Origin of the sequence: Bacillus sp. ABP14 (assembly GCF_001831375.1) — a bacterium.
Taxonomy (GTDB): Bacteria; Bacillota; Bacilli; order Bacillales; family Bacillaceae_G; genus Bacillus_A; species Bacillus_A paranthracis.
Genome location: NZ_CP017016.1, coordinates 32,501 through 82,500 on the forward strand (window position 1 = coordinate 32,501; position 50,000 = coordinate 82,500).

50 protein-coding genes, 2 tRNA genes and 2 rRNA genes (2 of these 54 running past the window's edge) are annotated in these 50,000 nt (G+C 37.1%); 53 read left to right on the top strand and 1 reads right to left on the bottom strand.

Features of this window, described 5'->3' with window-relative positions:
* The 11 genes from BGI23_RS00175 to rsmI all read left to right on the top strand — a co-directional run.
* Positions 1–2,601 (top strand): 23S ribosomal RNA (locus tag BGI23_RS00175); it begins 322 nt to the left of the window's first position.
* A gap of 50 nt (positions 2,602–2,651) precedes the next feature.
* A 5S ribosomal RNA gene (gene rrf, locus BGI23_RS00180) occupies positions 2,652–2,767 on the top strand.
* Between the two features lie 195 nt (positions 2,768–2,962).
* Complete coding sequence (locus tag BGI23_RS00185) at positions 2,963–3,142, top strand: sigma factor G inhibitor Gin (RefSeq protein ID WP_000842028.1); 180 nt, start codon at positions 2,963–2,965, stop codon at positions 3,140–3,142.
* Positions 3,143–3,214: 72 nt separating this feature from the next.
* Positions 3,215–4,636, top strand: coding sequence for an aminotransferase class I/II-fold pyridoxal phosphate-dependent enzyme (locus tag BGI23_RS00190; RefSeq protein ID WP_001075285.1), 1,422 nt, complete (start codon positions 3,215–3,217; stop codon positions 4,634–4,636).
* Position 4,637: 1 nt separating this feature from the next.
* Positions 4,638–5,264, top strand: a complete 627-nt coding sequence (gene tmk / locus BGI23_RS00195; protein WP_000677231.1) for a dTMP kinase — start codon at positions 4,638–4,640, stop codon at positions 5,262–5,264.
* A 35-nt stretch (positions 5,265–5,299) separates the two neighbouring features.
* On the top strand, positions 5,300–6,283 hold the full coding sequence (holB, locus tag BGI23_RS00200) for a DNA polymerase III subunit delta' (protein ID WP_000169574.1): 984 nt from the start codon (positions 5,300–5,302) through the stop codon (positions 6,281–6,283).
* Positions 6,284–6,288: 5 nt separating this feature from the next.
* Positions 6,289–7,116 carry a PSP1 domain-containing protein gene (locus BGI23_RS00205; protein WP_000272429.1) on the top strand — a complete coding sequence of 276 codons (828 nt, stop codon included), beginning with the start codon at positions 6,289–6,291 and terminating at the stop codon, positions 7,114–7,116.
* A 14-nt stretch (positions 7,117–7,130) separates the two neighbouring features.
* Positions 7,131–7,481 (top strand): DNA replication initiation control protein YabA, encoded by a 351-nt coding sequence (yabA, locus tag BGI23_RS00210; RefSeq protein WP_000412056.1) that lies wholly within the window; start codon positions 7,131–7,133, stop codon positions 7,479–7,481.
* A 120-nt stretch (positions 7,482–7,601) separates the two neighbouring features.
* Positions 7,602–8,342: a tRNA1(Val) (adenine(37)-N6)-methyltransferase gene (locus BGI23_RS00215; protein ID WP_001055351.1), complete on the top strand. Its 741-nt coding sequence runs from the start codon at positions 7,602–7,604 to the stop codon at positions 8,340–8,342.
* Positions 8,329–8,619: a GIY-YIG nuclease family protein gene (locus BGI23_RS00220; protein ID WP_000414340.1), complete on the top strand. Its 291-nt coding sequence runs from the start codon at positions 8,329–8,331 to the stop codon at positions 8,617–8,619. The genes BGI23_RS00215 and BGI23_RS00220 overlap by 14 nt, the downstream gene beginning before the upstream one ends.
* Entirely contained in the window at positions 8,588–9,463 is an 876-nt protein-coding gene (rsmI, locus tag BGI23_RS00225) for a 16S rRNA (cytidine(1402)-2'-O)-methyltransferase (RefSeq protein ID WP_000267829.1), read from the top strand. Before BGI23_RS00220 ends, rsmI begins: the two co-directional genes overlap by 32 nt.
* A gap of 20 nt (positions 9,464–9,483) precedes the next feature.
* On the opposite strand, the gene BGI23_RS00230 is transcribed toward rsmI, so the two are convergent.
* Entirely contained in the window at positions 9,484–9,768 is a 285-nt protein-coding gene (locus tag BGI23_RS00230; RefSeq protein WP_000843036.1) for a transition state genes transcriptional regulator AbrB, read from the bottom strand.
* 517 nt (positions 9,769–10,285) lie between these two features.
* Between BGI23_RS00230 and metG the strand changes: the two genes are divergently transcribed.
* From metG to lysS, 42 genes are all read left to right on the top strand, one after another.
* The gene (metG, locus tag BGI23_RS00235; protein WP_000159677.1) at positions 10,286–12,268 is read left to right on the top strand and encodes a methionine--tRNA ligase; all 1,983 of its coding nucleotides are present in this window, start codon (positions 10,286–10,288) and stop codon (positions 12,266–12,268) included.
* A 166-nt stretch (positions 12,269–12,434) separates the two neighbouring features.
* Positions 12,435–13,202 (top strand): TatD family hydrolase, encoded by a 768-nt coding sequence (locus BGI23_RS00240; protein ID WP_070805065.1) that lies wholly within the window; start codon positions 12,435–12,437, stop codon positions 13,200–13,202.
* Between the two features lie 216 nt (positions 13,203–13,418).
* Entirely contained in the window at positions 13,419–13,976 is a 558-nt protein-coding gene (rnmV, locus tag BGI23_RS00245; RefSeq protein ID WP_000692830.1) for a ribonuclease M5, read from the top strand.
* Entirely contained in the window at positions 13,973–14,851 is an 879-nt protein-coding gene (rsmA, locus tag BGI23_RS00250) for a 16S rRNA (adenine(1518)-N(6)/adenine(1519)-N(6))-dimethyltransferase RsmA (protein WP_000651552.1), read from the top strand. The genes rnmV and rsmA overlap by 4 nt, the downstream gene beginning before the upstream one ends.
* A 110-nt stretch (positions 14,852–14,961) precedes the next feature.
* Positions 14,962–15,825, top strand: coding sequence for a sporulation peptidase YabG (yabG, locus tag BGI23_RS00255; protein ID WP_001173738.1), 864 nt, complete (start codon positions 14,962–14,964; stop codon positions 15,823–15,825).
* Between the two features lie 238 nt (positions 15,826–16,063).
* Entirely contained in the window at positions 16,064–16,324 is a 261-nt protein-coding gene (gene veg / locus BGI23_RS00260) for a biofilm formation stimulator Veg (protein WP_000044350.1), read from the top strand.
* Positions 16,325–16,415: 91 nt separating this feature from the next.
* Entirely contained in the window at positions 16,416–16,595 is a 180-nt protein-coding gene (sspF, locus tag BGI23_RS00265) for an acid-soluble spore protein SspF (protein ID WP_001985066.1), read from the top strand.
* Positions 16,596–16,791: 196 nt separating this feature from the next.
* Positions 16,792–17,661 carry a 4-(cytidine 5'-diphospho)-2-C-methyl-D-erythritol kinase gene (gene ispE, locus BGI23_RS00270; RefSeq protein WP_000772094.1) on the top strand — a complete coding sequence of 290 codons (870 nt, stop codon included), beginning with the start codon at positions 16,792–16,794 and terminating at the stop codon, positions 17,659–17,661.
* A gap of 54 nt (positions 17,662–17,715) precedes the next feature.
* Positions 17,716–18,564 (top strand): pur operon repressor, encoded by an 849-nt coding sequence (purR, locus tag BGI23_RS00275; RefSeq protein WP_000702473.1) that lies wholly within the window; start codon positions 17,716–17,718, stop codon positions 18,562–18,564.
* Positions 18,565–18,686: 122 nt separating this feature from the next.
* Positions 18,687–19,061, top strand: coding sequence for a RidA family protein (locus BGI23_RS00280; RefSeq protein WP_070805066.1), 375 nt, complete (start codon positions 18,687–18,689; stop codon positions 19,059–19,061).
* A 152-nt stretch (positions 19,062–19,213) separates the two neighbouring features.
* Positions 19,214–19,507, top strand: a complete 294-nt coding sequence (spoVG, locus tag BGI23_RS00285) for a septation regulator SpoVG (protein ID WP_000454041.1) — start codon at positions 19,214–19,216, stop codon at positions 19,505–19,507.
* Positions 19,508–19,830: 323 nt separating this feature from the next.
* Positions 19,831–21,210, top strand: a complete 1,380-nt coding sequence (gene glmU, locus BGI23_RS00290) for a bifunctional UDP-N-acetylglucosamine diphosphorylase/glucosamine-1-phosphate N-acetyltransferase GlmU (protein WP_070805067.1) — start codon at positions 19,831–19,833, stop codon at positions 21,208–21,210.
* 18 nt (positions 21,211–21,228) lie between these two features.
* Positions 21,229–22,182: a ribose-phosphate diphosphokinase gene (locus BGI23_RS00295; RefSeq protein ID WP_000107420.1), complete on the top strand. Its 954-nt coding sequence runs from the start codon at positions 21,229–21,231 to the stop codon at positions 22,180–22,182.
* A gap of 72 nt (positions 22,183–22,254) precedes the next feature.
* Positions 22,255–22,815 (top strand): aminoacyl-tRNA hydrolase, encoded by a 561-nt coding sequence (gene pth, locus BGI23_RS00300; RefSeq protein ID WP_001979768.1) that lies wholly within the window; start codon positions 22,255–22,257, stop codon positions 22,813–22,815.
* A gap of 70 nt (positions 22,816–22,885) precedes the next feature.
* Complete coding sequence (locus BGI23_RS00305) at positions 22,886–23,110, top strand: anti-sigma-F factor Fin (RefSeq protein ID WP_000399440.1); 225 nt, start codon at positions 22,886–22,888, stop codon at positions 23,108–23,110.
* A 106-nt stretch (positions 23,111–23,216) separates the two neighbouring features.
* Positions 23,217–26,747 (top strand): transcription-repair coupling factor, encoded by a 3,531-nt coding sequence (mfd, locus tag BGI23_RS00310; protein ID WP_000579710.1) that lies wholly within the window; start codon positions 23,217–23,219, stop codon positions 26,745–26,747.
* 136 nt (positions 26,748–26,883) lie between these two features.
* A complete protein-coding gene (gene spoVT, locus BGI23_RS00315) occupies positions 26,884–27,420 on the top strand; it encodes a stage V sporulation protein T (RefSeq protein WP_000648302.1) in 537 nt (178 codons plus the stop codon).
* Between the two features lie 230 nt (positions 27,421–27,650).
* On the top strand, positions 27,651–29,252 hold the full coding sequence (locus tag BGI23_RS00320; protein ID WP_000444155.1) for a putative polysaccharide biosynthesis protein: 1,602 nt from the start codon (positions 27,651–27,653) through the stop codon (positions 29,250–29,252).
* 12 nt (positions 29,253–29,264) lie between these two features.
* Positions 29,265–30,725 (top strand): bifunctional methyltransferase/pyrophosphohydrolase YabN, encoded by a 1,461-nt coding sequence (gene yabN / locus BGI23_RS00325; protein ID WP_000014267.1) that lies wholly within the window; start codon positions 29,265–29,267, stop codon positions 30,723–30,725.
* A gap of 14 nt (positions 30,726–30,739) precedes the next feature.
* The gene (locus tag BGI23_RS00330; RefSeq protein ID WP_001234876.1) at positions 30,740–31,015 is read left to right on the top strand and encodes an RNA-binding S4 domain-containing protein; all 276 of its coding nucleotides are present in this window, start codon (positions 30,740–30,742) and stop codon (positions 31,013–31,015) included.
* Between the two features lie 58 nt (positions 31,016–31,073).
* Positions 31,074–31,382 (top strand): sporulation protein YabP, encoded by a 309-nt coding sequence (yabP, locus tag BGI23_RS00335; RefSeq protein WP_001059102.1) that lies wholly within the window; start codon positions 31,074–31,076, stop codon positions 31,380–31,382.
* The gene (gene yabQ, locus BGI23_RS00340) at positions 31,379–32,032 is read left to right on the top strand and encodes a spore cortex biosynthesis protein YabQ (RefSeq protein WP_000059762.1); all 654 of its coding nucleotides are present in this window, start codon (positions 31,379–31,381) and stop codon (positions 32,030–32,032) included. The genes yabP and yabQ overlap by 4 nt, the downstream gene beginning before the upstream one ends.
* Positions 32,029–32,388 carry a cell division protein DivIC gene (gene divIC, locus BGI23_RS00345; protein ID WP_001208736.1) on the top strand — a complete coding sequence of 120 codons (360 nt, stop codon included), beginning with the start codon at positions 32,029–32,031 and terminating at the stop codon, positions 32,386–32,388. Before yabQ ends, divIC begins: the two co-directional genes overlap by 4 nt.
* Positions 32,389–32,475: 87 nt before the next feature.
* Positions 32,476–32,958 carry a S1 domain-containing RNA-binding protein gene (locus BGI23_RS00350; protein ID WP_000021452.1) on the top strand — a complete coding sequence of 161 codons (483 nt, stop codon included), beginning with the start codon at positions 32,476–32,478 and terminating at the stop codon, positions 32,956–32,958.
* 160 nt (positions 32,959–33,118) lie between these two features.
* Positions 33,119–33,192: transfer RNA gene (locus tag BGI23_RS00355), tRNA-Met, on the top strand.
* Between the two features lie 13 nt (positions 33,193–33,205).
* Positions 33,206–33,277 (top strand) — tRNA-Glu (locus BGI23_RS00360).
* Between the two features lie 260 nt (positions 33,278–33,537).
* Positions 33,538–36,009, top strand: coding sequence for a stage II sporulation protein E (gene spoIIE / locus BGI23_RS00365; protein ID WP_001123530.1), 2,472 nt, complete (start codon positions 33,538–33,540; stop codon positions 36,007–36,009).
* Positions 36,010–36,242: 233 nt separating this feature from the next.
* Positions 36,243–37,673, top strand: coding sequence for a tRNA lysidine(34) synthetase TilS (gene tilS / locus BGI23_RS00370; protein WP_000655446.1), 1,431 nt, complete (start codon positions 36,243–36,245; stop codon positions 37,671–37,673).
* Positions 37,670–38,212, top strand: a complete 543-nt coding sequence (gene hpt / locus BGI23_RS00375; protein ID WP_000981838.1) for a hypoxanthine phosphoribosyltransferase — start codon at positions 37,670–37,672, stop codon at positions 38,210–38,212. The genes tilS and hpt overlap by 4 nt, the downstream gene beginning before the upstream one ends.
* An 85-nt stretch (positions 38,213–38,297) precedes the next feature.
* Positions 38,298–40,199 carry an ATP-dependent zinc metalloprotease FtsH gene (gene ftsH, locus BGI23_RS00380; RefSeq protein WP_001079659.1) on the top strand — a complete coding sequence of 634 codons (1,902 nt, stop codon included), beginning with the start codon at positions 38,298–38,300 and terminating at the stop codon, positions 40,197–40,199.
* 224 nt (positions 40,200–40,423) lie between these two features.
* Positions 40,424–41,212, top strand: coding sequence for a type III pantothenate kinase (locus tag BGI23_RS00385; RefSeq protein ID WP_000578367.1), 789 nt, complete (start codon positions 40,424–40,426; stop codon positions 41,210–41,212).
* A gap of 6 nt (positions 41,213–41,218) precedes the next feature.
* Entirely contained in the window at positions 41,219–42,094 is an 876-nt protein-coding gene (hslO, locus tag BGI23_RS00390; protein WP_000656366.1) for a redox-regulated molecular chaperone HslO, read from the top strand.
* 104 nt (positions 42,095–42,198) lie between these two features.
* Positions 42,199–43,122, top strand: a complete 924-nt coding sequence (gene cysK / locus BGI23_RS00395; RefSeq protein ID WP_001261701.1) for a cysteine synthase A — start codon at positions 42,199–42,201, stop codon at positions 43,120–43,122.
* A gap of 220 nt (positions 43,123–43,342) precedes the next feature.
* The gene (gene pabB / locus BGI23_RS00400) at positions 43,343–44,740 is read left to right on the top strand and encodes an aminodeoxychorismate synthase component I (RefSeq protein ID WP_070805068.1); all 1,398 of its coding nucleotides are present in this window, start codon (positions 43,343–43,345) and stop codon (positions 44,738–44,740) included.
* 5 nt (positions 44,741–44,745) lie between these two features.
* On the top strand, positions 44,746–45,333 hold the full coding sequence (pabA, locus tag BGI23_RS00405) for an aminodeoxychorismate/anthranilate synthase component II (protein ID WP_070805069.1): 588 nt from the start codon (positions 44,746–44,748) through the stop codon (positions 45,331–45,333).
* A complete protein-coding gene (gene pabC, locus BGI23_RS00410) occupies positions 45,327–46,199 on the top strand; it encodes an aminodeoxychorismate lyase (RefSeq protein ID WP_000909886.1) in 873 nt (290 codons plus the stop codon). The genes pabA and pabC overlap by 7 nt, the downstream gene beginning before the upstream one ends.
* On the top strand, positions 46,174–47,034 hold the full coding sequence (gene folP / locus BGI23_RS00415) for a dihydropteroate synthase (RefSeq protein WP_002081846.1): 861 nt from the start codon (positions 46,174–46,176) through the stop codon (positions 47,032–47,034). Before pabC ends, folP begins: the two co-directional genes overlap by 26 nt.
* Positions 47,035–47,397 carry a dihydroneopterin aldolase gene (folB, locus tag BGI23_RS00420; RefSeq protein WP_000358059.1) on the top strand — a complete coding sequence of 121 codons (363 nt, stop codon included), beginning with the start codon at positions 47,035–47,037 and terminating at the stop codon, positions 47,395–47,397. It begins immediately after the preceding gene.
* On the top strand, positions 47,394–47,909 hold the full coding sequence (folK, locus tag BGI23_RS00425; RefSeq protein ID WP_001059445.1) for a 2-amino-4-hydroxy-6-hydroxymethyldihydropteridine diphosphokinase: 516 nt from the start codon (positions 47,394–47,396) through the stop codon (positions 47,907–47,909). The genes folB and folK overlap by 4 nt, the downstream gene beginning before the upstream one ends.
* A complete protein-coding gene (locus tag BGI23_RS00430; protein WP_000387027.1) occupies positions 47,861–48,064 on the top strand; it encodes a helix-turn-helix domain-containing protein in 204 nt (67 codons plus the stop codon). The genes folK and BGI23_RS00430 overlap by 49 nt, the downstream gene beginning before the upstream one ends.
* A gap of 23 nt (positions 48,065–48,087) precedes the next feature.
* Entirely contained in the window at positions 48,088–49,086 is a 999-nt protein-coding gene (dusB, locus tag BGI23_RS00435; RefSeq protein WP_000912260.1) for a tRNA dihydrouridine synthase DusB, read from the top strand.
* Positions 49,087–49,245: 159 nt separating this feature from the next.
* Positions 49,246–50,000 carry the 5' portion of a lysine--tRNA ligase gene (gene lysS, locus BGI23_RS00440; protein ID WP_000369678.1) on the top strand. Its footprint extends 745 nt past the window's final position, so the window shows 755 of its 1,500 coding nt (coding positions 1–755); its start codon is at positions 49,246–49,248; its stop codon lies off the right edge, out of view.

Here is a 50,000-nt window from a genome sequence, read left to right on the forward strand (position 1 = left end):
CAAAGGAACGAGGTAGACGAAGCGACCTGGAAAGGTCCGTCGTAGAGGGTAACAACCCCGTAGTCGAAACTTCGTTCTCTCTTGAATGTATCCTGAGTACGGCGGAACACGTGAAATTCCGTCGGAATCTGGGAGGACCATCTCCCAAGGCTAAATACTCCCTAGTGATCGATAGTGAACCAGTACCGTGAGGGAAAGGTGAAAAGCACCCCGGAAGGGGAGTGAAAGAGATCCTGAAACCGTGTGCCTACAAATAGTCAGAGCCCGTTAACGGGTGATGGCGTGCCTTTTGTAGAATGAACCGGCGAGTTACGATCCCGTGCGAGGTTAAGCTGAAGAGGCGGAGCCGCAGCGAAAGCGAGTCTGAATAGGGCGTTTAGTACGTGGTCGTAGACCCGAAACCAGGTGATCTACCCATGTCCAGGGTGAAGTTCAGGTAACACTGAATGGAGGCCCGAACCCACGCACGTTGAAAAGTGCGGGGATGAGGTGTGGGTAGCGGAGAAATTCCAATCGAACCTGGAGATAGCTGGTTCTCCCCGAAATAGCTTTAGGGCTAGCCTTAAGTGTAAGAGTCTTGGAGGTAGAGCACTGATTGGACTAGGGGTCCTCATCGGATTACCGAATTCAGTCAAACTCCGAATGCCAATGACTTATCCTTAGGAGTCAGACTGCGAGTGATAAGATCCGTAGTCAAAAGGGAAACAGCCCAGACCGCCAGCTAAGGTCCCAAAGTGTGTATTAAGTGGAAAAGGATGTGGAGTTGCTTAGACAACTAGGATGTTGGCTTAGAAGCAGCCACCATTTAAAGAGTGCGTAATAGCTCACTAGTCGAGTGACTCTGCGCCGAAAATGTACCGGGGCTAAATACACCACCGAAGCTGCGGATTGATACCGAATGGTATCAGTGGTAGGGGAGCGTTCTAAGGACAGTGAAGTCAGACCGGAAGGACTGGTGGAGTGCTTAGAAGTGAGAATGCCGGTATGAGTAGCGAAAGACGGGTGAGAATCCCGTCCACCGAATGCCTAAGGTTTCCTGAGGAAGGCTCGTCCGCTCAGGGTTAGTCAGGACCTAAGCCGAGGCCGACAGGCGTAGGCGATGGACAACAGGTTGATATTCCTGTACCACCTCTTTATCGTTTGAGCAATGGAGGGACGCAGAAGGATAGAAGAAGCGTGCGATTGGTTGTGCACGTCCAAGCAGTTAGGCTGATAAGTAGGCAAATCCGCTTATCGTAAAGGCTGAGCTGTGATGGGGAAGCTCCTTATGGAGCGAAGTCTTTGATTCCCCGCTGCCAAGAAAAGCTTCTAGCGAGATAAAAGGTGCCTGTACCGCAAACCGACACAGGTAGGCGAGGAGAGAATCCTAAGGTGTGCGAGAGAACTCTGGTTAAGGAACTCGGCAAAATGACCCCGTAACTTCGGGAGAAGGGGTGCTTTCTTAACGGAAAGCCGCAGTGAATAGGCCCAAGCGACTGTTTAGCAAAAACACAGCTCTCTGCGAAGCCGTAAGGCGAAGTATAGGGGGTGACACCTGCCCGGTGCTGGAAGGTTAAGGAGAGGGGTTAGCGTAAGCGAAGCTCTGAACTGAAGCCCCAGTAAACGGCGGCCGTAACTATAACGGTCCTAAGGTAGCGAAATTCCTTGTCGGGTAAGTTCCGACCCGCACGAAAGGTGTAACGATTTGGGCACTGTCTCAACCAGAGACTCGGTGAAATTATAGTACCTGTGAAGATGCAGGTTACCCGCGACAGGACGGAAAGACCCCGTGGAGCTTTACTGTAGCCTGATATTGAATTTTGGTACAGTTTGTACAGGATAGGCGGGAGCCTTTGAAACCGGAGCGCTAGCTTCGGTGGAGGCGCTGGTGGGATACCGCCCTGACTGTATTGAAATTCTAACCTACGGGTCTTATCGACCCGGGAGACAGTGTCAGGTGGGCAGTTTGACTGGGGCGGTCGCCTCCTAAAGTGTAACGGAGGCGCCCAAAGGTTCCCTCAGAATGGTTGGAAATCATTCGTAGAGTGCAAAGGCATAAGGGAGCTTGACTGCGAGACCTACAAGTCGAGCAGGGACGAAAGTCGGGCTTAGTGATCCGGTGGTTCCGCATGGAAGGGCCATCGCTCAACGGATAAAAGCTACCCCGGGGATAACAGGCTTATCTCCCCCAAGAGTCCACATCGACGGGGAGGTTTGGCACCTCGATGTCGGCTCATCGCATCCTGGGGCTGTAGTCGGTCCCAAGGGTTGGGCTGTTCGCCCATTAAAGCGGTACGCGAGCTGGGTTCAGAACGTCGTGAGACAGTTCGGTCCCTATCCGTCGTGGGCGTAGGAAATTTGAGAGGAGCTGTCCTTAGTACGAGAGGACCGGGATGGACGCACCGCTGGTGTACCAGTTGTTCTGCCAAGGGCATAGCTGGGTAGCTATGTGCGGAAGGGATAAGTGCTGAAAGCATCTAAGCATGAAGCCCCCCTCAAGATGAGATTTCCCATAGCGTAAGCTAGTAAGATCCCTGAAAGATGATCAGGTTGATAGGTTCGAGGTGGAAGCATGGTGACATGTGGAGCTGACGAATACTAATAGATCGAGGACTTAACCATATAATATGTAGCAAATGTTATCTAGTTTTGAAGGAATATGCCTTCAATAGTTTGGTGATGATGGCAGAGAGGTCACACCCGTTCCCATACCGAACACGGAAGTTAAGCTCTCTAGCGCCGATGGTAGTTGGGACCTTGTCCCTGTGAGAGTAGGACGTCGCCAAGCAACTAAAAACACAAGTCTTTTGACTTGTGTTTTTTTGTGTTTTCAAACAGTATGCAAAAAGAAGTAATGGTAATACAAACACGTTGCCCAAGGATGAATCATATTATATAAGAAATCGATGTATATTTTTCTGTAAATTGTTAAGGAATAGAAGTATAAAATATGTCCATTTAAATTAAATAGGGAGGGAAAGATATGAAATCACAAAACGAAGTTTGTATTGTTTGTGAGACAGAAAGAAAAGAAGGGATATATGTTTATAATAATTTAATATGTTATGAATGTGAAAAGGACATGGTGAATACAGAAACAAATGATCCGAAGTATATATATTATTTAAAACAGCTTCGGAAATTAGAAGTATCATATTTTTAAATAGGCATATGCCTATTATTTTTTTTGTTCTGTATAATAGAGAAAGAATGAAATAATAAGGAAGAGATATAGATGAATCAAAATCGCATACCTTTATATGAAGCATTAATAGAGTTTAAAGAAAGAAGGCCGTTATCCTTTCATGTTCCAGGTCATAAAAATGGTTTAAACTTCCCTCAAGGGGCAGTAGAGGAGTTTAAAGATATACTATCTATCGATGTAACTGAGTTGTCAGGGTTAGATGATTTACATAGTCCGTTTGAATGTATAGATGAGGCACAACAATTATTAGCTGATGTATATGGAGTGAACAAAAGTTATTTTTTAATTAATGGTTCAACAGTCGGGAACTTAGCAATGATTTTGTCTTGCTGTAGGGAACATGATATTGTTCTTGTACAAAGAAATTGTCATAAATCAATTATTAATGGTTTAAAATTAGCAGGAGCAAATCCAATTTTTTTAGATCCATGGATTGATGAAGCTTATAACGTACCCGTGGGAATTCATGATGAGATTATTAAGGAAGCAATTGAAAAATATCCAAATGCGAAAGCACTTATTTTAACACATCCTAATTATTATGGTATGGGGATGGATTTAGAGGCAAGTATTGCTTATGCACATGCACATAAAATTCCTGTGTTAGTAGATGAAGCGCATGGAGCTCATTTTTGTTTAGGTGGGGCATTTCCAAAGTCAGCTTTAGCATATGGTGCAGATATTGTAGTTCATTCCGCACATAAAACATTACCTGCGATGACGATGGGATCCTATTTACATATAAATAGCCGCTTAGTGAAAGAAGAAAAAGTTTCTACTTATTTAAGTATGCTACAATCTAGTAGTCCATCGTATCCAATTATGGCTTCCCTTGATATTGCACGCTTTACGATAGCGCGTATAAAAGAAAAGGGACATGATGAAATTGTCGAGTTTTTACAGAAATTTAAAGAAGAATTGTCTTCTATCCCACAATTAGCTATTTTACAATATCCATTACAAGACGAGCTAAAAGTTACCATACAGACGCGTTGTCAGTTATCAGGATACGAATTACAGTCCGTATTAGAAAAGGTTGGTATATATACCGAAATGGCAGATCCATATAATGTCTTATTTATTTTGCCTTTGCAAGTAAATAAGAAGTATATGAAGGCTATAGAGATGATCCGGGCGGCATTGCAACCTTATGAGGTGAAAGACAAGACGGAATCTATTCGTTATACTTATAAAGGAGAAATTTCTCCCCTGCCGTATACATATAAACAACTGGAAGGATATGAAACAAAAGTAGTATCTGTAGAAGAAGCAGTTGGGATGATAGCGGCGGAAATGGTAATTCCATATCCACCTGGTATTCCATTGATTATGTATGGAGAAAGAATTACTTCAGAACATAAAGAGCAAATTATGCATTTAGAGAGAGCAGGCGCTCGTTTTCAAGGTAGCACGAAATATATGAAAGTGTATGATATAGAAAGTAGGTTTTAGGATGAAGGGATTATTTGTAACAATTGAGGGGCCAGAAGGTTCGGGTAAAACAACGTTAATTCAAGGTTTATTACCATACTTTGAACAAAAGGAACAAAAGGTAATGGCGACAAGAGAACCAGGTGGTATTGCGATTTCTGAGGAGATTAGAACGATTTTACATAAGCAAGAATATACGATGATGGAAGCACGTACAGAGGCACTTTTATATGCCGCTGCACGTAGACAACATTTAGTGGAAAAAGTTATGCCGGCACTTGATGAGGATTACCTTGTATTATGTGATCGTTTTATAGATAGCTCTTTAGCGTATCAAGGCTATGCAAGAGGGTTAGGTATGGATAAAGTATTTGAAATCAATCGTTTCGCAACAGAAGACTGCATGCCTAGTTTAACAATTTACCTAGACATTGAACCCGAGGTTGGTTTAGCTCGAATTGCAAAAGATGCAGGACGTGAAGTGAATCGGTTAGATATGGAAGATATCACTTTCCATAAACGTGTGCGTGAAGGGTATTTACAAGTTGTAGAACGTTTCTCGGATCGTATTGTATTAGTAAATGCTGATCAACCAATGGAAAAACTTATAGAAGAAGTTATTCAAGTTATAGAAGATAAATTGTTATAATAGAAGGAAAGAATGAAATAAGTGAGGTATGCATTATGACGAAGACGTGGGAGCAGCTTTCTGCTATACAACCCATCGGTGTAAAAATGTTGATGAATAGCATCGCAAAAGAGCGTATATCCCACGCTTACTTATTAGAGGGAGGGAAAGGGACAGGAAAGTTTGCGACAGCAATTCAAATGGCAAAGAGTTTCCTCTGTTCTCAGCGGAATGGGGTAGAGCCTTGTCATGTATGTACAAATTGTAAGCGAATTGATTCAGGTAACCACCCAAACTTACATATTGTAAAACCAGACGGATTGTCTATTAAGAAGCAGCAAATTCATGATTTACAAGAAGAGTTTTCAAAAACAGGATTAGAAGCAAATAAAAAAGTATATGTTATTGAGCACGCAGACCGTATGACAGCAAATGCGGCGAATACACTGTTGAAATTTTTAGAAGAACCAAGTAGTGATACAACAGCTATTTTACTTACTGAACAAAGTCATCAAATTTTAAATACGATTTTATCTCGTTGTCAAGTTGTTACATTTAGACCGTTACCTACGGAATCTTTAATTAGAAGATTACAGGATGAAGGTGTTACGACATCTTTATCGACACTTGCTGCACAACTCACAAATAGTTTTGATGAAGCTTTGGCTTTATGTAGTGATGAATGGTTTGCACAAGCACGAGCTTTAGTGATAAAATTATGTGAAGCGCTCGAAAAAGATAAAGCCTCTATTTTTTTTGTACAAGAAAAATGGGGAAAACACTTTGGAGAGAAAGAACAATTACAGCAAGGTTTAGATATGTTACTCCTTATTTATAAGGATTTATTATATGTTCAACTTGGAGAAGAAGATCGTCTTGTTTTTCATGAGCAGAAAGAGATGTTTGAATCTTTCTCCTACGCTCAGAAGCGCATTGTATCAGCTCTCTTTAATATATTAGAGGCAAAAAATAGAATCAACGCTAATGTAAATGCGCAGCTTGTGTTCGAACAGTTAGTGTTGCGGTTGCAGGAGGGATGACCGTTTTGTATGATGTAGTAGGTGTTCGCTTTAAGAAGGCCGGAAAGGTGTATTACTTTGATCCGAATCAGTTCGATATCTCTGAAAATGAGTTTGTAATTGTAGAAACGGTAAGAGGTATTGAATACGGAAAAGTAGTTATTACCAAAAAGCAAGTTGATGAAAACGACGTTGTATTACCACTAAAAAAGGTTATTCGCATTGCAAATGAAAACGATCGTACCATTGTTGAAGAGAACAAACATGCTGCAAAAGAGGCATATCAAGTTTGTCAGCAAAAGGTAGTAGAACATAATCTTGATATGAAACTTGTAGATGTAGAGTATACGTTCGATCGCAATAAAATTATTTTCTACTTTACTGCGGATGGTCGGATTGATTTTCGCGAACTAGTGAAGGACTTAGCAGCAATTTTTAGGACAAGAATTGAACTAAGACAAATCGGTGTTCGTGATGAAGCGAAAATGCTTGGTGGTATTGGTCCATGTGGTCGTATGCTTTGTTGTTCTACTTTTTTAGGGGATTTTGAACCTGTATCCATTAAGATGGCAAAGGATCAAAATTTATCATTAAATCCTGCAAAAATCTCTGGTTTATGTGGTCGCTTAATGTGTTGCTTAAAATATGAGAACGATGAATATGAGGCAGCAAAGGAACAACTTCCTGATTTAGATCAACGTATACAAACCCCGCATGGTACTGGCCGTGTTATCGGATTAAATATTTTAGAAAGATTAATTCAAGTGGAACTAGTAGACAAGGAACGGATAGTAGAATATACGTTAGATGAGTTAGTGAATAAAGGGGTCGTTTCGAGTCAAACCACAGATTAATGAGGTGGGTGCTTGTGGAGAAAAAAGATATTTTTGCATCGGTTTCTAGTATGGAAGAGCAAATTGGACATTTATACAAACAGTTGGGAGAATTAAAACAACATCTTGCAGAGTTACTGGAAGAAAACCAACATATAAAAATGGAAAATGAAAATTTGCGACACCGCTTTGAAGAAGTACAGATTAAAGAAAAACAAAAAACTCAAAAACGTAAAGAAGTGAAGCCGAAGACAGATATTGGTGAAGGCTACGATAATTTAGCAAGACTATATCAAGAAGGTTTTCATATTTGTAATCTGCATTATGGAAGTGTACGTAAAGAGGGAGATTGTTTATTCTGCCTGTCATTTTTAAATAAAAAGTGAAATTACCTTTCCAATAATAATTGGAAAGGTAATTTTTTATACATGAGAGTAGAATCGAATATGTTTTTTATTAGTAGAAGATGAAATAGGGTAGGTTAAGTGTAAGAAAAGGAGCAACATATGAATTTATACGAAGATGAACGTTTAGATTACTTATTAGCACAAGATTTGAAGATTATACAAAGCCCATCAGTATTTAATTTCTCGTTAGATGCTGTTTTACTTGCAGACTTTGCTTGGGTGCCAATTCAAAAAGGTAATTTACTTGATTTGTGTACAGGTAATGCAGTTGTACCCCTTCTATTAAGTACAAGGACGAAAGGGAATATTACTGGTGTAGAAATTCAAGAACGCTTATATGATATGGGAATAAGAAGTGTCCAATACAATAAGTTGGAAGAAAGAATTCACTTAATACACGGGGATTTGAAAGATATGCCGGAGAAACTTGGGCGTCATCAATATGATGTTGTCACATGTAATCCGCCTTATTTCCAAACACCTGCAACCTCTGAAAAAAATATGAATGAACATTTAGCGATAGCTCGTCATGAAATTATGTGTACACTAGAGGATGTTGTATCTGCAAGTAGTCAGCTAGTAAAGCAAGGCGGGAAAGTAGCATTTGTACATCGTCCAGGTCGTTTATTAGATATTGTTACATTAATGCGTAAATACAAAATTGAACCGAAGCGTGTACGATTTGTTTATCCTAAGGCAGGGAAAGAAGCGAATACATTGTTAATTGAAGGAATTAAGGACGGAAACGCAGATTTAAAAATATTGCCACCTCTTTTTGTATATGAAGAAAATAATGAATATACAAAGGAGATTCGTTCTATTTTATATGGAGAAGAATAAGCATTGTTTTTACGTAGTGGAGTGCTCTGATGGAAGTTACTATGCTGGATATACAAATCATATAGAGAAGCGGATTGAGACCCATAATAGCGGAAAAGGGGCTAAGTATACGCGTGCTAGACTTCCTGTTGCTTTAAAATACGTAGAATTTCATGAAGATAAGCGTACAGCTATGCAAGCAGAGTATTATTTTAAGCAATTAAATAGAAAACAAAAAGAAGAATATATGCAAAAAGGAGAACGCTATGTGGCAACAAAAAAGCTTTCAACAAAGTGAAAAGGGAGTTTTATATTTAGTACCAACTCCTATTGGAAATTTAGAAGATATGACATTTCGTGCAATCCGAATTTTAAAAGAAGCGGATTTAATTGCTGCTGAAGATACGAGACAAACGAAAAAACTTTGTAATTATTTTGAAATTGAAACGCCTGTTATGAGTTACCACGAGCATAATAAAGAAGTAAGTGGAAAGAAAATATTAGAGAAGTTAGATGAAGGAAAGACTGTAGCGCTTGTTAGTGACGCTGGTATGCCGTGTATTTCCGATCCAGGCTATGATATTGTTGTCGAGGCGGTAGCTGAGCAATATCATGTAATCCCGCTTCCTGGGGCAAATGCAGCCCTTACAGCATTAATTGCATCAGGACTTGAAACAAAACAGTTTTATTTCTATGGGTTTTTACAAAGAAATAAAAAAGAAAGAAAAATGGAGTTAGAGAAGCTTCGTTACATACAAACTACAATGATGTTTTATGAAGCGCCTCACCGCCTGGATGATACTTTAATCTCGATGCAAGAAGTATTGGGAAATAGAGAAATCGTATTATGCCGAGAGTTAACGAAAAAATTCGAGGAATTTATTCGAGGAACAGTTGAAGAAGCAATTGAGTGGACGAAACAAAATGAAGTTCGTGGTGAGTTTTGTATTTTAGTAGCTGGTTCAACGGAAGAACCTGCTCCAGAAGAAAAATGGTGGGGATCTATTTCAGTATATAATCATATTGAACATTATATAAACGAAAAAGGTATGAATTCAAAAGAGGCGATAAAAACAGTCGCTAAAGATCGAGATTTGTCGAAACGCGATGTATATCAAATCTATCATGTCGATAAAAAATAAGCTTCTCATAATTGAGAAGCTTATTTTGCTGTTTCGATATAATCTTGAAGCTCGTTTAAGATTTGCTCAGCGCCTTCTTTGCTTAAGATAATTTTACCTTCAGCTAAAGATAGGTTACCATCAGATACTTCACCAGTTACTTGGCAAGTCATGTTTGGCTTATATTTTTTTAAGATGATTTTCTCGTCATCAACATAGATTTCAAGAGCATCCTTTTCTGCAATACCTAAAGTACGGCGTAATTCGATCGGAATTACTACACGACCTAATTCATCAACTTTACGAACGATACCAGTAGATTTCATAATTCTTTTCCTCCTAAAGAAATAGTTTATAAGTTTCGAGTCTATTTTTAGATTCGTCATTTTTCGACAAAATACCCTATGGACATATGATACCAATCATTTACATTTCCGTCAATTCTTTAATTCTATATTTTTTAAAAAGATTTATAGATTTCTTACTTCTTATATATAATAGAATTTGAGTAATTTCTACTATTATTTCACTTTATTTTCGGAAAAATCAAGAAATTATAGGTGATGACTGTATATTTTCTTGAAATATGAGTAATAGATGATAAATATAAAAATATGAACTTGTTTTTATCCTGCATTAACGAGTAGTAAGATTCTAAATTTTAAATTCGGCTGGGCCAAGGAAGTTAAGTGGAAGTCGGATTGCTCGTAAAAGTCCGATTGGTGTGGGTTGATAATCCGTGGGAATGAACAAGCCCCTCACAGATTAAAGTTTCACTTTATATATAAGTTTTTGATATACTATTTATAAATACATATGAGGTTATCCGGGAGGTCCAAAACAATGACAAAGGAAAACAAATCCTTTTATATTACTACCCCAATTTATTATCCAAGTGGAAAATTACACATTGGACATGCTTATACAACAGTAGCAGGAGATGCGATGGCACGATATAAGCGTATGCAAGGATATAATGTTCATTATTTAACAGGAACTGATGAGCATGGACAGAAGATCCAAAAGAAAGCAGAAGAATTAAATGTTACACCACAAGCATATGTGGATAACATCGTTGCAGGAATTAAAGAACTTTGGGAGAAGATGGATATCTCCTATGATGACTTTATCCGTACAACGGAAGATCGTCATAAAGACGTTGTCGAAAAAATCTTCAAGCAACTAGTAGATCAAGGTGATATTTATCTTGATGAATATGAAGGTTGGTATTCTGTACAAGATGAGACATTCTATACAGAGCATCAATTAGTAGATCCAATTATGGAAGGTGACAAAGTAGTTGGGGGAAAAAGTCCAGACAGTGGTCATGATGTAGAACTTGTTCGTGAAGAATCATATTTCTTTAGAATGGGTAAATATGTTGACAGACTATTAAAGTTCTATGAAGAGAATCCACATTTCATTCAGCCAGAGTCTCGTAAGAATGAAATGATTAATAACTTTATTAAACCAGGATTGGAAGATTTAGCAGTTTCCCGTACTTCATTTGACTGGGGAGTTCGTGTTCCAGGTAATCCGAAACACGTTATTTATGTATGGGTTGACGCATTATCTAACTACATTACAGCATTAGGTTATGGAACAGAAAATGAAGAGATGTATAAGAAGTTCTGGCCAGCAGATGTGCATTTAGTTGGAAAAGAAATCGTTCGTTTCCATACGATTTATTGGCCAATCATTTTAATGGCATTAGATTTACCTCTTCCGAAAAAAGTCTTTGCTCACGGTTGGATTTTAATGAAGGATGGAAAGATGAGTAAGTCAAAAGGAAACGTAGTAGATCCAGTTACATTAATCGATCGTTACGGATTAGATGCATTACGTTATTACTTACTTCGTGAAGTTCCATTTGGATCTGATGGCGTATTCACACCAGAAGGATTTGTGGAGCGTATTAATTTCGATTTAGCAAATGACTTAGGTAACCTATTAAATCGTACAGTAGCTATGATTGATAAGTACTTTAACGGAGAAATTCCTGCATTTAAAGCAAATGTAACGGAATTTGATGAAACGTTAGTAACGTTTGCACAGGATACATTGAAAAAAGTGGAAGAAGCAATGGAGAACATGGAATTCTCTGTAGCTCTAAGTTCAATTTGGCAATTGATTAGCCGTACGAATAAATATATTGACGAAACACAACCGTGGGTATTAGCGAAAGATGAGAATGATCGCGAAAAGTTAGCCTCTGTAATGGCTCACTTAGCAGAAGTACTTCGTCAAACAGGTATTATGCTTATGCCATTCTTAACAGTAGCACCAAGCAAGATGTTCGCTCAGCTTGGCCTTACTGAAGAAGCACATACATCTTGGGAAAGCCTGTCTACAATTGGATGCATTCCAGCTGGAACAAAAGTAGAAAAAGGAAACCCGATTTTCCCTCGTTTAGAAATGGAAGTAGAGGTAGCGTACATTAAAGAACAAATGAAAGCCTCTGCTCCTAAAGTAGAAGAGAAAAAAGAAGAAGAACCGAAGGCAGAAGAAATTACAATTGATGATTTCTTTAAAGTAGAATTACGCGTAGCTGAAGTTCTATCGGCGGAACCTGTGAAAAAAGCAGACAAGTTGTTAAAAATTCAACTAGACTTAGGCACAGAAAAACGTCAAGTGGTTTCTGGAATTGCAAAATTTTATTCGCCGGAAGATTTAAAAGGTAAAAAAGTTATTTGTGTAACAAACTTAAAACCTGTAAAATTACGCGGTGAATTATCACAAGGTATGATCTTAGCGGGTGAAGAGAATGGCGTATTGTCATTAGCATCGATTGACCAAAATCTACCAAATGGTACAAAAATTAAGTAATTAAGACAAGAAAAGAGATGTTTCACGTGTAACATGTGTGAAGCGTCTTTTTTCTTTTTACACTCTCAATTTTTGCATTAAGATTGTAGTATTGTTATCGTTAAGTTATAAAAGAGCTTATTTGCGTAGAATAAATTTGATTTCAATATAAAAGGAGTTATGTATGATGTTGTTTGATACACATTCACATTTGAATGCAGAGCAATTTGAAGAAGACTTACAAGAAGTTATTGCCCGAATGAAAGAAGCGGGGGTTACTTATACAGTTGTTGTTGGTTTTGATGAAGTAACGATAAAAAAGGCGATTGAATTAGCTGAAGCCTATGATTTTATTTATGCCGCGGTTGGATGGCATCCAGTTGATGCAATCGACATGACAGAAGAGCATTTAGCTTGGTTAGAAGAACTTGCTTCTCATCCTAAAGTCGTTGCACTTGGAGAAATGGGCTTAGACTATCACTGGGATAAGTCTCCAAAAGAAATACAGAAAGAAGTATTCCGTAAACAAATTGCATTAGCGAAAAAAGTAAAATTACCGATTATTATACATAACCGCGATGCAACTCAAGATATTGTTGATATTCTAGAAGAAGAGAATGCAGATGAAGTAGGAGGTATTATGCATTGCTTTAGCGGTAGCGTAGAGGTAGCAGAGCGATGTGTTGATATGAACTTTTTAATTTCGTTAGGTGGACCGGTTACGTTTAAAAACGCTAAGAAACCGAAAGAAGTTGCTACGGAGATTCCATTAGAGAAATTATTAATAGAGACGGATTGTCCGTATTTAACACCGCATCCATTTCGCGGGAAACGAAATGAACCAAGTTATGTAAAACTCGTAGCAGAAGAAATTGCGAACTTAAAAGGAATTTCTTATGAAGAGGTAGCGGAAGTAACAACTAAGAATGCAAAAGCTTTATTTGGTGTCGAATAAAAAGAATGGGGGAGCCCATTCTTTTTATTTTTTGAGAAACAGAATAGTAGAAGTGGTAGAGAAAACGAGGGTGAATGAGTAAGTGTTACAATAAGGAGAGAGAACAAAGTTTTGGACATTCTATTTTTTAAAATGTAACAATGGGGAAAATAATAATGGAAAAGTCGTCATTTTTTTGTTTTACTAAGTAGAGACGAAACGAGTGTGGAGGCAAGCATGAAAATTAAAGAGATTATCGTTGTAGAAGGTAAAGATGATACAGTCGCGATTAAGCGTGCTGTTGATGCGGATACAATTGAAACGAACGGTTCAGCAATCGGTGATCATGTTATTGAACAAGTTAAATTAGCGCTGCAAAAACGAGGCGTTATTATTTTCACAGATCCGGATTATCCTGGAGAGCGTATTCGAAAAATTATTTCTGATAAGGTGCCTGGATGTAAACATGCTTTTTTACCGAAGGAAGAAGCACTTGCTAAGAGGAAAAAAGGTGTCGGGATTGAACATGCTTCTAATGAATCAATTCGCCGTGCTTTAGAGAATATACATGAAGAAATGGAAGCTTACACAAGTGAAATCAGTTGGAGCGATTTAGTCGATGCAGGTTTAGTGGGCGGAGAAATGGCAAAGAGTCGCAGAGAAAGAATGGGTAAGCTATTAAAGATTGGTTATACAAACGCAAAACAGTTACATAAACGTTTACAAATGTTTCAAGTTTCAAAAGAATCATTTGCAGAAGCTTATAAGCAAGTCATACAGGAGGAAAGAAAATGAAGGATATCGCAACGCCAAATCGTACGAAAGATATTGTTGAAAAGTATGGATTTTCATTCAAAAAAAGTTTAGGACAAAATTTTTTAATTGATACGAATGTATTAAATCGTATCGTTGATCACGCTGAAATTGGTTCAGAAAGTGGTGCAATTGAAATTGGACCAGGTATCGGTGCATTAACAGAACAATTAGCGAAGCGTGCTAAAAAAGTAGTGGCTTTTGAAATTGATCAAAGGTTATTACCGATTTTAGATGAGACGTTAGCTCCATATGGCAACGTTACTGTTATCAATAAAGATGTACTAAAGGCAGATGTACATGAGGTGTTTAGTGAGCAATTTGAAGAAGGGCAAGATGTAATGGTAGTAGCTAACTTACCATACTATATTACGACGCCAATTTTATTTAAATTGCTGGAAGAGAAATTACCGGTTCGTGGATTCGTTGTTATGATGCAAAAAGAAGTTGGGGATCGTTTAGCGGCTAAGCCTGGAACGAAAGAGTATGGTTCTTTATCCATTGCTATTCAGTATTATACAGAGGTAGAAACAGTTATGACTGTACCGCGTACAGTGTTTGTGCCACAACCGAATGTTGATTCTGCAATTATTCGCCTCCTAAAGCGTCCTAAACCAGTGGTAGAGGTAACAGATGAGACATTCTTCTTTGAAGTAGTACGAGCAAGTTTTGCACAGCGTCGTAAAACTCTAATGAATAATTTATCAAATAATTTAAATGGTTTCCCGAAAGATAAAGAGCTGTTGGATCGGATTTTAACAGAAGTAGGAATTGATCCAAAACGAAGAGGCGAAACGCTATCTATCGAAGAGTTTGCGACATTAAGTAATGCATTAGTTCTTCATAAGTTATCATAAGGGTACAAAAGGGACAGTTCAATTTGAACTGTCCCTTTTGTCACCTTTCTCCTCCTAAATTCATACTTTAAAAACAGGTAAGATGGCCTAACGAGTTTGGAGGTAGGAGAATGGCTTTACATGTTGGAGAATTAGTGGAACGATATTCTCATAATAGGGATATCCTTTTTCGTATTATAGAAATAAAAGGCGAGATAGCTATATTGTTTGGAGAGGAAATTAGATTAGTGGCAGATGCGCCACTTGAAGATTTAATTAGTATAGATCAACGAGAACATAAAAAGAGAGCAAAGCGTGAGAAAGAAACAATGGAGCGGACGTATCGTTTGTTTCAACAAGATTACGTATTAATGAAACAAAGGCATGAACACACTTCAACTGGTGGATATACAAGTGAAGTGAATTATTTTCAAATGCCAGGACGTGTATTGCACATAGATGGAGACCCCTTATATTTGCGCAAGTGCCTAGATTTATATAATAAAATTGGTGTTCCTGTACAAGGTATTCATTGTAAAGAGACGGAGATGCATGAAAAGGTAGTAGATTTAATAGACCATTTTCGCCCGGACATTTTAGTTATTACAGGGCACGATGCGTATACAAAATCAAAAGGTGTAAAGGGAGATTTAGCAGCATATAGGCATTCAAGGCATTTTGTACAGGCTGTTCGAGAAGTGAGAAAAAAATATCCATCATTGGATCAACTCGTTATTTTTGCTGGGGCATGTCAATCACACTTTGAAGCATTAATTCGAGCGGGCGCTAATTTTGCTAGTTCCCCATCTAGAATTAATATTCACGCACTAGATCCTGTATATGTGGTTGGTAAAATTAGTTTTACGTCATTTATGGAAAGGGTTAATGTATGGGATGTTGTACGTAATACGATTACTGGTGAAAAGGGACTTGGCGGGATTGAGACAAGGGGGATTTTACGAACTGGCTTACCTTTTCAACATTATGAAGAATAAGCAAGGTACATATGTATCTTGCTTTTTTGTATGGAGAGGATTTAAATCTGTTTGGATAAAAAGAGACAAGAACGCACAGACTACATAATGATACTTTTACAATATAGTATTTCTTCTATCTATTCGAACGCATGATGCTTTTATAATGATATTGTCTGTGAGTTGCGGTTAATAATTGGGATAGATATATCGTGTTTTAAGTGTTCAATCTAAATTACAGCGAGGTGTAACGAAGTATATGTCAAAACGTTTAGATGAAATTAAAAGCGAATTAGATCACCATCTTGGACAGAGACTGATGTTAAAGGCAAACAGTGGGAGAAGAAAAACTGTAGAACAATCAGGTGTACTTGCAGAAACGTACCGTTCTGTTTTTGTTGTACAACTGGATCAACAAGAAGATACGTTGCAACGTGTGTCGTATAGTTATGCGGATGTTTTAACAGAGACAGTAGAGTTAACATTTTATGGTGAACCTCATAATGAAGTGATTTTATAATTCATGTATCGTTACATATATTCCCACAAATGAAAAGCTATATTATTTTGCATACTAATGATACCGTAGCAAAATAAGGAGGGACTCTGCATTGAGTAGACGAAGAGGTGTCATGTCGAATCAATTTAAAGAAGAGCTTGCAAAAGAGTTGGGCTTTTATGATGTTGTTCAGAAAGAAGGATGGGGCGGAATTCGTGCGAAAGATGCTGGTAACATGGTGAAACGTGCTATAGAAATTGCAGAACAGCAATTAATGAAACAAAACCAGTAGTTGTAAGATACTTTCTATGCTACGGTAGCCGAGGAGTGATTCCTCGGCTTTTTGTACTATAAAAAGTGCCATCATTTTACATAAGTAGTTTCATTCTGAATGCTTTTCGTTATAATTAGGGAAGTGTCATCGTCTTACTATAAATTTATGGTAAAATAAACGATAAAAGATTGAGTACATAGAGTGGGTGAATAGATTGAAGCTACTAGTGAAAGCACCAGCAAAGATTAATCTGTCGTTAGATGTACTGGGAAAAAGACAAGACGGATATCATGAAGTGAAAATGATTATGACAACAATTGATTTAGCGGATCGTTTAGAACTAATGGAATTAGCAGAAGACCGTATTGAAATTTTATCCCATAATCGGTATGTCCCAGACGACCAAAGAAATCTGGCTTATCAAGCAGCGAAATTATTAAAAGAGAAGTTTAATGTGAAAAAAGGCGTATCTATTACTATTGAAAAAACGATTCCAGTAGCAGCTGGATTAGCGGGTGGAAGTAGTGATGCAGCAGCGACATTACGTGGTCTTAATAAATTATGGAATTTAGGGCTTACAATTGATCAGTTAGCAGAGCTTGGCGCAGAAATTGGATCAGACGTATCGTTTTGTGTATATGGTGGGACAGCAATTGCCACTGGAAGAGGAGAGCAGATTGAGCACATAAAAACTCCACCTTCTTGTTGGGTTATTTTAGCAAAACCCCATATTGGTGTATCTACTGCTGATGTGTATGGAAATTTAAAGTTAAATCGGGTTACACATCCAAATGTAGATAAAATGGTGGATGTCATAAATGCTGGAGACTACAAAGGGATTTGTGATACTGTTGGTAACGTTTTAGAAGATGTAACGTTTGCGATGCATCCTGAAGTTGCACGTATTAAGGCACAGATGAAGCGATTTGGAGCAGATGCTGTATTAATGAGTGGTAGTGGTCCAACCGTATTCGGTCTGGTGCACCATGATTCACGAATGCATCGTATATATAACGGATTAAAAGGATTTTGTGAACAAGTATACGCAGTACGTTTATTAGGAGAGCGAGAAACGCTTGAATAAAGACGTATAATACGTTATGATTTGTTTAGAATATTCGTGATTTGAGGTGAGAGTATGAAAATTAGACGAAGTACAAGATTAGTCGATATGACTTATTACTTGTTACAAAACCCTCGTCAGCTAGTTTCTCTCACTTTTTTTGCTGAAAGGTATCAATCAGCTAAGTCTTCTATTAGTGAAGATTTAGTTATTATTAAGCAAACGTTTGAACAACAAGGGGTCGGCACATTGCAAACGATACCAGGAGCAGCAGGAGGAGTGAAATATATACCATATATAAGTGAAGAAGAGGCAGATCTAATTATCGGTGAGCTGTGTAGCTTATTTGAAAATCCAGATCGTATTTTGCCTGGTGGTTACTTATATATGACAGATCTTTTAAGTAATCCTCGTCATATTAATGGCGCAGGTCGTTTGTTTGCTTCTGTTTTTGCTAGGCAACCAATTGATGCAGTTATGACGGTCGCAACGAAGGGTATTCCACTTGCATATGCAGTGGCGAACTATTTAGATGTACCGGTAGTGATTGCAAGAAAAGATAATAAGGTAACAGAAGGCCCCACTGTTAGTATTAACTATGTATCAGGTTCTTCTAAGCGAATTCAAACAATGACGTTAGCAAAGCGTAGCCTTCCAGAAGGATCAAATGTTTTAATTATTGATGACTTCATGAAAGCTGGCGGGACAATTCAAGGTATGATGAGTATGTTAGAAGAGTTTAAGGCTAATGTTGTTGGTATTGGTGTATTAGTAGAGTCCACGGATATTGAAGAAAGACTAATTAATAACTTTGTATCATTGATTCGTCTATCAGAAGTTGATGTGAAAGAAAAAGCGATTCAAGTGGAAAAGGGAAATTATTCACTGGCACCATTTGATGAAGGGCTTGTAGAGGCTGAGTAAAAAGATAAAGCAAATAGCTTTATCTTTTTTTATTCTATTTATAAATTATAAAATAGATGGACAAACTGCTTTTCGTGCACTATTTTTAAAGAGTAAAAATAAATAATAAAAGGGTGAAAAGTATGAAAGTTGTTCAAACAAACAATGCACCACAAGCAATTGGACCATATTCACAAGGGATTATTGTAAATAATATTTTTTACAGTTCAGGACAAATTCCGTTAACTGCAAGTGGAGAGCTTGTAGCAGGAGACGTAACAGTACAAACAGAGCAAGTATTTCAAAATTTACAAGCAGTATTAGAAGAAGCAGGTGCTTCATTTGATACGGTAGTAAAAACAACAGTATTCTTAAAAGATATGGATGATTTTAATGCTGTTAATGAAGTATATGGATCTTATTTCTCTGCTCATAAGCCAGCTCGTTCTTGTGTACAAGTAGCAAAATTACCGAAAGATGTTTCAGTTGAAATCGAAGTAATTGCCCTAGTTAAGTAATTCTTTGTAAGCGATAACCTCTACTAATCTCTATATTCAATTACATTAAAAATTTTTATCTTAAAAATTTTTAAAAAATTAAAGGGAAAATAGAAATTTTGTGGAATTTATACAAATATATCGCTTATTTAGAAAAGGGTGGTGAACACAAGATGGAAGTGACTGACGTAAGATTACGCCGCGTAAACACAGAAGGCCGCATGAGAGCAATTGCCTCTATTACTCTAGACCATGAATTTGTTGTTCATGATATTCGTGTAATTGATGGTAATAATGGATTATTTGTAGCAATGCCAAGTAAACGTACTCCAGATGGAGAATTCCGTGACATTGCACATCCAATTAATTCTGGTACACGCTCTAAAATTCAAGATGCGGTTTTAACAGAGTATCATCGTTTAGGCGAGTTAGAAGAGGTTGAGTTTGAAGAAGCAGGTGCTTCGTAAAATTCGAATGAAAAGGGCTTTTTAGAGAAAGCCCTATAATTTTGTAACAAACTCCTGTAAGCATTTACAGGGGTTTGTTTTTTTGTGGTTATATACATTCCTATGTCCGGAAAATTCTAAATTCAACAAAGTGAAGAGATAAACTTCTAATTTTTTCAAAATCATTTTAAATAGTATAGCTTATTTCTTAAAAAAGATACTAAAGAGTAAAACATCTTATAAGAATTATGGTAAAATTTAATAGTTAAAATGTGTTTCTTGAAATATATGATGATTTAGGATAATATCGTTAATGGATAAATAGGTTGCGATGGAGGGTCTATATGTCAAACAGATTTGCAGTGATTCTAGCGGCAGGTAAAGGCACACGTATGAAGTCTAAGCTATACAAGGTGCTTCATCCTGTATGTGGAAAACCTATGGTACAACATGTTGTCGATCAAGTATCTCAATTAGGATTGCAGAAACTTGTAACAGTCGTAGGACATGGTGCTGAAATGGTACAAGAACAGCTAGGAAACGTAAGTGAGTTTGCATTACAAGCAGAACAACTTGGTACAGCACATGCTGTAGATCAAGCTGCAAGTGCACTTGCAAACGAAGAAGGAACAACTTTAGTTATTTGTGGTGATACACCGCTAATAACTGCTGAAACGATGGAAGCATTACTTCAGCAACATAAAGAAGCAGGGGCAATGGCAACGGTATTAACAGCTTACATAGAAGAACCTGCTGGATATGGTCGTATCGTTCGTAATGAGAATGGTCATGTTGAAAAGATTGTTGAGCATAAGGATGCAAATGAGAAAGAATTAGCTATTAAAGAAATCAATACAGGTACGTATTGTTTTGATAATAAAGCTTTATTTGCTTCACTTTCTAAAGTTTCAAATGATAACGTACAAGGTGAATATTACCTGCCAGATGTTATTGAAATTTTAAAAAATGAAGGTCATATTGTATCAGCTTATCAAACAGAGCACTTCGATGAAACGTTAGGTGTTAACGACAGAGTCGCTCTATCGCAAGCGGAAATTATTATGAAAAACCGTATCAACCGAAAGAACATGGTAAATGGTGTTACTATTATTGATCCAAGTAACACGTATATTTCTGCTGATGCAATTATCGGTAGTGATACAGTTCTTCATCCAGGAACAATTATTGAGGGGAACACTGTAATCGGTTCTGATTGTGAGATTGGACCGCATACAGTAATTCGCGATAGTGAAATTGGAGATCGTACGACAATTCGTCAATCTACTGTACATGATAGTAAGCTTGGTACAGAAGTATCGGTTGGCCCATTTGCACATATTCGCCCAGATTCAGTTATTGGAGATGAAGTACGCGTTGGAAACTTCGTGGAAATCAAAAAAACTGTTTTTGGTAATAGAAGTAAAGCTTCACACTTAAGTTATATCGGGGATGCACAAGTTGGAGAAGACGTGAATCTTGGTTGTGGTTCAATTACGGTGAACTATGACGGTAAGAATAAATTCAAAACTGTGATTGGTAACGGGGTATTTATTGGATGTAATTCAAACCTTGTTGCTCCTGTAACAGTTGAAGACGGTGCTTATGTGGCAGCAGGCTCTACAATTACAGAGAATGTTCCATCAAAAGCATTGTCTGTAGCACGTGCACGTCAAGTTAACAAAGAAGACTATGTTGATCAATTGCTGAATAAGAAAAAATCATAATGTGGAGGGTTAATCTAGATGTCGACTCAATATCTAAATTCTAATTTGAAAGTATTCTCTTTAAACTCTAATAAGGAACTTGCTGAGCAAATTGCAAAGCATATTGGAGTAGGACTAGGAAAATGTTCTGTTGATCGTTTTAGTGATGGAGAAGTTCAAATTAACATTGAAGAAAGTATCCGTGGTTGCGATGTATTCATTATTCAATCTACAAGCTTCCCAGTAAACGAACATATCATGGAATTACTTATTATGATCGATGCATTAAAGCGTGCATCTGCAAAAACAATTAATATTGTTATTCCTTACTATGGTTATGCGCGTCAAGACCGTAAAGCGCGTTCTCGTGAACCAATTACATCGAAACTTGTAGCAAACTTGCTTGAAACAGCAGGTGCAACTCGTGTAATCACTCTAGATTTACATGCTCCACAAATTCAAGGGTTCTTTGATATCCCAATCGACCACCTAATGGGTGTACCGATTCTTTCAGATTACTTTGAAACAAAAGGTCTTAAAGATATCGTAATCGTGTCACCTGACCACGGTGGGGTAACTCGTGCTAGAAAAATGGCAGATCGCCTAAAAGCACCGATCGCTATTATTGATAAGCGTCGTCCTCGTCCGAACGTATCTGAGGTAATGAACATTATCGGTAATATTGAAGGTAAAACAGCAATTTTAATTGATGACATCATTGATACAGCTGGTACAATTACATTAGCAGCAAACGCTCTTGTTGAGAACGGTGCTTCTGAAGTATATGCTTGCTGTACACACCCAGTATTATCTGGTCCAGCAATTGAGCGCATCCAAAACTCAAATATTAAAGAGTTAGTTGTAACGAACTCTATCGTATTACCAGAAGAGAAGAAAATCGACAAAGTACATGAACTTTCAGTTGCTCCACTAATCGGAGAAGCAATCATTCGTGTATACGAAGAAGAATCTGTAAGTGTATTATTCAATTAATTGGATAGAATGAGACGTAACCAAGATTGGTTACGTCTTTTCGTATCGAAAAAAGAAAGTAGTGGTACAAGAATGAAATTGATAGTAGGACTTGGGAACCCGGGTAGAGAATATGAATTAACAAGGCATAATATTGGATTTATGGCGATTGATGAACTTGCAAAGCGTTGGAATATTTCTTTGAACGAACAAAAGTTTAAAGGAGTATTTGGTGCAGGATTTGTTAATGGAGAAAAAGTAATCTTATTAAAGCCACTTACATATATGAATTTATCTGGGGAAAGTATTCGTCCACTAATGGATTACTATAAAATTGATGTAGAGGACTTCGTTGTTCTGTACGACGATTTAGACATTCCTGTAGGTAAATTACGCCTTCGTATGAAAGGCAGTGCGGGTGGACATAATGGTGTGAAATCAACAATTTCACATTTAGGAACACAAGAGTTTCAACGTATCCGCATGGGAATCGATCGTCCGAAAAATGGAATGAAGGTAGTAGATTACGTATTAGGACGTTTTACATCAGAAGAGATTCCTGATGTAAATCATTCTATTGAAAAAGCAGCAGATGCATGTGAAGAATGGTTAAATAAACCTTTTCTTCAAATTATGAATACTTTCAATAGTTAAGGGTACGATTGGGAATATTTTATTTTGTTTTTACCCATACTAGCAGTAATTGGATTTTTAGGAGGCTAGTATGGAAGGGTATTATTATTGCAGACATTGCGGGAGTAATGTAGGCTCCGTTACCGCAGAAAAAGTATATAGCGACGTTTTATTTCAACTAACAGAGCAAGAAGTAGTAGAAATGATTCATTTTCATGAGAATGGAAATATATATATAAAAACGATTTGTGAATTGTGTCAAGAAACGCTCGCATCTTATCCTGAGTATTATGAATATGAAAAATTTCTGCAATAAAATGTTGTCGCTTTGGCATGTCCAAAGCATTTTTCTGTTTTCTTTTTCCGAAATATTTGCATAAAATATAGTGGCTTGCTCTTTTATGTTGAGAGGGGTTTTGAAAATGATAGGTTTATTAGAGCAATTTTATAAAAATGAAGAGATCCAATCGGTCATTAATGGATTAGAAGATGGGTTAAAAGAGCAACTTGTATCAGGTATGGCAACCTCTTCTCGTTCGTTATTAATGGCGGCCTTATATAAAAAAACAAAAAAATCACAACTTATTGTGACGCATAATTTATATCAAGCACAAAAAGTACATGAAGATTTAGTGGCGTTACTTGGTGAAAAAGATGTATGGCTATATCCAGTAAATGAATTGATAGCATCAGAACTTGGTGTTGCAAGCCCAGAATTGAAGGCGCAACGTATTGAAGTGTTAAATCGCTTAGCTGCAGGAGAACATGGGATTATTGTAGCACCAGTTGCAGGACTACGCAGATTTTTACCAATGAAAGAGTTGTGGAAGCAAAGGCAAATCGAAATCAATCTAGGGCAAGAGATTGATTTAGATACATTCTTGCATACTTTACATCATATCGGCTATGAGCGTAAGTCTATGGTAGAAGCTCCTGGAGAATTTAGTTTACGCGGGGGAATATTAGATATTTATCCACTAACTGAAGAGCTACCATTTCGTATTGAATTTTTCGATACAGAAGTTGATTCTATTCGATTATTTGATGTGGATGAACAGCGCTCTCAAGATAAAAAAGAAAGTGTTAGATTTGGTCCAGCAACAGAGTTTTTATTTTCGCAGGAAGAATTGAAATCAGGAATTAAGCATCTTGAAGAAGGTCTGACTAAGACGATGCAAAAACTTTCTGATGATAAGTTGAAGACTACAGTGCTTGAGACGGTAAGTCATGAAATTGAGATGTTAAAAAACGGGCAAAGTATAGAACAGATGTTTAAATATTTATCTATTTTCTATAACGAACCTGCTAGTCTGATAGATTATTTACCAGAAGATGGTGTTGTGATTTTAGATGAGATTTCACGTATTCAAGAAACAGCATCACATCTTGAAACGGAAGAGGCGGAATGGTATATATCCCTTCTCGGTGAGGGAACAATCATTCAAGATTTATCTTTCTCTCATTCGTTTGAAGAATTTCTTCATCATAAAAAAAGAAGTTTTGTATATTTAACGTTATTCTTACGTCATATAGCACATACACATCCGCAAAACATTGTGAATGTGACATGTAAAACAATGCAAGATTTCCATGGGCAGATGCAGTTGTTGAAAACTGAAATTGATAGATGGAACGAAGGGCATTTTACGACTGTTGTGTTAGGTACAGATGATGAACGTGTGAAAAAACTACAACATATTTTAAGTGATTATGATATTGAGGCAGATATTGTAGAAGGCACAGATATATTATTGCCTGGAAGGCTACAAATTGCTGTAGGTGATTTACATGCAGGATTTGAAATGCCGATGCAAAAGCTTGTTGTCATTACTGAAAAAGAGCTTTTCCATAAGAAAGTTAAAAAATCACAACGTAAGCAAAAGTTATCGAATGCTGAGCGTATTAAAAGTTATTCGGAATTAAAAGTTGGGGATTATGTAGTTCATGTAAATCATGGTATAGGTAAATTCTTAGGTATTGAAACATTAGAGATTAACGGTGTTCATAAAGATTATTTGAATATTAAATATCAAGGTAATGATAAGTTATACGTTCCAATTGAACAAATTGACCAAGTGCAAAAATATGTAGGATCTGAGGGTAAGGATCCGAAAGTTTATAAATTGGGTGGAAATGATTGGAAGAAGGTCAAAACGAAAGTTGAAAAATCTGTACAAGACATTGCGGATGACCTAATTAAACTATATGCTGAGCGCGAAGCTTCAAAGGGTTATGCATATACACCGGATACGGCAGAACAACAAGAATTCGAGTCCTCTTTCCCGTATCAAGAGACAGAGGATCAATTACGTTCTATTGAAGAGATTAAAAAGGATATGGAACGTGGACGTCCGATGGATAGGCTTCTTTGTGGTGATGTAGGATATGGAAAGACGGAAGTAGCTATTCGTGCGGCGTTTAAAGCAATTATGGATGAAAAACAAGTTGCAATTTTAGTGCCGACAACGATCCTTGCACAACAACACTATGAAACAATTCGAGAGCGTTTTCAAGATTATCCAATCAATATAGGATTATTAAGTAGATTCCGTACGAGAAAGCAGCAAAATGAAACAATTAAAGGTTTAAAAGATGGCACAGTAGATATTGTAATCGGAACGCACCGTATTTTATCTAAAGATGTTACTTATAAAGATTTAGGTCTTCTTATTATTGATGAAGAACAAAGATTTGGTGTAACGCATAAAGAAAAAATTAAACAATTAAAAGCAAATGTTGACGTATTAACATTAACGGCAACTCCGATTCCGCGTACGCTCCATATGTCTATGCTTGGTGTGCGTGATTTATCTGTTATTGAGACGCCGCCGGAAAATCGTTTCCCGGTTCAAACATATGTAGTAGAGTATAATCCAGCATTAATGCGAGAAGCGATAGAACGGGAGCTTGCAAGAGGTGGTCAAGTTTACTTCCTATATAATCGTGTAGAGGATATCGAACGAAAAGCAGATGAAATTTCGATGTTAGTTCCAGATGCGCGTGTAACTTATGCACATGGGAAAATGAACGAGAGTGAATTAGAGTCTGTTATGCTATCGTTTTTAGAAGGACAGCATGATGTTCTTGTAAGCACAACGATTATTGAGACGGGTGTAGATATTCCAAATGTAAATACATTAATTGTATTTGATGCAGATCGTATGGGATTATCGCAGTTGTATCAGCTTCGTGGGCGTGTTGGACGTTCTAATCGTGTTGCATATGCTTACTTTGCATACAAACGGGATAAAGTGTTATCGGAAGTTGCGGAGAAGCGCCTGCAAGCCATTAAGGAGTTCACAGAGCTTGGATCTGGTTTCAAAATTGCGATGCGAGATTTATCAATTCGTGGTGCTGGTAACTTGTTAGGAGCCGAACAACATGGATTTATTGATTCTGTCGGATTTGATTTATATTCTCAAATGTTAAAAGATGCAATTGAACAGCGTAGGGGAACAGACGGAGTTGAAAATACAGTTAATGTTGAAATTGATTTAGAAGTAGATGCATATTTACCGGATGCTTATATTTCTGATAGTAAACAAAAAATTATGATGTATAAACAGTTTAGAGGTGTTTCTGCAATTGAGGATATTGAAGAGTTGCAGGAAGAGATGATAGATAGATTTGGTGATTACCCGCAAGAAGTTGGTTACTTATTGCAAATCGCAAATATTAAAGTATTAGCAATGAAAGAACAAATTGAATTAATTAAGCAAAATAAATTTGAAGTAACAATTCTGTTCTCAGAACAAGCGAGTCAAAACATTGATGGCGGAAAATTATTTATGCTTGGAAATAGTTTTGGACGAATGATCGGTCTAGGAATGGAAGGATCACAATTGAAAATCGTCATGAAAACAAATGGCTTAGAGACATCGAAGTGGTTAACAATTGCTGAAAATTTATTAAAAGGCTTGCCAGATGTAAAAAAAGAAGTCATAAATGCCTAATATTAGATAAAAAAATGCAATTCGACGTGCATAGAAGAACTAATGTGTAAAATACTATGTCTAACAGTTGGTGATTTTTACATGAACAGGTAAATTCACCACTTTGATCATCAGTAGAAAGTGAGGCAGCATTAGAATGAAAGCAACTGGAATCGTACGTCGAATTGATGATTTAGGTAGGGTAGTAATCCCGAAGGAAATTCGTAGAACTTTACGTATTCGAGAAGGGGACCCACTAGAAATATTTGTAGATCGCGATGGAGAAGTAATTTTAAAGAAATATTCTCCAATTAGCGAGCTAGGTGATTTTGCAAAAGAATATGCAGATGCTTTATATGATAGCTTAGGACATAATGTGCTTGTATGTGATCGAGATTCTATTATCGCAGTATCAGGTGTATCAAAAAAAGAATACTTAAATAAAAGTGTTGGCGATTTAATTGAAAAAACGATGGAAGAAAGAAAGTCTGTTATTATGACGGACGAAAGTGATATTTCCATTATTGATGGTGTAACAGAAAAGGTTCATTCTTATACAGTTGGGCCGATTGTTGCAAATGGAGACCCAATTGGGGCTGTCATTATTTTTTCAAAAGAAGCGATTATAAGCGAAATAGAACACAAGGCGGTCAATACTGCTGCCAGTTTCTTAGCAAAACAAATGGAACAGTAAAGGTGTATGATTTTAGAAGTAGCAATCTTTCCTAATTATGATATTTCTTCTTGAGAAATCAATTATTTGGAGATATATGTATATTGAATGAAGGTAGCGCTTTGCTACCTTTTTTCATTGAATATTTCTAACGTTGCACGAACGTATTCTTACTTGTGTAGGTAAGGAAGCTTGTCCTTTTCTTTATGATATAATACGAGGGGTGAGAATAGAAAAAGGAGTTTTCTTGCATGGAATCGAAGAAGTATCAAGCCTTTTGGCGTGGGGCTATTATATTAACAATCGCAAGTTTTGTTACAAAGGTATTAAGCGCCTTTTACCGTATTCCATATCAAAATATAGCGGGTGACGTTGGTTTTTATATTTACCAACAAATTTATCCATTTTATGGATTTTGTTTAATTTTAGCTACTTATGGGTTCCCTATTATAATTTCAAAAATGGTTGCGGAACGATTAGAGCGAGGGAAAAAACAAGAAGCAGAGGAAATTATTTGTGTATCTTTTTGGTTTTTATTAGGGATTGGTTTCATAGGATTTTTTACATTGTTCTTTGGTGCCGAAGCAATTGCGATAGCTATGGGCGATATACACTTAGATAAGCTATTACGCGTTATTTCCTTTTCATTCATATTGATGCCGTTTTTATCTGTAGCAAGAGGATATTTCCAGGGATTCAATAATATGATGCCAACAGCTGTTTCGCAAGTGATAGAACAAACGATTCGTGTTTCTATTATTGTATTTTTATCTCTATTCCTAATTGCTCACGAATTTGATTTATATACAGTTGGTGCAGGTGCTATGCTCGGTTCAATCGCAGGTGGATTGATTGGGATTATCGTACTTATACTTTATATGCGTCATGACTTTCGTTCTATATTCTTCAAAAGTGTAAAGAGGATTAAAGGGAAAAAGAAGATTATAAAAATCCTGTTTTGGCAGGGGTTAGCGATTTGTGTTAGTAACTTAGTGCTTATTTTTATACAAATGGCTGATTCTATTTCTTTCTATTCTCTACTTATTGGAGCGGGAGAGCCAGTTGAAAGTGCAAAGGTGTTAAAAGGTGTTTATGACAGAAGTATCCCGCTTATGCAATTGGGTACTGTCGTGACAACTTCCTTCTCGTTGTCGCTTATTCCAATTATTACAGCAGCGAAGGAAAGAGGGGATCTTACCTTTATTCGAGAAAAGGTAAGGTTAGCGATGAAAATAACATTTGTTATCGGATTTGCAGCAGCCATTGGATTAACTTGTATTATCCAACCTACGAATATTATGTTGTTTGAAAATAGTGATGGGTCAGATGTTTTATCTATTTTATCTTTATCTATTTTATTTAGTTCATTGTCGATTACAACTGCTTCTATTTTGCAAGGGTTAGGACAAACATTAAAACCAGCAATATTTGTTATATGTGGCGGTTGTTTAAAGTTAGCTTTAAATTATATATTAATGCCATATTTTAGTGTGAAGGGAGCTGCAATTGCGACGCTAGTTGCGTTAATTGTAATTTCTATACTAAATAGTGTATTACTTATGCGAGCTGTATCCGAATCGCTTATCGACAAACGGAATATGTTAGGTATAGTTATTAGTGGTATCGGTATGGGATTTGTACTAATAATGTTTATGCGTGTATTGCAAATGTCTGGATTAGTAATGGATACAAGTCATAGAGGTGTTGCAACACTTGAGGCGTTGTTAGGTGTAGCCATCGGCGGATTGGCATATATGTTTTTCATTTTAAAATTACGTGTATTTACAAAAGCAGAAATAGGAACCGTTATGAAAAAAGAGAAAAAAGAAGGTTCATTGAAGAAGAGTGGATAGAGGTGACAGGTTGTGAGTGGAATCATTACTATTTTAGGATTAGGTGCTGGTGAATTAGATCAGTTAACGATGGGTGTATATAGAAAAATAAAAGAAGCAGATCACATGTTTGTTAGAACGAAGGAACATCCCGTTATAGAAGAGTTGGAGAAAGAAGGTATACGATATACTGCTTTTGACAATGTATATGAAGCACATGATACATTTGAAATTGTATATGAAACAATTGCGAATACATTGCTAAAACAAGCTGAAGGTGCAGAAATCATCTATGCTGTTCCAGGGCATCCACTTGTAGCGGAAAGAACGGTTCAGCTACTATTGGAAAAAAGTGAAGTAGCGAATATTGAAGTGCGAATTGAAGGTGGGCAAAGTTTCCTTGATCCTATGTTTGCAAGTCTTAAGATTGATCCGATTGAAGGATTCCAATTAATTGACGCTACATCATTTGAAAGAGGACAATTAGAATTACGTCAACACTTAATCTTTTGCCAAGTATATGACGCATTCGTTGCATCAGATGTGAAATTAACATTAATGGAGATGCTGCCAGATGATTATGAAGTGTATATCGTAACAGCTGCAGGGACTTCATTTGAGCAAGTGAAAAAGGTGCCGTTGTACATGTTAGATCATGAAACGGAGTTGAATAATTTAACGAGTGTGTACATACCACCAGTTCAGGAACGTGCATCCTTGTATCAACAGTTTGATGTGCTTAGAGAAATTATTGCAGATCTTCGTGGCCCGAATGGCTGTCCATGGGATAAAAAGCAAACACATCAATCTTTAAAGAAATATTTAATTGAGGAAGCTTATGAAGTATTAGAAGCAATTGATGAAGAGGATGATGATCACTTAGTAGAAGAACTGGGTGATGTATTATTACAAGTTATGCTTCATGCCCAAATCGGAGAGGACGAAGGTTGGTTCTCTATAGATGATATTATTCGAACTTTATCTGAGAAAATGGTTCGTCGTCATCCGCATGTATTTGGGAATACGGATGTAAATAATGCCGATGAAGTAATTGCCAATTGGGAAGAAATTAAAAAACAAGAAAAAGGGTTTGTAAAAGAATCTGTTTTAAATGGAGTTCCAAAAAGTTTGCCGCAGTTACTACGCGCTTATGAAATCCAGAAAAAAGCTGGTAAGGTTGGTTTCGATTGGGTTGATGTACAGCCGATGATAGAGAAAGCCTTAGAAGAATGGCAAGAGTTCCAACAAGAAGTTACAAACATGGATGAGGCGAAGATGTTAAGTGAATTTGGCGATTTACTATTTGCGTTTGTTAATATAGCTCGTCATTATAAAATAGATCCAGAAGAAGCGTTACGTTCAACAAATGAGAAATTCGTCAGTCGTTTTTTATACATGGAAGCAAAGGTAGCTGAAATGAAGAAAGAGATGCAAGATTTATCATTAGAGCAGTTAGATGTTTTCTGGGAAGAGGCAAAACAAACAGAGCGTTAATAGGGGGATTTAATATGCGTCTAGATAAGTTTTTAAAAGTATCACGTTTAATTAAAAGAAGAACATTGGCGAAAGAAGTAGCTGATCAAGGAAGAATATCCATTAATGGTCAAGTGGCAAAAGCAAGTTCAGATGTAAAAGTAGCTGATGAATTAACAATTCGTTTTGGTCAAAAAATAGTAACTGTAAAAATAAATGAATTGAAAGAAACGACTAAAAAAGAAGATGCAGCAAATATGTATAGCTTAGTTCGTGAAGAAAAAGTAAAGGCCGAAGAAGGCTTGTTCTAAAATCGATTATCCCTTCATACATTACTATTAGCTAGTATAAATGTATGGGGGGATTTACGTGAATAATGGTTACTCACCTATGTCTTCTAATCAACAAAATGTTTCTGTAGAGCATGATATTGTTATGCGTGGCAGACGTGTAATTGATATTACCGGTGTAAAGCAGGTAGAGAGTTTTGATAGCGAAGAGTTTTTACTTGAGACTGTAATGGGCTTTTTAACAATTCGCGGTCAAAATTTGCAAATGAAAAATTTAGATGTAGAAAAAGGTGTTGTATCGATTAAAGGGAAAGTTCATGAGATGCTGTATATTGATGAGAATCAAGGGGAGAAAACTAAAGGCTTCTTTAGTAAGTTGTTTAAATGAGTCTAACAATTCAGTTGTATACGATGCTCTCAATGATCGGAATGGGTGCTTGGATTGGAGCGTCTTTAGATACATACCAACGATTTTTAAAACGTCAAGAACGTAAGCGTTGGATTGTATTTATACATGATATACTATTTTGGATTGTCCAAGCATTATTCGTTTTTTACGTATTACTTCTTGTAAATGAAGCTGAACTACGTATATATGTATTTTTAGCATTATTATGTGGTTTTGCGGCATATCAAAGCATGTTGAAAGCAATATACATGAGACTGTTAAATTTTCTCATCTATATTTTTGTGCAAACAACACACTTTTTTGTTCAAATTATACAGCTACTCATGATAAAACCTGTTATTATTATAGCGCAGCTATTTATTGCATTTATATTATTCTTATTTCGTATACTGCTTTCAATTGGACATGTGTTATGGAAAATGGTGATTTGGATATTACTTTTCATATGGAAAGTTTTTTTCTGGCCTGTTCGATTTATTGCTTCGCTCATATGGAAACTTCTCCCTAATCGTGTTAAACTTTTTATAATGAAGCATGTAGGGTTCCTGCAATATATAGCAAAATTGAAGGGACATATCTTCCAATTGTGGGAGCGTATAAAAAAGAAGTTAGGGGGACCTCGGAAATGAGGGAACTGAGACAAAGAACAATCGAAAAACAGAGTCCAAATCCTGTTAAAGAGCATATAATACAAACGGATGAGAACAGGAAGCGACTTTATCGCCGTTTAGCGGTTTTTCTTGTCTTTGCTTTTACAATTATTGCGAGTATTAGTGTAACGTTTTATCAACAAAACAGTTCCATTAAAGCAAAAGAAGCAAAAGTTAAGGACATGAAAAAAGAACTGGATTCATTAACGAACAAAGAAAAGAGTCTAAAAGACGAAGTTCAAAAGTTAAATGATGAAGAGTACGTATTAAAGATTGCTAGAAGGGATTATTTCTTCTCTGGAAAAGGGGAGATAATTTTTCCTGTTTCTAAGTAGAGTATGTCTTATTGACACTATATTTTAGGATTATATATAATAAAGTAAAATTTGACTTTTTAACCACTAAGGAGGAGCATTTTTTTTATGTCAATCGAGGTAGGCAGCAAGTTACAGGGTAAAGTAACAGGTATTACAAATTTTGGGGCTTTTGTGGAGCTGCCAGAAGGCTTAACGGGTCTTGTTCATATTAGTGAAGTTGCTGATAATTATGTGAAAGATATTAACGATCACTTAAAAGTGGGCGACCAAGTAGAAGTAAAAGTTATTAACGTTGAAAAAGATGGTAAGATTGGTCTATCTATTAAAAAAGCGAAAGAGCGTGAAAAAACAGAAGGAGATCGTCCACGTGGTGAATACCAACGCGGTGGTGATCAACAACGTTCTGGACGTCCACAACGTAATCGTTCTTTCAACAGAGATAACCGTGGTGGCGGTAACGACCGTGCTCCAAAAGAAACATTCGAGCAAAAGATGGCACGTTTCTTAAAGGATAGTGAAGATCGTTTAACTTCTTTAAAGCGTAACACTGAATCTAAACGTGGTGGCCGTGGCGCACGTCGCGGATAATAAGAACGTTTAATTCTTAGAATATAGAGAGGTGCCCAGGGCGATTGCTCAGGGTGCTTTTTTATATGTGAAAATATATTTTTAAAAAAGTTTTCAAGATGTGTTGACTTTAAATTATATCTGAGGTAAGATACTAATTGTCCGTTAAATAAGACGACATGGCGGTGTAGCTCAGCTGGCTAGAGCGTACGGTTCATACCCGTGAGGTCGGGGGTTCGATCCCCTCCGCCGCTATATTTAATTTAACGGCCCGTTGGTCAAGTGGTTAAGACACCGCCCTTTCACGGCGGTAACACGGGTTCGAATCCCGTACGGGTCATCTAAAAAGATTATGCAAATGCGCATGATCTTTTTTTTGTTAAATAAATTAAGACATACAACACTTCTACAAAATCACCCTATATTTTCTGAATGTTCGATTAAAATATTAAAAATAAAATACATACTGTGTATATATGTAGAGTTATTTCGAATAAAAAGTCGAACGATTATAAAAGTGAAAACTGTTGTTTTGACAAAAATCCCAATAATCATCTTTTATAATGACAGTAATTAAACTATGCAGGTGGTGTTAAAAATATGCCTAAAGCAGGAAGGAATACTATGAATACAAGTGCATTGGCAATGAATGAAGGTCAGCTTGGAGGAGTAAAGTGGACGAGTAAGTTGCGAATGAAGTTTGAGCAAGTTTTCTTTAGATGGGGATTCATTATTGTTGTTATTGGTTTTCTTTTGGGACGAGCATATATATTAACAAACATTTTACCGTTTGCACTACCGTTTTTTGCTGCTGTTTATGTTATGAAGCGGGATAAAATGCCGCTCGCATTCTTGGCCCTAATGGGGGGCGCACTTTCAGTTTCGATAGATAATTTATTCTTTACCTTTGCATCTATTTTTACTTTCTTCATTTATAATATCTTCTTTAGTCGGTTTACACGTAAAACTGTTGGACTTGTACCATTCCAAGTATTTATCTCCGCATTAACTGCACATTTAGTTGTCGTATATTTTGCACAACAAACTGTTACCATGTACGATTTACTCGTTAGTACGATTGAGGCAGGGCTTAGCTTTGTATTAACTATGATATTTTTACAAAGTGTCCCGCTTTTAGTAGAAAGAAAAGGGAAACAACAAGCGTTAGAGACAGAAGAAATTGTTTGTTTAATTATATTACTAGCATCTGTTTTAACTGGTACAACAGATTGGTTCATATATGACGCTTCTATTCAACATATTTTTACTAGGTATTTAGTGCTTGTGTTTGCGTTTATCGCAGGAGCGGCTACAGGATCTACAGTAGGGGTCGTCACTGGGTTAATATTAAGCTTAGCAAATGTCTCTAGTTTGTCCCAACTTAGTCTGCTTGCTTTTTCTGGATTGCTTGGTGGTTTGTTAAAAGAAGGAAAACGCTTAGGTGTTAGTTTAGGTTTATTAATTGGGACAAGCTTGATTACGCTATATGTAGACAAGCAAACAAACATTGTGACAACTTTAATTGAATCTGGTGTGGCGATTGCTTTCTTTTTATTAACACCGAAACTTGTTATGGATCGTATTGCTAAATTTATGCCAGGCACACAGGAGCATTCGCAAGATCAACAACAATATTTAAGAAGAATGCGTGATGTTACAGCGAATAAAATCAATCAATTTGCCAATGTATTTGCTGCTTTATCTAATAGCTTTTCTGTATATGGATATGTGGAGGAGGAAGATAAAGAGACGGAGGCAGATTTGTTCTTAAGTACAATTACTGCAAAAACATGTCAAACATGCTTTAAAAAGGACCAATGCTGGGTAGTTAATTTCGATAAAACATATGATTATATGAAACAAATAATGAGTGAAACGGAAGAAGGAACTCTGCAGCATAATCGGAAGTTAGTTCGTGAATGGGACAAGCATTGCGTAAGAGGCAAGAAAGTGACGGATTTAGTAGCGGGTGAATTAGATCACTTCTATGAGGGACAAAAATTACGAAAACAAATGAAAGAAAATCGTAGAATAGTAGCGGAGCAACTATTAGGTGTATCAAAAGTTATGGAGGATTTTGCTAAGGAGATACAAAGAGAACGAGAAAATCATCAAGTACAGGAAGAGCAGATTCTGCAAGCGTTTCGTGATTTTGGTGTAGAAGTAGAGCATGTTGATATTTATTGTTTAGATAGAGGGAGTATTGATATTGAAATGTTGATTCCAGTTGCATCTAATGAACACGGAGAGTGTGAAAAATTAGTTGCACCGATGCTTTCTGATATTCTAAAGGAAAATATTGTTGTGAAACATGAAGAAAAATCTTCTTATCCGAACGGCCACAGTTTAATATCATTTGGTTCAGCAAAAACGTATTCCCTTGATACCGGCTTGGCCACAGCCGCGAAAGGCGGTGGGTTTGTTTCGGGTGATTCTTATGCGATGATGGATTTAAGTGTTGGGAAATATGCCCTTGCAATTAGTGATGGCATGGGAAATGGACAAAGAGCTCATATGGAGAGTAAAGAAACAGTGAAATTATTACAAAAAATACTTCAGTCAGGCATTGATGAGGAGATAGCAATTAAATCTATTAACTCTATTCTCTCTTTAAGAACAACAGAAGAGATGTTTACGACATTAGACTTAGCTATGGTAGATTTGCGGGATGCGAGTGCGAAGTTTTTAAAGATTGGATCAACGCCGAGTTTTGTTAAACGTGCAAATAATATTTTGAAAATTGAAGCAAGTAATTTACCAATGGGGATTATCGAGGATGTTGAAGTTGATGTAGTGGGTGAGCAATTAAAAACAGGTGATATTCTTATTATGATGAGTGATGGGATTTTTGAGGGCGCGCAGCATGTAGAGAATCACGAGTTATGGATGAAGCGGAAAATTAAAGAGTTACAAACTGAAGATCCGCAAGAGATTGCTGATATCATCATGGAAGAGGTGATTCGCTCTGGCGATGGTTATATAAATGATGATATGACTATTGTGGTGGCGAAAGTGAAGAAAAATATGCCGAAGTGGGCTACCATTCCAATTGTGGGAATGCAGGCACAATAAAGTTGAAGTGTGATGTTCCTTTATCGCTTTTTCCTTCTAAAAACCTAGGTGAATACCTAGGTTTTTTTGCTTTAAAAGATAATGTTATTATTTTTGTGAATATGTACGGATGATGTAAGATAAAAATGTAATTTTTGTATATCTTTTTTTTGCACAATGTTTGTAAAAGTTGTACCATTATAAACAAGGTAACTAACGTTGCTGTTCTTGTTTAATGAAAGGTGATTACGAAGTTGAAAGATACATTTGTTGAAAAGGTAGATGACTTTGTAAAGCAGCATGATGTATTAAAGGAACGCTCAACAATTGTTGTAGGGGTTTCTGGTGGTCCTGACTCTTTGGCTCTTCTATATTATTTGTTAGAGAAAAGAGCAGCAAAACAGTTTGAAATTGTAGTGGCTCATGTGGATCACATGTTTAGAGGTGATGAATCTCATGAGGACCTACAGTTTGTGCAGGACCTTTGTAAAGGACTGGGAGTTATTTGCGAAACAATAAGAATTAATGTGTCGCAATATCAACAGCAATACGGGATGAATGCACAGGTTGCTGCTAGAGAATGCAGATATGCATTTTTGGAAAGAATAATGAAGAAATATGATGCGAGATATGTAGCCCTTGGACATCATGGTGATGACCAAGTAGAGACGATTTTAATGCGTCTTGTACGAGGGAGTACTCCGAAAGGATATGCAGGAATTGCAGTGAAGCGTCCTTTTCATAATGGATATTTAATTAGGCCGTTACTTGGAGTAACAAAGGAAGAAATTGTTGATTACTGTAATAAGCTGAAAATAATTCCTCGTATAGATCCAAGTAATAAAAAGGAAGTATATACAAGGAATCGATTACGTAAATATGTTCTTCCTCATTTGAAAGAAGAAAACCCACAAGTGCATGAGAAATTCCAAAAATTTAGCATGCAGATGCAAGAGGATGAGGCGTATTTGCAGGAATTAGCTTTTGAGAAAATGAATAAAGTAATTACAAAAAAAAGTGATAAACAAATTAGCATATCAATTCCTGCCTTTGAATCCATGTCTATGCCTTTACAAAGAAGAGGGATTCAACTAATATTAAACTATCTTTATGAATATAAGATTCCATCTTCTCTTTCCTCTATACATATTGACAAAGTGATTGAGTTTTTTAAGCGGACACAACCTTCGGGTTCACTTGATTTCCCAGGTGATTTGAAAATTGTTCGCGCATACGAGGAGTGTAGCTTTGGATTTAAACAAGAAATTGTTTCTCCTTTCTTACAAGATTTATCAGTTCCCGGGACAATTACGCTATCGAACGGGGATAAACTTGTAACAGAGGTGAGCGAAGATATACCAAGTGACATGAATGAAACAGTATTTGTTGCTAAGTATAATGATATATCATATCCGCTTCGTATTCGGTCTAGAGAAAATGGAGATCGCATGTCAATACAAGGTATGAATGGCACCAAAAAGATAAAAGCTATTTTTATCGAAGCGAAAGTGCCAAGAGAAAAAAGAGAAGAATGGCCGGTCGTTTGTGATGCAAGAGGGAATGTTATTTGGTTACCCTTGTTGAAGCGATCTGCATTTGCTATCTCGAAAGAGAGAGCAAAGAAGGATAAATATATGATTATTCACTACAAAAGCAAGGAGTCTTCCGGGAGGATAATGAAATGATGAATCAAGATATCGAAAAAGTATTAATTTCTGAAGAGCAAATACAAGAAAAGGTGCTCGAATTAGGCGCGATTATTGCAGAGGATTATAAAAACACAGTACCTCTTGCGATTGGTGTACTAAAGGGTGCAATGCCATTCATGGCAGATTTATTAAAGAGAACAGATACATATCTTGAAATGGACTTTATGGCTGTATCTAGTTACGGTCACTCAACTGTTTCAACAGGCGAAGTAAAAATTTTAAAAGACCTTGATACTTCTGTAGAAGGTCGCGATATTTTAATCGTTGAAGATATTATTGATAGCGGTCTTACGCTAAGTTACTTAGTAGACCTATTTAAATATCGTAAAGCGAAGTCTGTAAAAATTGTTACGTTATTAGATAAACCAACAGGCCGTAAGGTAGATTTGAAAGCGGATTATGTTGGATTTACTGTACCGCATGAATTTGTTGTAGGATATGGATTAGATTATAAAGAGCAGTACCGTAATCTTCCTTATGTAGGAGTATTAAAACCAAGCGTTTACTCAAATTAATTAAATACAGGCGTCACAATTGTATAGGAAAGTTTTTCTATGTTACGATTTACTATAGTGTTTATGCCGTGAGAGGAGGTTAGGAATGAATCGTATCTTCCGTAATACCATCTTTTATTTACTGATATTCCTAGTAGTAATTGGAATCGTGAGCTATTTTAATGGTTCGACACAAAAAACGACATCAGTTAGCTACGATAAATTCATTACTAAACTAGAAAAAGGTGAAGTTCGTAATGTGCAACTTCAACCGAAAAATGGTGTGTTTGAAGTAAAAGGACAATTTAATAACTCTAGCCAGGGAGAACAATTTGTTACTTATGCACCAAATACTGAGGAATTACAAAAGAAAATTAATGATAAAGCGCAAGGTGCTGAAGTTAAGTATCAACCAGCAGAAGAAACAAGTGCTTGGGTAACCTTCTTTACTTCTATCATTCCGTTTGTCATTATCTTCATTTTATTCTTCTTCTTATTAAACCAAGCTCAAGGCGGCGGTAGCCGTGTTATGAACTTCGGGAAAAGTAAGGCGAAGTTATATAATGACGAAAAGAAAAAAGTTCGTTTCAGAGATGTTGCTGGAGCGGATGAAGAGAAACAAGAGCTTGTTGAGGTAGTTGAATTCTTGAAAGATCCTCGTAAGTTTGCTGAAGTTGGTGCCCGTATTCCGAAGGGTGTTCTATTAGTGGGACCTCCAGGTACAGGTAAAACTTTACTAGCACGTGCCGTTGCAGGTGAGGCAGGCGTTCCGTTCTTCTCTATCAGTGGTTCTGATTTCGTAGAGATGTTCGTCGGTGTCGGTGCATCACGTGTACGTGATTTATTCGAAAACGCAAAGAAAAATGCTCCTTGTATCATTTTCATTGATGAAATTGATGCTGTAGGACGCCAACGTGGCGCAGGTCTTGGTGGTGGCCATGATGAGCGTGAGCAAACGTTAAACCAATTGCTTGTTGAAATGGATGGATTCGGTGCAAACGAAGGTATTATTATCATCGCTGCGACAAACCGTCCTGATATTCTTGACCCAGCATTATTACGTCCAGGTCGTTTTGACCGTCAAATTACAGTAGATCGTCCAGATGTAAATGGTCGTGAAGCTGTACTGAAAGTACATGCTCGTAATAAACCGCTTGATGAGAATATCAACTTAAGAGCAATTGCAACTCGTACACCGGGATTCTCTGGTGCCGATCTTGAAAACTTATTAAACGAAGCTGCTTTAGTAGCTGCGCGTCAAGATAAGAAGAAAATTGATATGAGTGACATTGATGAAGCAACGGATCGTGTTATTGCAGGTCCGGCTAAGAAAAGTCGTGTTATCTCTGAAAAAGAACGTAATATCGTTGCTTTCCATGAAGCGGGCCACACTGTAATTGGTGTTGTTCTTGATGAAGCAGATGTCGTTCATAAAGTAACAATTGTCCCTCGTGGTCAAGCTGGTGGATATGCAGTAATGCTTCCGAAAGAAGATCGTTACTTCATGACAAAACCAGAGTTACTTGATAAAATCACTGGTTTACTTGGTGGTCGAGTAGCTGAAGAAATTGTATTTGGTGAAGTGAGTACAGGTGCTCATAATGACTTCCAACGTGCGACTGGTATTGCAAGACGTATGGTTACGGAATTTGGTATGAGTGATAAGCTTGGACCAATGCAATTTGGTAGCTCACAAGGTGGTCAAGTGTTCTTAGGAAGAGACTTCCATTCAGAACAAAACTATAGTGATGCGATTGCACACGAAATCGATATGGAAATGCAAACGATTATGAAAGAATGTTATGCTCGTGCAAAACAAATTCTTACTGACAATCGTGATAAACTAGATCTTATTGCGAAAACGTTACTTGAAGTAGAAACGTTAGATGCAGAGCAAATTAATCATTTATGTGATTATGGCAGATTGCCAGAACGTCCAACATCTTCAGCTGATGTGAAAGTAAACATCAACATGAAGAAGGACGATGAAGAATCAGAAGATAAGTAAGAGATGAAGGAGTGACGATAGTCACTCCTTTTTTATTTGTAGAAGGGAACTAAGTAGAAAAAGAATTTAAATAAATCTGGTATTAAAAATTGAAATGGAGAGTAATCTTTTTGTAAAATGATGAGGATAGAAAAGCTGATTATATAAGTATGTGTGATATGATGTTTTTATAAGTTTTATGCATACTACATAAATATAGATTAAATAAGATAAGTGGTGAGAATATGATTTTTGTATTGGATGTAGGGAACACAAATGCTGTACTGGGCGTGTTTGAAGAGGGGGAACTTCGTCAACATTGGCGCATGGAAACAGATCGTCATAAGACAGAAGATGAATATGGAATGCTTGTAAAACAGTTGCTTGAGCATGAGGGTCTTTCGTTTGAAGATGTGAAAGGTATTATCGTGTCTTCAGTCGTACCACCAATTATGTTTGCTTTAGAGCGCATGTGTGAAAAGTATTTTAAAATTAAGCCGCTTGTAGTAGGTCCTGGAATAAAAACGGGGCTAAATATTAAATATGAAAATCCACGTGAAGTAGGTGCGGATCGAATCGTAAATGCAGTAGCAGGAATCCACTTATATGGAAGTCCGCTTATTATTGTCGATTTTGGTACGGCTACTACATATTGTTATATTAACGAAGAAAAGCATTATATGGGTGGAGTTATTACACCGGGAATTATGATTTCAGCAGAGGCTTTATATAGTAGAGCAGCAAAACTTCCTCGTATTGAAATTACAAAACCCAGCAGTGTAGTTGGGAAGAATACGGTAAGTGCGATGCAATCTGGTATTCTTTATGGTTATGTAGGACAAGTGGAAGGTATTGTTAAGCGCATGAAAGAGGAAGCTAAACAAGAACCGAAAGTTATTGCAACAGGTGGATTGGCGAAATTAATTTCAGAAGAATCGAATGTAATTGATGTTGTAGATCCATTCTTAACATTAAAAGGTTTGTATATGTTATACGAGCGTAATGCAAATTTACAGCATGAGAAAGGTGAATAAATAAGTATGAAAGATTATTTAGTAAAAGCGTTAGCATTTGATGGGGAAGTGCGTGCGTATAGTGTACGTACTACAAACACGGTAAGTGAGGCGCAAAGACGTCATGATACATGGAGAACAGCTTCAGCGGCACTTGGTCGTTCTTTAACTGCAGGTACAATGATGGGTGCAATGTTAAAAGGTGACCAAAAGCTAACGATTAAAGTAGAAGGTAATGGCCCGATTGGTCCTATCTTAGTAGATGCTCATGCAAATGGGGATGTACGTGGTTATGTAACGAATCCGCATGTTGACTTTGAAGGAACAGAACAAGGGAAATTACGTGTATATCAAGCGGTAGGTACTGAAGGGTTTGTAACGGTAATTAAAGATATTGGTATGCGTGAGCCGTTTATTGGTCAATCTCCAATTGTTTCAGGAGAATTAGGAGAAGACTTCACGTATTATTTTGCAGTTTCTGAGCAGACGCCTTCTTCAGTAGGTGTTGGTGTCCTTGTAAATGGAGATGATAGCATATTAGCAGCAGGTGGATTTATCCTTCAAATTATGCCGGGTGCACAGGAAGAAACAATTTCATTCATTGAAGAGCGTTTACAGAAGATTCCTCCTGTATCAACATTGATTGAACAAGGGCTTTCTCCAGAAGAGTTACTGTATGCAGTCCTTGGAGAAGATAAGGTAAAAGTATTAGAAACGATGGATGTTCAATTTAATTGCACATGCTCACGCGAACGTATCGAGAGTGTGTTAATTAGTTTAGGTAAAACGGAGTTAGAGCAAGTTCGTGAAGAAGAAGAAGAAACAGAAGTTCATTGTCATTTCTGTAATGAGCGATACAAGTTCTCTAAAGAAGATATTACAAATTTAATTGAGAATTTGTAATAAGGGAATTCGTCCTCTAAATACATTGACAAACAGGGAATTTTCTGACAAAATCTAAATATAGATAAAACCAATAAAAATACTCGGTGTTAGGAGTGACAGGAATGCGAGTGGCACAATCAGTTTCAGAATTAATCGGGAAAACGCCGATCGTTAAGTTGAACCGCATCGTAGAATCAGACAGCGCAGATATATACTTAAAATTAGAATTTATGAATCCAGGGAGCAGCGTTAAAGATCGTATCGCATTAGCTATGATTGAAGATGCTGAGAAAAAAGGATTATTAAAAGAAGGCGATACAATCATTGAACCGACAAGTGGTAACACTGGAATTGGTTTAGCGATGGTAGCGGCTGCTAAAGGATATAAGGCAATTTTAGTAATGCCAGAAACAATGAGTATTGAACGTCGTAATTTATTACGTGCTTACGGTGCGGAATTAGTATTGACTCCAGGGCCTGAAGGAATGGGTGGAGCAATTCGTAAAGCGACTGAATTAGCAAAAGAGAATGGTTACTTTATACCACAACAGTTCAAAAACCAATCGAATCCAGAAATTCACCGTTTAACAACAGGTCCAGAAATTGTTGAACAAATGGGCGACCAATTAGATGCGTTTATTGCAGGTATTGGTACGGGTGGAACGATTACTGGTGCTGGTGAAGTGCTGAAGGAAGCATATAAAGATATTAAAATTTATGCAGTAGAACCTGCGGATTCACCAGTATTATCTGGTGGGAAACCAGGCCCGCATAAAATCCAAGGAATTGGGGCTGGATTTATCCCAGAGACATTGGATGTAGAAGTATATGATGAAATTGTTCAAGTGAAAACGGAGCAAGCGTTTGAATATGCAAGAAGAGTGGCTAAAGAGGAAGGTATTCTAGTTGGTATCTCTTCTGGAGCAGTTATTTATGCAGCAACAGAAATTGCGAAAAAGTTAGGTAAAGGGAAAAAGGTACTTGTTATTATCCCAAGTAACGGTGAACGTTATTTAAGTACACCACTTTATCAATTTGAGTCTTAATTACATGTGATTGAAAAAGCATCCTTGAAAAAGGATGCTTTTTCTTTTTGGATTGGAAATAGGAAAAGAGTGAATGACTAGAAAACTTCATGTAAAATAAGAGGTAGTATAATTAATTTATTTTCACTAGCCTTCGAGTATAACTCTTCTATATACATAACGAATGTAGTTTGAAGTGGTTAAAATAAGAGGGTGGGATAAAAGAAGACGGGGTGTTGATATGCAACGAAGAAAATCTTTAGCGCTTTCTATTCCATATCAGTTAGATTTCTTTAAGCAATATAAATTTCTTTCTAAGGATAAACCGCAACATATTTTGTTAGAGAGTGGGCGTGGCGGTCGTTATAACATTGTGGGGTTAAACCCGGTAGCGGTAATCCGAGGGAAGGGTGAAACGTTACATATAAGTGAAAGTGGTAAGGAAACAATAAAGCAAGGAAACCCATTAGATTTAATGCAGGAATATATGGAGCGATGGAAAACGGATTATAATCCGGAATACCCGCCTTTTCAAGGTGGTGCAATTGGTTACTTTAGTTATGATTGCATCCGTTATATTGAAAAACTTCCTTCCCTTGCAGAGGATGATATTAATATACCTGACATATTCTTTTTATTATTTGATGATGTGTTTGTGTATGATCAAAAAGAAAAAGTGTTATGGATTATTACACATTATGTAGATAAGCATGAAGAGGCAAAAGAGCGATTACATGAGTGGAAGGTTCTTTGGGCGACAGAAGCGCCGGAAGTGACTATACCGTTTGCATGCCCTGAAAAGAAAAGTGAAGCAGTTGCTTTTACTGAAGAAGGTTTTATGAAGGCAGTTGAATGTATTCAAGAATATATTGGGGCTGGTGATGTGTTCCAAGTAAACTTGTCGACGAGACAAGAAAGAACGTTACAAACACACCCGCTAGAAATTTATACAAGTCTTCGTGAAATTAATCCATCTCCATATATGGGTTACTTGGAGCTTGGGGATTTTCAAATTGTTAGTGGATCGCCGGAGTTGTTAATTAAGAAACAAGGAACTGAAGTAAGTACAAGACCAATTGCTGGAACGAGATCTAGAGGGGCGAATGAGCAAGAGGATGAAGAATTGGCAAGAGAATTAATTGAGAATGAAAAAGAAAGAGCAGAGCACGTCATGCTTGTGGATTTAGAACGAAATGATTTAGGGCGTGTTTGTAAATATGGCACTGTAGAAGTAGATGAATTTATGGTAATTGAGAAATACTCACACGTTATGCATATTGTTTCTAATGTGCGTGGTGAGGTGGAAAAAGATAAAGATGCTTTTGATTTAGTGAAGGCTGTGTTCCCTGGGGGGACAATTACTGGCGCCCCGAAAATACGTACGATGGAAATTATTGAAGAATTAGAACCTGTTCGCCGAGGGATTTATACAGGTTCAATCGGTTGGATTGGTTATTCTGGAGATACAGAATTGAATATTGTAATTAGGACACTTCTTGCTAAAGATGGAAAAGCGCATGTACAAGCAGGAGCGGGAATTGTAATTGATTCAAACCCGGAAAATGAATATAAAGAGTCGTTAAAAAAGGCGATTGCTTTATGGCGTGCAAAAGAACGTAGCGAAGAAACGGTTAGGTGAGAGAAATGATATTAATGATTGATAATTATGATTCTTTTACATTTAATTTAGTGCAGTTTCTTGGAGAACTTGGACAAGATCTTGTTGTTAAACGTAACGATGAAGTGACTATTTTAGATATTGAGAATATGAAACCAGACTTTTTAATGATTTCGCCAGGTCCATGTAGTCCGAATGAGGCAGGGATTAGTATGGAGGTTATTCGATACTTTGCTGGAAAGATTCCGATTTTTGGGGTTTGTCTTGGGCATCAATCTATTGCGCAAGTGTTTGGTGGAGAGGTTGTCCGTGCAGAGCGATTAATGCATGGGAAAACATCGCTTATGCATCATGATGAGAAGACGATTTTTTCGGATATCCCTAATCCGTTTACCGCGACGCGCTATCATTCCCTTATTGTTAAGAAAGAGACGTTACCTGATTGTTTAGAGGTAACGTCTTGGACAGAAGAAGGGGAAATTATGGCGCTCCGCCATACAACATTACCGATTGAAAGTGTGCAGTTCCACCCGGAATCTATTATGACTTCTCACGGGAAAGAGTTGTTGCAGAATTTCATTCGTAAATATAGTCCAAGTGTGACATCATGTTAATTTACGTAAATGGTCAGTATGTAGAATCGAGTGAAGCGAGAATTTCTCCTTATGATCATGGTTATTTATATGGTCTTGGAGTTTTTGAGACTTTTCGTATTTATAATGGTCATCCTTTCTTATTGGATGATCATTATGACCGTTTAATAGATGCGTTGGATACGTTGCAAATTAAATGGTCGATGACGAAAGATGAAGTAATGCTTATTTTGAAGAATTTACTCGTTAAGAATAAATTAGAGCATGCGTATGTCCGTTTTAATGTATCGGCGGGTATAGATGAAATTGGATTGCAAACAGAAATGTATGAAGAGCCGTCTATTATTGTTTTTATAAAACCTTTAGCGGCCCCGGGAGATGTAGTGGAAAAAGAAGGGGTTGTCTTAAATCAAGTGAGAAATACACCAGAGGGTGCATCTCGCTTGAAGTCTCACCATTATTTAAATAACATTTTGGGGAAACGTGAAATTGGAAATGGTGTGAATAAGGAAGGAATTTTCCTGACTGAAGTAGGTTATGTTGCAGAGGGTATTGTTTCGAATCTCTTTTTTGTGAAAGGTGATATTTTATATACACCTTCGCTTGAAACAGGGATTTTAAATGGTATCACTCGTGCGTTTATTATAAAGGTTGCTGAAGAGATTGGTATAGAAGTAAAAGAAGGTTTCTTTACAAAAGATGAATTACTTTCAGCCGATGAAGTCTTCGTAACAAACTCGATTCAAGAAATTGTTCCGCTTAATCGTATAGAGGGACGAGATTTCCCGGGTAAAGTAGGTATGGTTACAAAAAGATTTATGAACCTTTATGAAATGCAGAGAGAGAAATTGTGGAGCAGAAATGAATTACGAAGAGGAGATGTGTAGTTTGAAGTGGGATTATGATTTGCGCTGCGGCGAATATACATTGAACTTAAATGAAAAAACGTTAATTATGGGGATTTTAAATGTAACACCAGATTCGTTTTCTGATGGTGGGAGTTACAACGAGGTAGATGCTGCAGTGCGCCATGCGAAAGAAATGCGAGATGAAGGTGCTCATATTATTGATATTGGTGGCGAATCTACTCGTCCGGGCTTTGCTAAAGTGTCAGTGGAAGAAGAAATAAAACGAGTTGTTCCAATGATTCAGGCTGTCTCAAAAGAGGTGAAATTACCTATTTCTATCGACACATATAAAGCGGAAGTTGCAAAACAAGCGATCGAAGCTGGTGCTCATATTATTAATGATGTTTGGGGAGCGAAGGCGGAACCGAAAATCGCTGAAGTTGCGGCTCATTACGATGTACCTATTATCTTAATGCATAATCGCGATAACATGAATTATCGTAATTTAATGGCTGATATGGTTGCTGATTTATATGACAGTATTAAAATTGCTAAAGATGCTGGTGTACGAGATGAGAATATCATTTTAGACCCAGGCATCGGTTTTGCTAAAACACCTGAACAAAATTTAGAAGCGATGCGTAATTTAGAACAGTTAAACGTACTAGGTTATCCAGTTCTCTTAGGGACTTCAAGAAAGTCCTTTATTGGGCATGTGCTAGATTTACCGGTAGAAGAACGTCTTGAGGGGACGGGAGCTACCGTTTGTCTTGGTATTGAAAAGGGTTGTGAGTTTGTTCGTGTTCATGATGTGAAGGAAATGGCACGTATGGCTAAGATGATGGATGCGATGATTGGTAAGGGGGTAAAGTAATTGGATAAAATTTATATTCATGATATGGAGTTTTACGGTTATCATGGTGTATTCCCAGAGGAAAATAAATTGGGCCAGAGATTTAAAGTGGACTTAACGGTGGAATTGGATTTGAAACAAGCAGGAGAAAGTGATGACTTAGAGCATTCTGTTAATTATGGAGAGCTTTTCGAATTATGTAGGAAAGTTGTAGAAGATAGAACATATAAGCTTGTAGAGAGTATTGCTGAAAATATTGCTACAGATATATTGAAACAATATGAGAGTATTTCAAGATGTACGATAAAGGTAATTAAACCAGATCCGCCGATACCAGGACATTATCGTGCTGTAGCGGTAGAAATTACGAGAGAACGTCCATGAATAATATAGCTTACATTGCATTAGGTTCAAATATTGGAGAGCGTTATACGTATTTAACTGAAGCGATTCAGTTTCTGAATAAAAATCCTTATATCAAAGTTGAGGATGTTTCGTCTGTATATGAGACGGAACCGGTTGGCTATACTGACCAAAGTTGCTTTTTAAATTTAGTTATAAAAATTTCTACCAATTTATCACCGCAAGAATTATTGAAAGTAACGCAAAAAGTAGAAAATGATCTAGGAAGAAAAAGGGAAATTAGGTGGGGACCTAGGACTATCGACCTTGACATTTTACTATATAATCAAGAAAATATTGAAGCAGAGAATCTTATTGTTCCGCATCCGCGGATGTTCGAAAGAGCTTTTGTTATCGTTCCGTTGTTAGAGATTAATCAAGATATAAAACAAAACATTTCACGTTCACAAGTAGAAGAAATGAAAAGGCGAGAGGGAGTAACGGTATGGAAGCAGAAAAATGGGGAAGACGCATTCGTGCTTTTCGAAAACTAAAAGGTTATACGCAAGAAGGTTTTGCAAAAGAATTAGGGGTATCTGTATCTGTTTTAGGTGAAGTTGAGCGAGGGAATCGATCGCCTTCCCAAGACTTTGTAGTGGAAGTTGCTAAAGCATTAAAGGTCTCGATAGATGAGCTAATGCCAAAGTGACCATGAAGGAAGGAGTAAATCGAGTGTTAAAAATCGCAAATATTGAGATGAAAAATCCGGTTGTATTAGCACCGATGGCGGGAGTGTGTAACTCTGCATTCCGTTTGACAGTAAAAGAATTCGGTGCAGGCCTAGTTTGTGCTGAAATGGTAAGTGATAAGGCGATACTACTGAACAATAAAAGAACATTAGATATGTTATATATTGATGAGAGAGAAAAGCCATTAAGTTTACAAATTTTTGGTGGCGAGAAAGAAACTCTTGTAGATGCTGCGAAATACGTAGATCAATATACGACAGCAGACATCATTGATATTAATATGGGGTGCCCAGTACCAAAAATCGTTAAGTGTGATGCAGGAGCAAAGTGGCTTTTAGACCCAAATAAAATATATGAAATGGTAGCGGCAGTTGTAGATGCTGTAGAAAAACCAGTTACAGTAAAAATGCGTATCGGTTGGGATGAGGATCATATTTTCGCAATCGAGAATGCGAAAGCTGTTGAGCGTGCTGGTGGACAAGCGGTAGCGGTTCATGGGCGCACACGAGTACAAATGTATGAAGGAAAAGCGGATTGGGATATTATTAAACAAGTAAAGCAAGCTGTAAATATCCCGGTTATCGGAAATGGCGATGTCGCAACGCCGCAAGATGCAAAGCGTATGCTTGATGAAATTGGTGTAGATGGTGTTATGATTGGCCGCGCTGCCCTTGGAGATCCATGGATGATTTATCGTACGGTAAAGTATTTAGAGACTGGTGAATTAATGCCGGAACCGACAGTACGTGAGAAAATTGACGTATGTATGTTGCATCTAGATCGTCTGATCGATTTAAAGAATGAAAATGTCGCTGTAAGAGAGATGAGAAAGCACGCAGCTTGGTATTTAAAGGGCATTCGTGGTAATGCAACTGTACGTAATGGTATCAATGCTTGTAATACGCGTGAAGACCTTGCAAATGTATTAAGTACATTTGTAGAAGAAGTAGAAGCGAAACAACAAACAATTCACGTTGGTTAATAATAGGAAGGGAAGATTGACATTCTTCTATACACTTCCTATAATTACGTGAAAGAAAGAAGAACTGCCAGTTAGTTGCTGGCAGTTTTTCTAGTTGAGTAGAAAATGCTATACTGTATATATTGTAAAAATTAATAGAGCTGGAGTGATATCAATACCATGGATAACATGAACCACGAAGAATTAAACGACCAATTGCTTGTTCGTCGTGAAAAGCTACATAACTTACGTGAGCAAGGGATCGATCCGTTCGGTAAACGTTTTGAACGTACAAATGCAACAAATGAATTATTAAGCCTATATGGAGAGTTCTCTAAAGAAGAATTAGAGGAGAAAGAAATCTCTGTTTCTATCGCTGGTCGTATTATGACAAAACGCGGTAAAGGAAAAGCTGGATTTGCACATATTCAAGATTTACATGGACAAGTTCAAATTTACGTTCGTAAAGATGCTGTTGGAGATGAAGAGTACGAATTATTTAAAACGGCAGATTTAGGTGACTTAGTAGGTATTGAAGGTAAAGTTTTCAAAACGAACGTTGGAGAACTTTCGGTGAAAGCAACGGGCTTTACGCTATTAACGAAATCTCTTCGTCCATTACCGGATAAATATCATGGATTAAAAGATGTTGAACAACGCTACCGTCAACGCTACTTAGACTTAATTACAAGTATGGAAAGCCGTGAAACATTTGTTACTCGCAGTAAAATCATTCGTGAAATGAGAAGATACTTAGATGACAATGGTTATCTTGAAGTGGAAACACCTATGATGCACGCAATTGCAGGTGGAGCTTCTGCGCGTCCTTTTATTACGCATCATAATGCGTTAGATATGGAATTATATATGCGTATCGCAATTGAACTTCATTTAAAACGCCTTATTGTGGGTGGATTAGAAAAAGTTTATGAAAT

Bases quoted from the DNA above. Each gene is read 5' to 3' on its own strand.
- BGI23_RS00185 (WP_000842028.1), top strand. From the start codon at position 2,963: ATGAAATCACAAAACGAAGTTTGTATTGTTTGTGAGACAGAAAGAAAA.
- BGI23_RS00190 (WP_001075285.1), top strand. From the start codon at position 3,215: ATGAATCAAAATCGCATACCTTTATATGAAGCATTAATAGAGTTTAAA.
- tmk (WP_000677231.1), top strand. From the start codon at position 4,638: ATGAAGGGATTATTTGTAACAATTGAGGGGCCAGAAGGTTCGGGTAAA.
- holB (WP_000169574.1), top strand. From the start codon at position 5,300: ATGACGAAGACGTGGGAGCAGCTTTCTGCTATACAACCCATCGGTGTA.
- BGI23_RS00215 (WP_001055351.1), top strand. From the start codon at position 7,602: ATGAATTTATACGAAGATGAACGTTTAGATTACTTATTAGCACAAGAT.
- BGI23_RS00220 (WP_000414340.1), top strand. From the start codon at position 8,329: ATGGAGAAGAATAAGCATTGTTTTTACGTAGTGGAGTGCTCTGATGGA.
- rsmI (WP_000267829.1), top strand. From the start codon at position 8,588: ATGTGGCAACAAAAAAGCTTTCAACAAAGTGAAAAGGGAGTTTTATAT.
- BGI23_RS00230 (WP_000843036.1), bottom strand. From the start codon at position 9,768: ATGAAATCTACTGGTATCGTTCGTAAAGTTGATGAATTAGGTCGTGTA.
- metG (WP_000159677.1), top strand. From the start codon at position 10,286: ATGACAAAGGAAAACAAATCCTTTTATATTACTACCCCAATTTATTAT.
- BGI23_RS00240 (WP_070805065.1), top strand. From the start codon at position 12,435: ATGTTGTTTGATACACATTCACATTTGAATGCAGAGCAATTTGAAGAA.
- rnmV (WP_000692830.1), top strand. From the start codon at position 13,419: ATGAAAATTAAAGAGATTATCGTTGTAGAAGGTAAAGATGATACAGTC.
- rsmA (WP_000651552.1), top strand. From the start codon at position 13,973: ATGAAGGATATCGCAACGCCAAATCGTACGAAAGATATTGTTGAAAAG.
- yabG (WP_001173738.1), top strand. From the start codon at position 14,962: ATGGCTTTACATGTTGGAGAATTAGTGGAACGATATTCTCATAATAGG.
- veg (WP_000044350.1), top strand. From the start codon at position 16,064: ATGTCAAAACGTTTAGATGAAATTAAAAGCGAATTAGATCACCATCTT.
- purR (WP_000702473.1), top strand. From the start codon at position 17,716: ATGAAAATTAGACGAAGTACAAGATTAGTCGATATGACTTATTACTTG.
- BGI23_RS00280 (WP_070805066.1), top strand. From the start codon at position 18,687: ATGAAAGTTGTTCAAACAAACAATGCACCACAAGCAATTGGACCATAT.
- spoVG (WP_000454041.1), top strand. From the start codon at position 19,214: ATGGAAGTGACTGACGTAAGATTACGCCGCGTAAACACAGAAGGCCGC.
- glmU (WP_070805067.1), top strand. From the start codon at position 19,831: ATGTCAAACAGATTTGCAGTGATTCTAGCGGCAGGTAAAGGCACACGT.
- BGI23_RS00295 (WP_000107420.1), top strand. From the start codon at position 21,229: ATGTCGACTCAATATCTAAATTCTAATTTGAAAGTATTCTCTTTAAAC.
- pth (WP_001979768.1), top strand. From the start codon at position 22,255: ATGAAATTGATAGTAGGACTTGGGAACCCGGGTAGAGAATATGAATTA.
- BGI23_RS00305 (WP_000399440.1), top strand. From the start codon at position 22,886: ATGGAAGGGTATTATTATTGCAGACATTGCGGGAGTAATGTAGGCTCC.
- mfd (WP_000579710.1), top strand. From the start codon at position 23,217: ATGATAGGTTTATTAGAGCAATTTTATAAAAATGAAGAGATCCAATCG.
- spoVT (WP_000648302.1), top strand. From the start codon at position 26,884: ATGAAAGCAACTGGAATCGTACGTCGAATTGATGATTTAGGTAGGGTA.
- BGI23_RS00320 (WP_000444155.1), top strand. From the start codon at position 27,651: ATGGAATCGAAGAAGTATCAAGCCTTTTGGCGTGGGGCTATTATATTA.
- BGI23_RS00330 (WP_001234876.1), top strand. From the start codon at position 30,740: ATGCGTCTAGATAAGTTTTTAAAAGTATCACGTTTAATTAAAAGAAGA.
- yabQ (WP_000059762.1), top strand. From the start codon at position 31,379: ATGAGTCTAACAATTCAGTTGTATACGATGCTCTCAATGATCGGAATG.
- divIC (WP_001208736.1), top strand. From the start codon at position 32,029: ATGAGGGAACTGAGACAAAGAACAATCGAAAAACAGAGTCCAAATCCT.
- BGI23_RS00350 (WP_000021452.1), top strand. From the start codon at position 32,476: ATGTCAATCGAGGTAGGCAGCAAGTTACAGGGTAAAGTAACAGGTATT.
- spoIIE (WP_001123530.1), top strand. From the start codon at position 33,538: ATGCCTAAAGCAGGAAGGAATACTATGAATACAAGTGCATTGGCAATG.
- hpt (WP_000981838.1), top strand. From the start codon at position 37,670: ATGATGAATCAAGATATCGAAAAAGTATTAATTTCTGAAGAGCAAATA.
- ftsH (WP_001079659.1), top strand. From the start codon at position 38,298: ATGAATCGTATCTTCCGTAATACCATCTTTTATTTACTGATATTCCTA.
- BGI23_RS00385 (WP_000578367.1), top strand. From the start codon at position 40,424: ATGATTTTTGTATTGGATGTAGGGAACACAAATGCTGTACTGGGCGTG.
- hslO (WP_000656366.1), top strand. From the start codon at position 41,219: ATGAAAGATTATTTAGTAAAAGCGTTAGCATTTGATGGGGAAGTGCGT.
- cysK (WP_001261701.1), top strand. From the start codon at position 42,199: ATGCGAGTGGCACAATCAGTTTCAGAATTAATCGGGAAAACGCCGATC.
- pabB (WP_070805068.1), top strand. From the start codon at position 43,343: ATGCAACGAAGAAAATCTTTAGCGCTTTCTATTCCATATCAGTTAGAT.
- pabA (WP_070805069.1), top strand. From the start codon at position 44,746: ATGATATTAATGATTGATAATTATGATTCTTTTACATTTAATTTAGTG.
- pabC (WP_000909886.1), top strand. From the start codon at position 45,327: ATGTTAATTTACGTAAATGGTCAGTATGTAGAATCGAGTGAAGCGAGA.
- folP (WP_002081846.1), top strand. From the start codon at position 46,174: ATGAATTACGAAGAGGAGATGTGTAGTTTGAAGTGGGATTATGATTTG.
- folK (WP_001059445.1), top strand. From the start codon at position 47,394: ATGAATAATATAGCTTACATTGCATTAGGTTCAAATATTGGAGAGCGT.
- BGI23_RS00430 (WP_000387027.1), top strand. From the start codon at position 47,861: ATGGAAGCAGAAAAATGGGGAAGACGCATTCGTGCTTTTCGAAAACTA.